Origin of the sequence: Pedobacter panaciterrae, assembly GCF_013204795.1 — a bacterium.
Taxonomy (GTDB): Bacteria; Bacteroidota; Bacteroidia; order Sphingobacteriales; family Sphingobacteriaceae; genus Pedobacter; species Pedobacter panaciterrae.
The window spans coordinates 461,372-519,042 of sequence record NZ_JABMKW010000018.1; the positions used below are offsets into that span (position 1 = coordinate 461,372).

A 57,671-nucleotide genomic window follows, 5' to 3' on the forward strand; every position below is an offset into this window, starting at 1 on the left:
GTAACTCAGGGAATCTTCAATACCGCTCTTTATGGACAAATGCAAACGAAGCTTGCAACGGGCCTGGAGATGACGGCAGGTATTCGTGCCGATTACAGTTTCTACCCTGCTGCGCCTCTGAATCAGTTGGTTCTGGATGAGCTTGGTTTACGCACAGACAACTCGCTGTCGACTTTCCAGATTCAGCCAAGACTGCAGTTCACATGGGATGTGAATGAGGAGCACAGGGATTTCATCAGGCTTGGTGCTGGTATCTTTGGATCGGACATCAATAATTACATGACGATCAACAACAGGGTATTTGACGGAACGCGCATTGCCTCAGTTGATGTGAGAGCACCGAATGTGCCAATACCAAATTTCATAGATTACCGCAATAACCCTCAGAATGCGCCCGGACTGGAATTGTTTGACATCCCGGGTGTTAACAAACTTCTCACGATCAACACTAACGCAAGTGATGCCCGCGTGCCAGTAGTTTATAAAGCAAATGCTTCTTACTCACATTTTATTAATGAGAAATTTAAAGTCACTATAACAGGTTTTGCCACATTAGGACGCAACAATTACGTATACGTAGATCGCAATATGGCAGTAAATCCATTCTTTAGATTGGAAAATGAAGGCGGCCGAGGTGTGTACGTTCCGGCAGCAAGTATTACCAACGCTGCACCAGACTGGCAACAGGGGCGTATTAGTCAGAAGATCGGTAGGGTATTGGAAATGAACAGCAAGGGGCGTGTAAACCAGTTCGCAGCAGTTCTGGATGCTACTTATCAATACTTTAAAGACGGAACAATCACCTTTAGCTATACATTAAACGATACCAAAGACAATACTTCTTATAATGGAAACGTAGCGAATACCGCGACACTAGCCTTACCTGTAAAAGATAATCCAAGAGACCTGAGTAAGATGAGTTATTCAGACAACCACTTCAGACATAAAATTGTATTCTATGGCACACTACCTACCTTCTATGGGGTAAGTGTAGGTATTCGTTATTCAGGTATCGGTGGCACACGCTATTCTCTATTGTCGGGCGGTAATACTAATGGCGACTTTGTTTCGGGAACAAATGATCTTGCTTTTATTTTCGACAGGAACAACACTGCTGTACCAGCCAACATTCAAACTGGTTTAAAGGCCATCATGGATAATCCTAATGCAAGTCAGAGCCTTAAAGACTACATCAACAGGTACAGCGGTCAGATCGCTGAGCGGAACGGCGGTATCAACGGGTTCTATGGCATTTTTGATCTTAGAATCAGCAAGAAATTTAAAGTTTATAAAACCCACAGCATTGAAATTTCAGGAGATCTTTTCAACGTAGCCAATCTCTTGAATAAGAAATGGGGTGTGAACGAATCAATGGGAAACCAGGCACTATATTCAGTTAATTCGTTCAACAACACAACCAACCAGTTTGTTTATAACGTAAACAATTCTGGTATTGCCAATCCATCAGGCAATCCTTATCAGGGGCAGATCGGTATCCGCTACGGTTTCTAAGCTTTCGATCTCAAAAACAAGAAGGGTGTGTTTCACAATCTGAAACACACCCTTCTTGTTTTGCATTAAATAGGTCATAACAAAAAAAAGAGTGGCCCTATCCGGGGTCACTCGTTTTTTAACTAACTTATTATTCATAAAAAAACTGGCTGTTGGGGAAGGAGTCGAACCTTCAAGGGGTAGTTAGCTACAGTTCAAAAATTAATTTGTGGTCAACCCATAAACTGCGTTTATCCATTTATCCCCACCACCGAGACAAGAAGGCGTGTCTGCCAATTTCACCACCCAACATTATATAAAGTACTAATTCTTAAGTAGTAGGTTTAGGTTGATTTAACTACTTAATAGCTGTAGGGGAAGGAGTCGAACCTTCAAGGAGTGGTTAGCCCTTACGGGTTTTCCAAATTCTCCACCACCGAGACAAGGAGGTGCGTCTGCCAATTTCACCACCCTACAGAGTATAAACAAGTTTTAAAGAACTATTTTTTGTTACTTGCTTGATACAAATGTAACAACAACCTATATACGTTGCAAATATTTTAAACATTTTATTTTATTTTTACGATATTTCTAATTAACTTAGAATATTGTTACCAAATATCAAAACGATGCTTAAAAAAGAAACCCAAAATTTAGAAATTGATAACCTGGATATTGATATCTTGAAGCAGCTGATGCATGATGCAACTAAGCCTTACACTGAAATTGCTAAAGATCTGATTGTTTCTGGTGGAACAATACATGTCCGCATGAAAAAACTTCAGGAAATGGGTATCATCAAAGGGTCACATCTCATTATTGATCCGCAAAAGGCTGGTTACGACATCTGTGCCTTCCTTGGTATCTATCTTGAAAAGGGAATTCAATATAAAGATGCTGTAGAGCAACTAAGCAAAATTAAAGAAGTTGTAGAACTCCATTACACTACCGGTGCCTATAGTATGTTTGCCAAGATCATTTGTCGCGATACGAGCCACCTTAGACATGTATTAAACGAAGAAATCCAGGCTGTATCTGGCATACAACGTACAGAAACATTAATCTCTCTTGAAGAAAGTATCAAAAGACAGATTGAGCTGTAGTTAACAAAATGAGATTACCAATGACGTTTTTTTAAATCGTCCGTCATCTCCACGATAGGAGAGATGACGGACTGCAATGCTCTTTTTACTATTTAAACATGTTTTTCAATGCTTCAAGCTTCAATTGTAAATCCCCATCTGGTAGCGGTTTATCTTTCTTCCCTCCAACACCATTAGTTTGAGGTTTTGACGGCTTTCTATGTTGATCCGGTTTACCTGCACTTACCGGTTTTTTAAAGCTATTTGGTTTTTGATCTGCCTTTTTAACCTGAGGCTTTGGAGCAGCGGTGGCTGTTTTCATAGAAAGCGAAATACGCTTTCTTGCCACATCCACTTCAACTACCGTAACTTCTACTTTTTGATGAACTTTAACAACATCATTGGCATTGGTTACAAATTTATTGGAAAGCTGACTCGTATGCACTAATCCATCCTGATGAACTCCTATATCTACAAAGGCTCCGAAATTGGTAATATTGGTAACAATGCCAGGCAATTTCATACCGATCTTTAAATCAGCTATTGCATTTATGCCATCAGTAAAGCTAAATATTTCGAACTGCTCACGAGGATCTCTTCCTGGTTTTGCAAGCTCACTCATAATATCATTTAAGGTTGGCAAACCAATTTCTTCACTTACATATTGCTGAAGTTTGATCTGTTTTCTTAATTCAGCATCCTTCATTAACTGAGCTACGCTGCAGTTCAGGTCTCTTGCCATTTTATTAACCAGGGCATAGCGCTCTGGGTGAACAGCGCTAGTATCAAGCACATGCTCAGCATTTCTAATTCTCAAAAATCCAGCGGCCTGCTCAAAAGCCTTGTCTCCTAAACGAGGTACCTTTTTAAGGCTTTCTCTATTTTTAAAAGCACCATGCTCATTACGATAACTTACTATGTTTTGTGCAAGCTGCGGACCAAGCCCTGATACGTACGCCAGAACCTGTTTGGATGCCGTGTTTAACTCTACGCCTACAGCGTTCACACAACTCATTACAGTGTCATCTAAAGAAGCCTGCAGCTTATTCTGATCTACGTCATGCTGGTACTGCCCTACACCTATAGACTTAGGATCTATTTTAACAAGCTCTGCCAACGGATCCATTAAACGACGTCCAATTGAGACTGCCCCACGAACGGTGATGTCCTGAGTTGGAAATTCTTCTCTGGCAACCTCAGAGGCTGAATAGATAGATGCACCATTTTCATTAACCATCACCACAATTACGTCGGCTATAGCCAACCCACGGATAAACACCTCGGTCTCTCTGCCTGCAGTTCCATTTCCAATAGCGATAGCCTCAACATTGTGCTTAGCACATAATTTTTTGATGGTTTCGGCAGCTTCAAGAACACCTCTTTGACCGTTATGCGGATAGATAGCAGTATTTTCAAGTAATTTACCTTGCATATCCAAACAAACAACCTTGCATCCGGTACGGAATCCAGGATCTATTGCCAAAACATTCTTTTGTCCCATTGGAGCAGCCAGCAGCAATTGCCTTGCATTCTCTGCAAATACACGGATCGCTTCTTCATCGGCCTTTTCTTTTGAAATACCGCGAACCTCTGTTTCCATTGCTGGGCCCAGCAAACGCTTATAGCTATCTTGTATGGCTAATTTAACCTGTGCTGAACTGCCATTGTTGCTTTTCACAAACTGCTTCTCCAGAATTTGAATTGCTCCCTCTTCCTCAGGCATGGTTTCAAGCTTTAGAATATCCTCATTTTCTCCTCTGCGCATTGCAAGGATTCTATGAGAAGGGGCTGTTTTAAGTGGCTCGTTCCAGTCAAAATAGTCTTTGTATTTAATCCCCTCTTCTTCTTTTCCCTTTACCAGGGTCGATTTAAAAATCGCATTGTTTTGAAAATATTTTCTCATTGATGTTCTTGCATCAATGTTCTCATTTATAATTTCTGCAATGATATCTCTAGCCCCGGCAAGCGCTTCATCTGTTGATGATACGCCAAGCTCATCATTAAGAAACTTACCGGCTTCAAGTTCCGGATCTTGTTTGCTTTGCTCAAGTATGGCAATAGCAAGAGGCTCCAAACCTTTTTTACGGGCTTCTGATGCTCTGGTTTTACGCTTTGGTTTATACGGAAGGTAGATATCTTCAATGGTGGCAATATTTGTTGCCGCGTTTATTTTTGCTTCAAGCTCTGGTGTAAGTTTTTCAAGTGCAGCAAGTGCTTTTAAAATTGCTTCTCTACGCTTATCGAGCTCACGAAGCTGCTGAAACCTGTCGCGGATGGCGGCAACCTGTACCTCATCCAAACTCCCTGTCATCTCCTTGCGGTAACGGGAAATAAAGGGAACAGTTGCTCCTTCATCCAATAATTCAATAGTAGCGATAACCTGCTTTTCCGCCACTGCGAGTTCAGCAGCGATTATTGTAGAGTGATTACTCATTTTGATCTCTATTTGATGTTGTAAAGTACAGTGGGGTCAAAAATAAAAAAAATCCCGCAGAGGGTTTAACCAGCGGGATTATATTTCTTTTAAATAATTAGTCTTATTTTGCTACGTACATAACTTCTTTTACAGCTTTAACTACCTTTTCTGCATTAGGTAAGCTAGCCGCAATAAGAGTTGGTGCATAAGGCAACGGTACATCTGCACAAGTGATACGCAATACCGGAGCATCAAGATAATCGAAAGCATTTTTTTGGATATTAAATGCAATTTCAGAAGAGATAGAAGCCAATGGCCAAGCCTCTTCAACAATTACCAAACGATTGGTTTTCTTAACAGATTCAATGATAGTTGCATAATCAATAGGACGTACAGTACGTAAATCAATTACTTCAACACTAACGCCTTCTTTAGTTAATTCTTCTACAGCTGGGTTTACAACACGGGTAAGCATCTTGCCAAAAGTTACGATGGTTACATCAGTACCTTCTTTTACAACGTTAGCCTTACCTAGAGGAATATAAAATTCGCCTTCAGGAACTTCGCCTTTATCGCCGTACATAACCTCAGATTCCATGAAGATAACCGGATCAGGATCAATAATAGATTGTTTAAGCAAGCCTTTAGCTTCGTAAGGAGTAGATGGAACTACAACTTTTAAACCCGGACAGTTTGCATACCAGTTCTCAAAGTTTTGAGAGTGCTGAGCACCTAACTGACCTGCATTTCCAGTTGGTCCGCGAAATACAATAGGCACAGAAAACTGTCCGCCACTCATAGATAGCATTTTTGCTGCACCATTAATGATCTGATCTATAGCAACCAGAGAGAAGTTAAAAGTCATGAATTCTATGATTGGAACCAATCCGTTCATTGCTGCGCCAATACCTATACCGGTAAAGCCCAACTCAGCTATAGGCGTGTCTATAATGCGTTTGTCTCCAAATTCATCCAACATTCCCTGACTAACTTTATATGCACCATTATATTGTGCAACTTCTTCGCCCATCAAAAAAATGTTCTCATTTTTGCGCATTTCTTCGCTTAAGGCCTCACGTAAAGCTTCTCTAAATTGAATCTCTCTCATTGTATATTCAAATGTTAATTGCGGCAAACTTAGATAAAATTGTTTTTATATGCAATTTATTCGCACCACTGCCCGCCTTTGAAAAGAAAGTTTTACACTTGAAATATATCCATAATGGTTTAATTCCTTAACTATCTCTGACAAATGTCTTTATAAGGGCAATACGAGCAGTTTTCTTTATTCTCAGTTTGCAGAAACGGAATGTTTTCATCAAACAGTTCATTCAGCTTTTCATTTAATTTATCAGCAAACATAGATTTAAACGCTTCAAGGCTCTGATCCTGCAATACCAATCCCCCTTTTTGCTTTTCTTTAAATAAAGTACCCTCTTTAAAATCTCTAACGGTATAAAGATGAGGCTCTACATATTGCCTACCTTTAACCTGCTCATACACATACGTGTAGAATAATGTTTGTATAAGAGCTTTGTTATGATCTTTTGCCTGATCCTCGAAAAGAGAAGGAAAATCTTTGTACTTAAGCTGATCTTTGCCTGTTTTATAATCAACGATCCTGATCTTTCCATCTTTTACATCAACGCGGTCAATGATACCGTACAGCCAGATATTACGATTCTTTCCTTCTGTATCAATTGGATAAAGCATCACATAATCGCTTTTATTTTCAAGTTCCTCTATTTTAAAAGGCGTAAGCTTTTCATCATTTCTTAAAATTTTAAGCGCATACTGCTCTAATACCTGTAACACAATTTGTTGCAAAGCCGGAGTTTGCGTTCCCGCTTTGGCCGCATTAAGCTTAAGTTCTTTAGCCAGGGCAAATTCACAAATATCTGACAGCTTCTTTTCCCTTTCCTTAATAAAATCGGCGGTTATCTCAGCTCCTACACTAGGCTCATAAAAAACTTCCATTACCGTATGTAGTGCACTTCCAATTAAATTGGCTTCTATTCTATCCGGTAAATCTTTAGGCTCCTTTAACCCGGCAATATTTTTATAGAAAAACCTTAGAGAGCAGGTATTATAATCTGTAAACGCAGTAGCAGATATTTTCTTGTCGTATTTGGGGGTAGAATTTCTTTTGAAATATTTCTCCAGTCCTTTTAATACATCTCCCTTTTTTTCTACAACAATTTTCAGGTTTCTGGGATTCTCAATTGATTGGTTCTGCTGCACCCTATGCGAAAACGTACAATTGGTTTCGAACTCCAGCTGTTTTACAAATCGGCTTTCCTCTCCTGTACTTTTCTCGTCTGTAACACCATTATAAACCAGTGTAATTTTTTTGGCAACATGCAGTAACCTATAAAACAGGTAAGCCGAAATTGCATTCTGATGTTCAAGTATAGGCAAACCAAAAGCACGTCTAATATTATCAGGAATAAATGAGGGGTTATTATTGATTTTAGGAAGGATACCTTCATTTACACCTAAAACGATAAGTTCATCAAAGTCCAGGTTCCTGCTTTCCAAAAGTCCCATTACCTGCAAACCGGCCAAAGGTTCTCCTTCAAAGGGCACGGTTAATCCTTGAAGTGCTTTTCTGATAAGCTTAAAAACAAACCTCGGATTCAAATCCTTTACTCCCTCTGCTTTTAGCTCTTCAAAACTATCTGTAAGTGCATTAAGTGCTTTTACTGCTTCGGTACACAATAAGCTGTCCATTCTTTGCAGCTTGCTTTCTTCTGAAACGTATAATAATACACTTGCAAGATGCCTTATCGTTGTAAAGGAATCGACAAAAGTGTTGAAGGTGATGGTTGCGATCTTGCCCATCCGCAAGAGTTCTGCTCTATCAAAAGATGCCTTTTTCTCATCAACAACTTTATTATGCAACTCATTGCGTAGATCCGGGTCAATAGGAATCAACGGATTAAAAAGGAAAGATAAAACATGCTTATAGTTAACCTCTGCATCAGACAACAGGGCTTCCTGGATACTGAGCCAAAGATCACATAAGCCATATAAGGCCGATTGCTCAAAAGGATAGCCCATAGTAACATTCACACTATCGTCGTCAATAGTTTGCAAAGCCGGGATTAGCAACTTTTCATCGGCAAGAATAATTGCTTTTCCACCTGCACTTTTAGCCCCATTTTCTGATAAAAGCTCCGAAAGTAACTTGCCCTGAGCAACATTACCCAGTGCCTGCACAACAACAAATTCCTTTGCCGCATCGTTCAGTCTTGCCAGCGCTACTTTAAACTGGTTAACCAGTCCAACAGTATGTATATTTCTTCTGATAAAATGTCCGGCTTCCTGCAATGGATTTGAAAAATAATGCGCGTCTACATCAAAATAGAAAGAACACCATCCTTTTTCCTGCCACTGCTTAAAAAACCGCTCTTCCGCTTTTGACAAAGCGTTGAAACCAACAAATACAGTATGTTTAAATGCTTTTAAAAATTCGGGATCTGAGTTCTTACCTTCTGCAAGGTTACGGTACATCCTGGCATTGGTAACCAGATTTTCCTTAGCTAATCTTGAGTGAAAATTAACATAAAGCAAGGGCATTCTTTGCCATAGCTCTATAAACCTTTCTTGCATTTGGTTCTGCTTTTTTGCAGAAAAAGAGCCCCAGAATGTTCGCATAAACTGTAATTGCTCCTCATCAAAGTTTGGGAATTGCAGTTGCAGTTCGGCTATATCTTCAATTAACCCAAATATCTCTTTAGCATTGGCCAGATAATAATCTACCTGACTAAAATCGCCAAGAATAATTTCTGCCAGCGGATAAAACTCATCCGGCGAAACATCTTCTTTGCCCTCTCCTTTTAATAGTTCATTATAACAGGTATATAAAACAAAGAATTGTTTAAGCTGACCTGCAGGAACAAGTACCGTGCCTCGTGAAAGAAATTCCTGAATAGTATACATCTGTGGGCTCCAAATTGGCTTACCGCTCACTTCTGCAAGGTATTTCTTTAAGTATAGCTGAGGTCTTTTATTGTTAAAAACAATGGCTACATCCTGTAGTTCATTACCAAAACGTTCTAAAAGATCGGCGGCAACTCTGTTCAAAAACTTTCCTTCGTTCACACTTTCCATTACGATACTTTTAATAATTTTCCTGTTTCGGCATACCAGATGTAAGCGTCTATTTGTTTAAACTCATCCATTTTCAACAGGTTTTCCCTGTAATGATTGATATCGTCTATGTATTTATTATGAGGGGCACCAAATTTAAAATCGAGCAACACAGCCTTATCCTCCATTACAAAAAGCTTATCCGGACGTTTCACTTCTCCCCCCTCCAAAATCATATCTCTTTCACTAATTATGCTTTTAGAATTCTTAAACCACTCTGCTATTTCCTGTTGATTGATCACATCTATAACTGCTTGCTTTACTTCATCACGCTCACTGCGCCTGATCAGACCTTCCTGCATTTTCACCGAGATCAATTTATCAAGATCTTTTAAATCTGTAATGGTTTCCAGAATACCATGTAACACTACTCCTTTTCGTTGGCGGGCATTAAACCAACCATCATCATTATTCTTTTGGTAATTAAACTTAGAAGTCAGGCGCTCATTCACATAATAATTAGAAACCTTTATGGCGCTTTCATTAATTTCAGATGCTTTTTTAACTGCAGGCCGTAATTCTCCAAAAGACATCAGGTTTTCTTCAAGTACAAAACCTGATTCCTCTTCATTTTTAAAAAGGTTCAGTAATATATTCTGAAGCTCATTTTTAACCGTACTTTCCTTTTTCTTCTCTACAGTTGTTGTTTTAGGGCATACCAGATATAAATATTCTCTTGCCCTGGTGGTTGCTACATATAATGTATTTAGGGCATCCATATAGTTTAGCAGCATTTCTTCAAAGTACTCACGTGCAAACGCTGTAGACGCAAGTTTACTGCTATAATCCACTGGTAAAGTACTAAAGTTTTCAAACCCTGCCTGTCCGGCATTCACCCATAGTATTTTCTTAATAAATCCACTTGGGATATTTAATTTCCAGTTTAAAAATGGAATAATTACCGCCTTAAACTCTAATCCTTTCGATTTATGAATGGTCATGATTTGCACCGCATCCTGATCATCAGCGTTAGGCAAAGCTTTATTTAAGCCTTCTTCATCCCACCATTCCAGGAACCTACCCAGACCCTGATCACCTCCTCCGGCAAAAACACCTATCTGATCTCTAAGCGCCATAATAAAAGGAATATGATTTTCATTCCGGCCCGTCCCCAATCCAAAAAACTGCACCATTCTTTCCATTAAGCTGGTCATAGGCAACTGCCTGAAATTCTCAAAACCGTTGCAGAAGTCCTCAGGAAAATAAGAGGTAAGATTTTGAATAGGCTGACTAGCAATATCCATCCAATCCTGAGCAGTTAGCGCTACTTTCTCATCCATCCCTTCCGGGTTGTTAATCTGGCTATACAACCTTGCGCATGTAGCCCGATAAATAGCCTGTTCATCCTCTCTTGCCACCAACATTCTAAATATATTGATCAGCAACTGGACGGCAAGGTTAGACGATATCTTTAAAGCATCTCCGGAAATAACCTGAAACGTTTTGCCCGCAGCGGCCGATAAATCGTCTTGTCTATCCAATAAGGCTGAAATCATTATTTCTGCCTCTCTATTAGTCTTTACCAACACACAAATATCTTTCATAAAAAACCCATGAACCGATAGCAGTTCAATGATTTTGTTAACGGAATGAATAGCCGCAACGGGACTTTCATCCTCTGACTCTGAATCATCTTCCTTGTTCAGAAATTGCATCTCGATTTTACCCCCCGTTAGCGTTTGAGGAGTAACGTTTTGAAAGCTTCCTTCATAAGCGCTATCAATAATTTGGTTATACTCCTGATTCCAATAACTTAAAAGATCTTCTCTCTGCGTCTCTGCCAGGATTCCATTGAGTTGTCTTTGCAAAATAGATGGCAAATGGCTGTACAGAAAATTGTTAAATGCAATCACATTAGCTGTACTTCTCCTGTTAAACTCCAGGTTTTCCTCTACAACATTATGCGCCTGCACATCATGTCTTACATTACTATGCAAAATGCGCCAGTCGCCACTACGCCATCTATATATTGACTGCTTTACATCACCTACAATGAGGTGCTCGGTAGTATTCCCTTCAAATTCTGATAGCGCATTTCTAATAAGTGGCAAAAAATTAAGCCACTGCATGGTGCTGGTATCCTGGAATTCATCGAATAAAAAATGCTTATACCTATTTCCCGTTTTTTCCCAGATAAAAGAAGGATTTTCCGCATCCGCTCCAGTTATGCCAACCAATAACTGTTGGGCATCACTGATAAGGAGTGCTTTATTTTCGGCCCTATAATTTTTTAATTGCTGTGCCATTTCCTGCATCAACCGTAAGTAAGAACTGTTTTTATGAATGGCCAGCCATGTTGAGTATTGTTCGGCACCTTCCTGATAAAAGTCGACCATTTTCTTTAACCCTGGATTAAGGTCATCATACAACTGCCTTACTCCTGATGTATCCTTTAATGAGGTATGCGGCCACTGCTCAAAATCATCAACCATATTGGCCAGGGCAGGAAAAATACTATAATCTTCATTCAATATCTTATCCAGCTTTAACAAAGGATTAAGAGATTTACGTGCCAGTTCTTCGGGCAAAACACCAGAAAGATCAAATATGTATTTCAGGTCCGTAGCTTGGTCAAACAGGGTTTTATTAAATGCTTTTATGCCAGAGGTTACAGTTTGTTTTAAAGTATTAAATTCTGCCGATCTATCTTCTCCCATAAGCAACATCGCTTCCTGAAAAGGATAGTATCGTTCTTTAAAAATCTCATTGGCCAGATCCTTTAACGCACGCTGATAATTCCAGTCCTTACCATCGCTTATCCTGTCTATGGCAAGCGCCGTTACCCATTCCAGCAATTCAGGATCAGCTTCCATCTGTAAGTTCAGTGCTTTAACCAGCTCCTCCTTTACTTTGTCATGATTCATTTCCAGCTTATATCCACTATCCAGATTTAGTTCAAAAGCAAAGCTTCGAATTACCTTTTGCACAAAGCCATCAATTGTGCTTACAGAGAACCTACCAAAATCATGAAGTATGTTGCTGTAAATTATCTGTGCTTTTGCTTTAATATCCTCATCAGAAAGCTCAGGATAACTAGCCTTTAAGAGCGGCTTAAAATCTGAGGGATCGCCTTTTGCTATCGCTTGTAAGGCCCCCAATATCCGCTCCTTCATTTCGGCTGTTGCCTTATTTGTAAAGGTAACTGCAAGAATTTCCCTGTATTTACCCGGGCCGCTAAATAAAAGTGTAAGGTAATGCAGGGTTAGGCTAAAAGTCTTACCCGATCCGGCAGATGCTCTAAGCAATTTTAAAGGTTGTTGAGGCATTACGTAAAGCTATAACTTATTTAGAAAAATATGGCTACAAATAAAATCTACTATTTAACTAGAGAATATTAAACTGGTATTACAATTGATGTTAGCTATTCTATTAATTTTGCAATTAAATTACTGAACAATGAAAAGGATAGCCTTAATACTACTTATTGCCATAGCAACTGTAGGCGCAAGCTCTGCACAAGAGAAAAAAGAAGCGGTACATATTTATAATCCACAGGCCAATGCCCGTGCAGATATTGATGGCGCTGTAGCTAAAGCTAAAAAAGAAGGAAAACATGTGTTTTTGCAAATTGGTGGTAACTGGTGCAGCTGGTGTATTGCTTTTCATAAAATGGTTGACAATACGCCTGAATTAAAACAATTCATTAACGACAACTACGAAGTTGTTTTGGTAAACTACAGTCCTGAAAACAAAAACGAGGCTGTGCTTGCCAGCCTTAATTACCCGCAACGTTTCGGATTTCCTGTTTTTGTAATACTTGATGGTAACGGAAAATTATTGCATACCCAAAACTCTGCTTACCTGGAAACGGATGAGAAAGATGCAAATGGCAAAAAGAAAACGGGACATAGCGTAAAAGCTGTTACCGACTTCTTGAAAAACTGGACGCCAAAAGCAGTTGATCCGGAAACTTACAAACAACAAAAAGCAAAGTAATTTAACAATTACTCTTTGTCTCCATACTTAAAAAAAGCATTCACAGTAACGGGCAGTCTCCCTGTAGGAATCAGTTGATTCTTAATTACAGATGCGGCCGCCTTTTGCATGAAATCCTCTTTTTGATAGGCTACTATAAGCCCTTTGCTGTTCTCAAGACCAGGCAATGCCGATAGGTTATACGGATTGGCAAACAAAGCAAAAATTGCATTACTTAACGACATATCCTTAATAAACATCTTCAAGTCGTTACTTAAAATCATCCCGTTTCCAGGCCTGATACGAGTATCATGAATGCCAATAATTACCTGATCAAAAACATTAATGTATCTCAAAACCTTTGCAATAGCTGTAGCATTGGCGTTCCTATCCAGTGTATAGAATACAGAATTTTTATAGTAAGCCCCTAGATCACGTTGAAAATCTGTAACTCCAGGTGTACCTAAACTGATGATTACCGTTCTTCTATCCTTAGACAATTGACTAATATTTGCCTTGCCCCTTAACAGCGTCATAGAAGCATCAGCCAGCTTTTGCAAAAGCACTTTACTTTCCGGTCTGTTTACATCAGCAACCACATTTCTTTCATTAATAGAATCGCGGGCATTTAAGCCCGCCCAGTATTTAGCCGTAAGGATCTTTTTAACACTTTCGTTAATTCTATCCATGCTAATCCGGTCTTGTCTAACCGCTTTACGAACTAGTTTTATTGCTCTATCGCTATTTTCTGAAAGCTCCAGAATATCGTTACCTGCAATTACACCCATTACATCAGCTTCTCCGTCCTTAAAATATTTAACCACCCCTTTCATGCCCATAGCGTCAGAAATAATCAGTCCCTTAAAACCCAATTCCTGTTTTAAAATACCAGTAACAATGGGTTTTGATAATGTTGAAGGCATATTCGGTGTGTTGTCTAGTGCCGGAATATTCATGTGTGCAATCATAACACCTGCAGCACCCTGACGAATTAATTCTCTAAATGGATAAATCTCCAAACTATCCAAACGTGCTTTAGAAAACTTAAGCTGAGGAAGGTCGTAATGAGAATCTACATCGGTATCTCCATGTCCGGGAAAATGTTTAATACTAACCAATAGACCCCCATCCTGCATTCCCCTCATATATTCGCCAGCCTTTGTAGCTACGTTGTATTTATTTTCTCCGAAAGAACGATAGTTTATAACCGGATTTTTAGGGTTATTATTTACATCAACATCAGGTGCAAGATTCATGTGCATACCAATGCGTTTATAATCTTTAGCCACTTCCAGGCCCATTTTATATAACAGCTCTTTATCCTGAATTGCTCCTAAGGCCATTTGGTAAGGATAAGAGATAGTGCTATCTAAACGCATCCCCAGACCCCACTCTCCATCAGAAGTAATCAATAAGGGTACCCTTGATAATGACTGATATTGATTTGTTAAAATAGCTTGTCGGCCAGGTCCTCCCTGAAAAAACACCAAGCCACCAACATCTTCCTTTTTAATTACGTTGGCAATAGAGTCTTCATAAGCCTTCCCCAAATTGGTGTGTGCTCTCACAAAGAACATTTGGGCAATTTTCTCGCGTCTATTCAATTTATTGAATACAGAATCAACCCAGTGATTCTTCTCTGTTAAAGTTTGTAAATAAGATTTTTTTTGAGCCTTTGTTGACGATACTGAGATAGATAAAAGGAGGGTAGCAATAAGCAGATGTTTAACGTTCATTACGGCAATGGATTGTTTAAATTTCAAAGTTATAAAAAAAGCACCCTATTCAGGATGCTTTTTAAGGTTAAATAGGAATATTATCCTCACACACAATTAGGGATTAATTTCGTTCCTGCTCTCGTTGGTTATCTTTTTGAAGTATGAAGAAGAAAGAAATATCTCTTTCATAACTTTTTAAAGTTACATGCAATTTTTGATATTTTTGCAAAGACCTCAATTTCTTTTACTTACACTTTAAAAACCGGCCAACTTAAAAAGTGTAACCTAATGATAATGCAAATCCTTTATTCTTAATCTTATCCTGGTTTACATCATCCTTAAGAGCCTTTTGGAAGTCCATCATATATCGTGCGTTAACATTGATATTTGGTGTGATACTATATCCCAAACCAACAGCACCACCGGCCAGCGACTTACTAAAATTCTCTGTATCGGTCGATTCTCCCTCAATACCATTATTGAGTGCACCTGTCGATTTTTGTGAAAGAAGGAATGATACCTGAGGGCCTGCAAATACAGTTAGTTCCGGAGTAGCCTTATACCCTATTAATACAGGAACATCTATATAAGATACCTTGGTATCAAAATCCACCCCGTTTTCACTTAATTTAGCACCTTTTTGTATAAACATCGCTTCTGGCAAGAAGGCAAACCCTCCGCCCATAGGTAAATCAGCATAAATACCTGCCTGAAATCCGACCCTTGAGTCTGTTGAATAATCTTGGCCACCCCACTGGATTTTGCCCATATTCATCAAGTTGGCACCGGCTCTAATACCGAAGCTCATTTTGTCGTTAGCAGCCGACTGTGAAGTCTGTGCATTTGCCTTAAAAGCTAAACTGCTTACTGTTAATCCTAGTCCTATAATGAATAATTTTTTCATAATTTTCTGTTTAAAATTCACAGAGTGTATTGTAATAACCATGCCAAAGACCCCAAAACCAATCATCTAAAGGGAGGCGAACAAATAAACAAACAGCTCATTTACTGCCGTTTACAAACAAAACCAAACACTCATCAGAACCTAATGAACCCGTGCGTTGTGAGTGTCTCGGATTTGATACACTCTAATGGGATTAGCATAAACAAAAGAGCCCGACCATTAATAGTCGGGCTCTTCCGTAAAAATTGAGTATCTAATTATCCAACCGAAACAATTAGAATTTCAATCCTAATCCTACAGAGAACACCTGGTTCTTGTATTCAGGAGTTTCTTTTGATCCATTCTCGTTGTTCTTTTGGAAATCCAATGCATAACGGCCATGAATGTCTACCTTATCAGTTACATCATATCTGAATCCAATTACACCTCCAACCAGACTTTTCTTAAATCTATCCGATTTATCTTCAATAATTGTTTCTTCAGCAGTTCCAAATCCATTTTCAAATTTGTTTTTAGTTGAAGTAAGGAAAGATACCTGAGGACCAACCACTAAATTCAATCCTGAACCACCAACGTTAATACTTGCTAAAATAGGAATATCAATAAAATGAGTTGTTTGCGTAAATTCACCAAAAGGAGTCTCTGCTTTATACCCTTTTGTAGAATACAGTAACTCCGGAGTAAATGCCAATCCTTTAATCAGATTAATATCCAAAGTAATACCGGCATTGAAACCAGGATTAACTTTTGTTTTAAAATCATTATTACCGTCACCTTTAATAATGTTCGGTAAGTTTAAGCCTCCCTTAATACCCAATCTGATTGGGCTCTGTGCATTTGCTGCACCGGCTACGAATAGGCCAATGGCCAAAACAATTAATTTTTTCATTTTGTGTAGTTTTTCATGTTCATCAGAAAGAAATGTGCCAATTTTAAAAACAACGCCACTATATCCTCTTTAAACACTGTCTACCACCCATTTAAAACTTGTTACAACATCAATTTTTGCCTCTAAATATTATCTTCCAATTCGTTGGCTTCCTATTAAATTGTATCTAATTTGATACAAACAATTAAACATACACCTCTTCAAAACTATAGATCAGAAAAACAAAATAATTTCACACGACTTGCTTTTACTTTCGATAATGATTTCTTATACTTACGTTTTATTACACATTATTCCAAATATAAAGTATGAGCAAGTATATTCTATCCTTAGATCAGGGAACTACAAGTTCGAGGGCAATTGTTTTTGATAAAGAAGGAAGCATTATTTCAATTGCACAGAGAGAGTTTAAGCAAATATATCCTCAACCAGGATGGGTAGAGCATAATGCTACAGAAATTTGGTCTAGCCAGGTTGCTGTAGCAACTGAAGCGATCATAAAAGCCAGTATAACGCCTAACGACATCGCTGCCATAGGCATCACTAATCAGCGAGAAACAACGGTATTATGGGATAGAAAAACCGGAGAACCACTACACAACGCTATTGTATGGCAAGACAGACGCACGTCTGCCTACTGTGATGAGTTAAAAGCGCAAGGCCTGGCCAAAAGCGTACAGGAAAAAACAGGGCTTATTATAGATGCCTATTTCTCGGCCACAAAAATCAGATGGATACTGGAAAATGTTCCCGGAGCAAGAGAAAAAGCTGAAGCCGGAGATATCGCCTTTGGAACCATAGATTCATGGCTGATATGGAAACTAACTGATGGCAGGGTGCATGTTACTGATGTGACCAACGCATCAAGGACAATGATTTATAACATCCACACCCTTGACTGGGATCAGGAATTGCTTGATCTTTTTAATATACCACGCAACATCCTTCCCGAAGTAAAATCATCAAGCGAAGTCTATGGAGAAACCACAGGCAATGTACTTGCAGCCAAAATACCTATTGCAGGGATAGCTGGCGACCAACAAGCTGCTCTTTTTGGTCAAATGTGCACAGAAGTAGGTATGGTTAAAAACACTTATGGAACCGGATGCTTTATGTTGATGAATATTGGAGATAAACCTATAGTATCGCAAAACAACCTCGTAACTACCATTGCCTGGAAAATAAACGGAAAAGTACAATACGCATTAGAAGGAAGCATATTTATAGGGGGAGCAGTTGTACAGTGGCTAAGAGATGGGCTAGGCTTAATTGCCACATCAGCCGATGTAGAAGAACTGGCTTTAAGGGAAGCAGACACAGGTGGTGTATACCTTGTTCCTGCCTTCGCAGGTCTTGGGGCTCCACATTGGAATCAGGATGCCAGAGGTACCATTACCGGAATTACCAGAGGCACGAATGCATCTCACCTTGCCAGAGCAGCCATTGAAAGTATCGCTTTCCAAACAATGGAGGTGTTAAAGGCTATGGAAGCAGATTCAGGACTTAGAATTAAAGAGCTAAGAGTAGATGGGGGTGCAACTGCCAACGACATACTTATGCAATTTCAGGCTGACGTGCTTGAAACAACAGTAATCAGACCCCAGGTAACAGAGGTTACCGCCTTGGGAGCGGCATATCTGGCTGGCTTGGCTGTTGGCTACTGGAACAACATGGACGACATTAGCGGTCAGTGGAAAATAGATAAGAGCTTTAAAGCCGGAGAAGCGAAAAATATAGAAGAGCGTATTAAAGGATGGAATAGGGCTGTAAAGGCAGCAAAAGCGTACGCTGAAAATTAACCAAACTAGTAACATATTTAAATCTTATCAGCATGTCTGCATTTTCAGCCGAAATCCTCGGCACTATGTTTATGATTTTATTGGGCAACGGTGTTGTTGCCAATGTGGTTCTAACCGGAACTAAAGGAAACAATGGTGGCTGGATGGTAATTACCACAGCCTGGGCACTTGCCGTATTTGTAGGCGTAGTTATTGCCGGCCCATACAGCGGAGCTCACCTTAATCCAGCTGTAACAATTGGTTTGGCTATTGCAGGAAAATTTAACTGGGCAGATGCCCCGACCTATATTGCGGCTCAATTTATAGGCGCGATGCTGGGATCCTTTCTGGTCTGGCTTTTATTTAAAGATTTTTACAGAGGAACCGCAGACAAAGGAGCAAAACAGGCTACTTTTTGTACAGCACCAGCTATACCAAATACCATTTCAAATTTGATTAGTGAAATAATAGGCACTTTTGTGCTGATTTTTGTGATATTTCACTTTACAGATGCGTCATTAGGTGCAGATAAATCTCCAATTGGTTTAGGTTCCGTTGGTGCCTTGCCAGTAACCTTCCTGGTTTGGGTTATCGGATTATCTCTTGGTGGTACAACAGGATATGCCATTAATCCGGCGAGAGACCTTGGCCCTCGAATTATGCACGCCGTGCTTCCGGTTGCAGGTAAAGGTGGAAATAACTGGAATTATGCATGGATACCAGTAATCGGGCCTATTATAGGTTGTTCATTAGCCGCTTTGTTATATTTATGTATAAAAGTTTAGTTTTGCGACCGTAGGAGCACTATTTAAATTGAGGTTAAAATATTACATTAGAGTAAATTTTCTCGTGTTGACAAATTACAGATTTTTATACCTTTGTAATTGGGATAAGTCTATTCGTTAGACATACTAAACAAATATAAATTAACGCTCTATGGCCAAACACATACTATTGTCGTATGAACCAGATCCAAGTACAGCACATAATGCCGTTGGTATCATATACATATTAAAGATTCAACGCATAACCTGGTGGGGCTTAAGGAAACGTATTATCGAACATCATGCGCTAATTCCGTTTCATTCAGATGCTCAAAAGTATTTTGATGCGTGGAACGCTGACATTGGCAAGGAAATCAAATAAATCAATTAACAAAAATTCTGACTCAGTCTCCCTTTATTATTAGCGGTAATTTCTGCATAAGGAATCGGCCAGTCAAAGTTATCCAAACTTAGGTATTGTCCCATTCATCAGGCTTGCCACTGCGAGCCAGGTAAAGCGACACCCGAATCAGTTTAACATTCCTCCATTCTTCCCAATACAATTCGCGGGCACGTTCATTCATAATATCCCCAATGGTAACAGCCCCATGATATATATATAAGTTCAGGTGAAACAAACAAGTTAGAGGAACAGATATTCTTATCGAAGCGAAGATGTCGAAAAACAATAATATCAAAAAATGCAAATAATAACAACTTTTGAACAGTAAGGATTTGTCATGGACCTATATTTTTGTGCTCAACCAATTATAAACATTGAATCGATTTACTTATGATATGTAAACAATTTAACCTTGTTTGGAGAAACTATCTGAAATATAATCCTGATAAAGCCATAATAGCATTCGTTTTATTGATAAACTTTTTAGGGAGCAACTGTTCGGCAATTGCACAAGGCAAAGATTACCCGTCGATAACAGCAGAAAAAAATGGTACTCCAAACCTTTTTTCACCGGATCCGATAATCGACTATACCTGGAGTGATCCAAAGGCAAGTGACGGTATGGAAACTTATCAGTTGTCTCCAAAAAGTTGGACAGTCTCTAATACCAGGAACTTTAATATGTCCGATTTCAAACTGAATCATAGCATCATAGTAAACGGCGAGGGCGATATTCGTTTTGATTTCGGACAGAACAATGCCGGTTGGTTAGAATTTGACAGCCCAGACCAAATTGGGAGTGTAGAAATGAGCATTAGTGAATACAATGAAACACCTGATTACCCAGCAAATTACCCAACAAAGACTGCTCGTCCAAAAAAGTATGGAAATACCTATCGGCTTGAATTGAATCCTGAATTATATGAAGGAGTAAGATTTGGCTGGATACATGTCCGGTCATTCTCAAAAACCTGGAGAATTACCTCAGTACGACTTATTTGTCAAACCAAACCGGTTAACTATAAGGGACGTTTCTCATGTAGTGACACAACACTTACACGCATATGGTATACGGGTGCATACACGGTAAAGCTAAACCTACTTAAGGATTATCTGGGCGCGATTTTAATGAATCGCGGCGATAGATTTTCCTGGACAGGGGATGCGCATCCTGCTCAGGCAGCTTCTATGGTTGCCTTCGGGAATTTCGACTTTATCAAGAAGAATATTGAATATACTTCTACTCAGAGTAACGGCATCAGGAGTTATGCGCTTTACTGGGTTCTGAGCCTGATAGATTATTATAGGTATACTGGTGATACCGAAACATTGAACAATTATATTGCCAACGTGTGTGCAAAACTGGATGATGCCTACAAGGTTTACGGAACCGATCCAAATCTGGAGTTTTTCGGCTGGGATGAACGTTTGGGATCAGGATTTGAGCACCCCAATCTTCCCGAGCCACAAAATGCCTACAAAATGCTTTCCATACGCGCATGGAATGAATTTTCCGAAGCCATGGCTACGTGTGGACGCAAAGATCTTCAGGAAAAATATCGTGGATATGCAACTGAAAAAATCCTTGAATTGAAGAAAACTCATGAATGGTATCATTCCTTTGGTCTCCATGCCGGAGCAGATGCCATTACAACCAATCTTTTGAACGATAAAGAAAAAAAAGCGATATATAATAGAAATTTTACTGACAGGGTAAATCGGGTTTCGTATTCTCCGTTCAATCAATATTTTGTTATCCAGGCATTTGCGAGGATGAATAAATATGACGAGGCTTTAAGTTCCATACGTGATCTTTGGGGAGGTCAGTTAAGATACGGGGGCACCACATTTTTTGAAGACTACCGTCCATCATGGAACTCAGTAATCAGTACCAATGGTCCGGTGCCCAACAACCAGTGTGGTTTTACCAGCCTTTGCCACCCATGGGGTGCAGGAGTTACAAAATGGCTTAGCGAAGAAGTGCTCGGCATAAAGCCGACTGCTCCCGGCTTTACTACATTTGACATACTACCCCACCTTGGCCGAACGTTGACAGATGTCTCAGGAAGAACTCCAACCCCACTCGGCGATATCAGCGCAAATTTTGATATTTTAACTGGGCTATCTGTCATATCCACCCCTGCCGGCAGCATCGGAAGAATTGGCATTCCAAAAGCTGAAAAAAAAATTAGTCGCATCACGATCAATGGCAAATTGGCCTGGGATGGGAAATATCATTCAGTATCGGGCGTTTCCGCTGCGAGAGAGGATACGCATTTTTTGTACTTTACCGGTGTACGCCATGGCACATATAAAATTGTCACAACCTATTTAGGTAACACACCAAAATATCCTGAACCTATTGAACAATATCCTGCAAAGTTCATGGGTATGGATACAACCACGAGCGGAAATTGGGGTAAGATCTTTGGAAAAGACGGCTATGTCCTTTGCAATTATAATGGAGCTGGAGTCGATAAAAGAGCGCTTCCCAGCTATGTTTCCGCTGTTTCTTATTACAAAGTCAAGGGTAACGGCGAACCGCTCAATACAGTATGGGAACCTAAGACCAATGACCAGCAGGCGTTAGCTCCAGATGCAGGAAACGGAACACCCAGAACTGCCTCCTGTCTCTACAGTGCAGACGCTGATCAGATCGGGTACACTTTCACCTGTACCATTGACATCAAAGGCGTAAAAAACCATCAGGTATCGCTCTACTTTGTCGACTGGGATAAAAAGCGCAGAAAAATTTCGGTGGAGATGTTCGACGCAGCAACATCAAACCTAATCGCCCCGGTAAAAATAGTTGAAAATTCCATCGGTGGAACCTACCTGAAGTTTGCTTACAATAAATCCGTGAAATTCAGGATCAATATGGTTAGGGGCGATAATGCAGTATTGAACGGAATATTTTTTGATCCTGTATCAAGTAACAAACCTATCAGGCAAGAAAGGAGTGGCTATTGAAATATGGACTATTTATAGCCTGGGTTTGTTTTATAGATATCATTTGCCGAACCAGGTATAAATTAAAGCAAATAGGGCTGCTCGACATCGAACAACCCTATGAGTTTAAAAATTCATTTGCATCTTGCGGAGAGTGAGAGATTCGAACTCTCGATACCCTTTTGAGGTATACACACTTTCCAGGCGTGCTCCTTCAACCACTCGGACAACTCTCCTTTTTTCAGGATTGCAAAAGTAGTATTTTTTTTCCTGTTACTGAATATTAATCAATAACAGTGATTTTTAACATATTTGTTTTGCCTTTCTGTTCCATTGGAATAGCAGCAGTGTTAATAATCACGTCTCCTTTTTTAACCATTTTGTATTCCTTAAGCAGGCTGTTTACATCTTGAATGGTCTCATCAGTACTTTCAAATTTATCGTAATAAAAACCTTGAACACCCCATAAAAGGCTCAAAGTATTTAATAGAGATCTGTTACTGGTAAAGATATAAGTTAATGCCTTAGGTCTGTGGCTTGAAATTTCAAATGCAGTATATCCGCTCACGGTCATAGAAACGATACCAACTGCGTTTGTTTGCTTAGACAGGAAACAAGCAGTATCGCAAACTGCATCGCTTAAAAAGCTCTCAGATTTTGGTTTAAGGAACTTTTCAGGGTGGAATGGATAGTTATTAGTTTCGATATTCTGAATGATCTTCTGCATAGTCTCAATAACGATAAGCGGAAACTCACCTACTGAGGTCTCGCCACTTAGCATTACTGCATCAGCACCATCAAGAACAGAGTTAGCAACATCATTAACCTCAGCACGGGTTGGCCTAGGTGTAGTAATCATACTTTCCAACATTTGGGTAGCAATAATTACCGGTTTCGAAGCAGCTCTGCACTTTTGTACAATCATTTTTTGTAACAAAGGAACTTCTTCCATTGGCATTTCAACTCCCAGGTCACCACGGGCAACCATGATACCATCAGAAACAGCAATGATTTCATCGATATTAGCGATTGCCTCGGGTTTTTCGATTTTAGCGATTACACGGGCAGTTTTACCTCTTTGCTTGATGATGTCTTTTAATTCAATAATGTCTTCAGCATTACGAACAAATGAAAGTCCAATCCATTCTACATCGTTTTCGAGAACAAACTCAAGGTTTTTTCTGTCTTCAACTGTAAGAGAAGGAATAGAAACTTTTGTATTAGGTAAATTCACACCTTTTCTTGAGGTAAGAATACCACCGTGAACTATTTCGCAAAGAACTTCGTCTTTAAGGTTAGTTTCGATAACACGCATTTGCAGCTTACCATCATCTAAAAGGATGATTTCGCCAGCTTTTACATCTTTTGGAAAAGTATCGTAAGTGATGTAAATCCGTTCTTCATTTCCTATGCATTCTTGCGTAGTAATGATGGTACGGTTTCCATTAACTAAGTTGATACCACCATCCTTAACCATACCAATCCTAATTTTAGGCCCTTGTAAATCGGCAAGGATACCTACATTATAATTGTATTTTTCATTGATATTACGAATGGTATCCAATACTTCCTGATGATCTGCCTGAGAACCGTGAGAAAAATTTAAACGGCAAACGTCTAATCCGGCGTTAAACATACTGTATAAAACTTCCGGTTTAGCTGAAGCAGGGCCCAGGGTGGCCACAATTTTTGTTCTGGAATGAAATGGTTTCATTTAGTTACTTAAATTTATTATTGACGCGCAAATCGATGATTTTTCACATAAAAAACCCATGCTCGTCTGATTATTAATGTTATTTGTCTGATAATGTAAGTTCAAATATAGTGTATTTAATACACCTACAATATAAAATTTACATTATCAAATTTTCCCTCGACTTCAATTTGCGCGGATCTATCTGCGCAGCTACCTGAATATCAGGTAGTTTATTCAATCCGTTGATTATAAAATTAAGATCTTCTTTATCAATGTACTGATGAATAATCATAAAAAAATCTACTTTATTCATTTCAGGAATTAAAAACCCTTCGGCATTTCGGTTGTTAAGGATATAATATTCAATTTCACCTTGTTCAACGTAAAAATAATACTTTGAAAACGGTAATGGGTCTTCATCAATATTAAAGTAAACCTCGTGATCCTCAACCTTTTCAAAATTAAAATTAAGACTAGTATTTACTTTATGACAAAGCATATAATCCTTTAGCGATGCAGTAATGGCAATTAGTACAAAATCGAGGTCTAATGATAGTTTTAAATAAGTTTTGTTCAAAACGCAGTATATTTACGGGATTACGAAATTATAAAACTAATTTTACTTTAATGTTCGAAATAAAAACATTAAAATTGATAGAGAAATAAAAACATTTGAAATGTGTAAGAATTTATTTTTCTTTGCACTGAATTATTTAACCATTAAATTATAACATTATGTCTGATATTGCTTCAAGAGTTAAGGCTATTATCGTTGAAAAATTAGGTGTGGATGAAAGCGAAGTTACACCAGAGGCTTCTTTCACTAACGATTTAGGTGCGGATTCTTTAGATACAGTAGAACTTATTATGGAGTTTGAAAAAGAATTCAATGTAGCAATCCCTGATGATCAGGCTGAGACCATTGGTACAGTTGGTCAAGCAATTGCTTACTTAGAAAAAAACGTTAAGTAAAATACGGTCTCCGTATAATCCGTATAAATGGAAGTAAAAAGAGTAGTAGTTACAGGGTTGGGTGCGCTCACTCCTATTGGCAGTACAATCCCGGAATTCTGGGATGGCCTGTTAAATGGGGTGAGTGGCGCTGGCCCCATTACAGGTTTTGACACCTCAAAGTTCAAAACCAAATTTGCATGTGAGCTTAAAAACTTCAATCCAGAAGATTTTTTGGACAAAAAGGAAGCGCGCAAGCTAGATCCATTTGTTCAATATGCTTTAGTAGCCACAGATGAAGCTGTAAAGGATGGTAATTTCGATTTTTCACAAATCGACACCAACCGTGTTGGCGTAATTTGGGGCTCAGGCATTGGCGGCTTTAAAACATTTCAGGATGAAATGAAGAACTTCTTTTTAGGCGATGGTACTCCGCGCATGAATCCGTTCTTTATTCCGAAAGTAATAATTGACATTGTTCCTGGCCATATTTCTATAAAATATGGACTTAGGGGGCCTAATTTTGCTACAGTTTCTGCATGTGCTTCATCTACAAATGCAATGATCGATGCGTACAATTATATTCGTTTGAATATGTGCGATATCGTGATTAGCGGTGGATCTGAGGCAATCATTAACGAAGCAGGTATTGGTGGTTTTAATGCAATGCATGCCTTATCGACCAGAAATGATGATCCTCAAACAGCTTCAAGACCGTTTGATAAAGACCGGGATGGCTTTGTTGCCGGCGAAGGTGCAGGAACCATTATTTTGGAAGAACTGGAACATGCTAAGAAAAGAGGTGCTAAGATCTATGCCGAATTAGTTGGGGGTGGAATGAGTGCAGATGCTAACCATATTACAGCTCCACATCCGCAAGGACTAGGCGCAAAAATGGTAATGACAAACGCGCTTAAAGATGCTGGTTTAACTACTGCGGATATTGATTACATTAATGTTCATGGAACCTCAACTCCTTTGGGAGACATTTCTGAGACTAAAGCTATCGTTGATTTATTTGGAGAAGATGCTTATAAATTAAACATCAGCTCTACAAAATCTATGACAGGACATTTATTAGGTGCTGCAGGTGCCATAGAAGCAATTGCATCTATCCTTGCAGTAAAAAATGACATAGTACCTCCTACTATTAATCACTTTACTGATGACCCTGCGTTTGATCCGAAATTAAATTTCACATTTAATGTGGCACAAAAGAGACCTATCCGCGCCGCTTTAAGTAATACTTTTGGCTTCGGAGGTCACAATGCTTCTGTGATTTTTAAAAAATACGAAGAATAAAAAGCACTTTGCGGAGGCTATTGTTAGCCTCCTTTAATTTTGCAATAATTAATGCCATTATTTGACCTGTATAAGCTTTATCTATCATCCGATAAAGACTTTATAAAAAAGTTGAACAACATTTTAGGCTTTGTGCCTGGAAATACTGTTTTGTATAAAATGGCGTTCAGGCATAGGTCTGTGGCAAAAATCCTAAAAAACGGTAGTAGGAGTAGTAATGAACGTTTAGAATTTCTAGGCGATGCTATTTTAGGCTCTGTAATTGCCGAATTACTGTTTAAAAGCTATCCTTATAAAGAAGAAGGCTTTTTAACGGAAATGCGTTCAAAAATTGTGAATCGTGCCAACCTTAATCAGCTTGCCAGAAAAATGGGCTTTGATCAATTGATCGTTTTTGATCAAAAAGCTGTAAATATCCAAACCAAACATCATTCTATGTTGGGAGATGCATTTGAAGCGCTTGTAGGCGCCGTGTATCTTGATAAAGGCTATAATTTCACCAAAGACTTCCTACTTAAAAGAATAGTGAAACCGTACATCGATATTCACACCCTGGAGCTCACTGAAACTAATTTCAAGAGTAAATTGATTGAATGGTGCCAGCGTCATGGAAAAGATATATCTTTTGATATGGTTCAAAATAGCGAAGGCGAAAGCACAAAGTTATTTACAATACAGGCAGTTATTGAGGGTGAAAGCTTCGGTACGGGCAGGGATTACAATAAAAAGAATGCCGAAAAGCTTGCGGCAGAAAAAGCCTGCGAGGCCCTTTCTATTTAGAATTTTAGCTTATTTTTTTAAGGTGTCTGTATACGATTTATAAGACTCTTTTATGTATTTGACCGCGTCGTATTCTGTCCAGTTTTTGGCTTTCTCGTATTCTGGTCTATAATCAAGCATGTATTTTTCCAATGCTTCTCCTTTTAAATCGGTATTGTTCTGAATGATAACTTCATTAAAGAATCCATCGATTAAAGACTGTTGCATCTCCGTTTCATAATAACGTCCAAATCTTCTTGCATTTTTTGGCGTCCGGCCTAACAATTCATAAACAGCAGTAAGCGGTTTAAAAAGAAATGACAAAAGTGGAGGCTTTCCCTGATAGAATGAGCCTTTATTTTTAAAATCCCTCTTTATATCGTTCAATTCCTGTTTTTTGCTTTGCCCCGTAATGTTAACCTCTCTAAGCGTTCTTCCCCTATCTAAATAAACAATGAGGTCTTTACCCGCAGGCACAACAGCCTCGGCATCCGAATATTCAATTTTAATTACTAAAAGCGTATCGCCCTGTACGGCTCTGATCTGGAACAAACCAAAGTCGCTGCTTAAAACTGATAATCCTGTTCTTTTATTTATAATTTGTGCGGCTGCAACACGTGTAGAGGCTCCTTTTTCCATTACTGCTCCCTTAAGAACAAACTCTTGCTGAGCTGAAACAGAGGATATGGATGTCATAAAGAACAATAGGAATACTAAAATATTTAAATAACCAGGCCTTATCATCTAACGAATATTTTTTGTAAACTTAACCATTGTTTGCCAATGAACTAAGTTAAAAAAAGTTAAATGAGTTTGAAAAGGCAATAAATTATATCTTTGCACATGATAAAATCAATGACAGGGTATGGCCTGGCCTCTACTGACCACGAAAACGTAAAGTTTGCAGTAGAGATAAAATCTTTAAACAGTAAGTTCCTGGAACTGAATTTAAAACTACCCAGGGCTTTCTCGGATAAGGAGTTATTGCTGCGTAATATCTGCAGCAAAGAAATTGAACGTGGAAAAGTAAGCGTTTCTATAAACATAGAACGTAGTGAAGAAAACTTAAAAGGTGCAACTATTAATGCTGCCTTATTGAGCAAGTATTACAAACAGCTTGAAGAAATCAATATCCAGTTAGGGGCCAATTCTAACAACCTTTTACAGGCGGTTCTTAATTTCCCTGAGGTAATCAGTTATTCTGACGAAGATGTTAATGAAAATGACTGGGACATTTTAAACAATACGTTTATTAAGGCCCTTGAAAGTTTTAATCAATTCAGACTTGCCGAGGGTGTTGTTTTAAAGACTGATCTTGAATTGAGGATTAAAAATATTCTTCAGTTCTTTTCCGAAATTGAAGTTTTGGAACCGCTTAGAATTCCTCAGATCAGAAGCAGATTAAATCAGTTTCTTGAAGATAATGTGGGAAAGATAAACGTAGATCAGAACCGTTTAGAGCAAGAGTTAATCTATTATATTGATAAACTTGATATTACCGAAGAAAAGATTCGCCTAAGAAGTCATTGTGATTACTTTATTGAAACCTTAAAAAGCAAAGATGCAAATGGGAAAAAACTTGGTTTTATTTCTCAGGAAATAGGTAGAGAGATCAATACCATGGGTGCAAAGGCTAACGATGCGCAAATACAGCAGTTGGTTGTGGGTATGAAGGAAGAGCTCGAAAAAATAAAGGAACAACTATTAAATGTTTTGTAAGCCATTGGCTGAAAAACGACAACACAAAAATGAAACAAGGTAAACTTATCATATTTTCTGCACCATCGGGAGCCGGAAAAACAACAATTGTAAAACACTTACTTAAAAAATTTCCTTCACTAAGTTTTTCTATCTCTGCAACAACACGCCAGTTACGTGGAGATGAGAGAAATGACAAGGATTATTATTTTATCTCTAAAGAAGATTTTCTGCACAAAGTTGCTCATCAGGAATTTGTAGAATTTGAAGAAGTTTATAACGGTACTTTTTATGGCACTTTAAGGTCTGAAATTGAACGCATCTGGAATGATGGCAAACATGTGATATTTGACATTGATGTAGAGGGTGGATTGCGCCTAAAGCGCAAGTATGAAGATGATGCCTTAGCTATCTTTGTTCAACCGCCTTCTTTACAAGTGCTAAAAGAACGTTTGAGCGGCCGGGGTACTGATAGCGCCGAAAAACTACAGGAACGTTTTATAAAGGCTGAAAAAGAGCTTGGCTATGCAGATAAATTTGATGTTATCTTAAAAAACTACGAATTAGATACCGCATGTGCCGAAGCTGAAAAACTTGTTGGAGATTTTATCAATAGCTAAATCATGAAAACAGGGTTATTCTTTGGTTCATTTAACCCCATACATACCGGACATCTGGTAATTGCTAATTATATGGCAAGCTTTACGGGGCTAAAGGAAGTTTGGTTAGTGGTTTCGCCTCATAACCCACTGAAGAATAAAAACGGTCTGACTAATATGTATGACCGATTGGAGATGGCCAAGCTAGCGACCGAAAACTCAGAAAAAATCAGGGTTAGCGACATCGAATTTGCCCTTCCGCAACCTTCTTATACCATTGATACGTTGACTTATTTACAGGAAAAGTATCCTGGGAAAGAATTTGTATTAATAATGGGAGCAGATAATTTGGTTTCCCTTAAAAAATGGAAAAATTACGAGGTTCTTTTAAAGAACTATCAGATATATGTATATCCCAGACCTGGTATAGATATTGGTGAATGGGAAAATCACCCTTCAATTGTTATTACTGAAACTCCACAGATGGATATTTCATCTACTTTTATTCGCAAGGGGATTAAAGAGGGCAAAAATGTTCAATATTTTACCCCCGACAATGTTCTTGCTTTTATAGAAAGCAAAAATATGTATCGTTAAACCTGACGGTACAGCAAAAAGATTGTAGGCTTTTTATGTAAATCTATTCGTTCTTTCCTCCACAATGCAATTGGCATTGTTTTAATGTATTCTTCATCTGATGTAATATTGCTGGCAACACTAAGTAATGTTTGCGGTTGGCAACTCTTTAATACATCTTCAAATAAATGATTATTCCTGAAAGGCGTCTCTATAAAAATTTGGGTCTGTTTATTTTTATCTGCTAATTGTTCCAGTTCTTTAATTTTCTTCCCTCTTTCTACTTTATCAATTGGTAAATAGCCATGGAAAGTAAAACTTTGTCCGTTAAAGCCAGAGGCCATTAATGCCAGTAAAATAGAACTTGGACCAACAAGAGGAACTACTTTAATACCTCTTTTATGTGCTTCTGCAACTATATCAGCTCCCGGATCTGCAACACCAGGACACCCGGCTTCGCTCATTAAACCAACGTCTTTCCCTGTCATTAGTTCCTTAAAATATGGGACAAAGGAGTCGTTGCGTTTATGTTTACCATAATCATGAATTACAAGATCACTCTGAGGTACTTTTATTCCAGCTTCCTTCAAAAACTTACGCGCTGTTTTCTCATTTTCAACAATGTAGGTATTTATGGAATTGATGGTATCTACAAGAAAGCTTGTAAAAGATTTATGGGCTGCGTTTTCTGCCAGAGGTACTGGAATAAGAAATAAGGTGCCTTTTGTCATAGATTTTGTTTTGCTTACAAAAGAAGAAAATAATTTGCTGGAAAGCGCATTTGGTGAAGTAAATATTATAAGCAAAGGGTAATCTTCCATCTGAATATAGCCGCTTGCAAATTATTTTTCGTAATTTGTTTAAATGGAAAACCGATTATACATTGGCCTAAATAATACTTAAACCAATAAAATTACGCCATACCTCATAATCGTAATGTAATATTTCTTAAACAGATTAAACTTTTTAGATTATTTGGAACTCAAATTGATAGATAAAGATCGTTAGGTAAATTTAAACACACACACTATGAAAAACATCATCAAATTACCGGCTATTGTGCTGGGGCTTATGCTCCTCTTAACCGGGACCGCACAGCGGGTTATGGCACAAGACGAGGATATCTCCTTGCAATCTTTTTACGACGAATTATCGCCTTATGGCACTTGGATTCAGGATTCTCAATATGGCTATGTTTGGCGACCAGATGTAGAACAAGCAGACTTCAGACCGTATTATTCGAATGGCCGATGGGTTATGACAGAATATGGTAACACATGGGTTTCTGATTACGACTGGGGATGGGCTCCTTTCCATTATGGAAGATGGGTTTATAACCGCTACAGCCAATGGGTATGGATTCCCGATACCGTATGGGGTCCGGCATGGGTAAGCTGGAGAAGCGGTGGCGGCTATTATGGATGGGCTCCTATGGGTCCTGGCATGAATATTAATGTTAACATCAATATTCCGGATCTTTGGTGGGTATTTGTTCCTCAAAGAAATATCTATTATAGCAACTTCCCACGTTACTATTCGCGTAGAAACGTAACTATCATTCACAATACAACTATCATCAATAATGTTTATTCAAGAAACAGCCGTAATTATTATACTGGCCCAAGGGCAGATGACATCAGACGCTCGACCAGACAGGCAGTTCCTGTTTATAACATAGATAGAAGCAGCAGACCCGGCAGAAGTAGTATTAGCGGAAACAAAGTTGAAATCTACAGGCCAAATGGCAGAAGTAGCAGAGAAACTAATGCCGGAAATGTAGCTCCAAGAAATCCGGTTCGTGGCGAAGGGTATGCAAGTCCTAGAACTGACCGCAGCAGCAATGATAGAAGTAATGTTGATGGAAGAGTAACTAATGGTAGGGTATCAAGAGATGGTAGCCAACCAACTGCCAACAGAACAAATGAGGGCACAAGAGTAAACAGCCGTCCTGAAAGAGTACAGCAAGAAAACACTTCTCCTTCTCAAAGACCTGCTCGTTCCACAAGAGAGAATCAGGCTCAACCGAGACAGGAAGCTCAACCTCAGCAACAAAGACAGGAGCCGGTTCAACAGCCAAGACAAGAAAGGATTCAGTCGCAACCTAGACAAGAAGCGCAGCCTAGGCAAGAGCCGGTTCAACAACCTAGGCAAGAAAGACCTCAGCCTAGACAAGAACAACCTAGGCAAGAACAGACCAGACCTCAGCCTCAACCTCAAAGATCTGAAAGGGTTGAGCAAAGCAGGCCTTCCAGAGGATCTGAAAGCCGAGGAAATGGGGGCGGCGGAAGAGAAAATAACTCCTCTTCAAGATCATCCAGAAGCGGAAGAGGCTAGATAAATGTTATAAAGAAAAGCCGGCATAAATGTGCCGGCTTTTCCTTTTACACATTCCACACTTTTTTTTCCTTATCTTTGCAGCCTTTTATCAAGCACAACACGCTTAAACTCTTTATGATTAACCCGGAAATAGAAAAACGAAAAACATTTGCCATTATCAGTCACCCCGATGCAGGTAAAACTACATTAACAGAGAAATTTTTACTTTTTGGAGGGGCTATTAATACTGCCGGGGCAGTTAAACGGAATAAAGCAAATCAAAGCAATACCTCCGATTTTATGGAAATAGAAAAGCAACGTGGAATATCCGTAGCTACTTCTGTAATGGGATTTGAGTATAGCAACAAGCGCATCAATATATTAGATACCCCTGGTCACAAAGACTTTGCTGAGGATACTTATCGTACCCTATCGGCAGTTGACAGTGTTATTCTGGTAGTAGACTGTGTAAAGGGTGTTGAAGAGCAAACTGAAAAGTTAATGGCTGTGTGCCGGATGCGTAATACCCCTGTGATCATCTTTATTAATAAGATGGATCGTGAGGGTAAGGATGCATTTGATCTGCTTGATGAAATTGAGAATAAACTTAACATCAGCTTATGCCCTCTTTCCTGGCCTATTGGGCAAGGACATACTTTTAAAGGGGTTTATAGCATTTACAATAATCACCTGAACCTATTTGAACCAGATAAGACTAAGATTAGCGAGCCTGTTATTGAAGTAAGCGATCTGAACGATGAAAACCTGGGTAAGTTTTTAAAGCCGAAGGAGCTTGATGGCTTAAAAGGTGACTTAGAACTGGTAGAAGGCGTTTATGGTAAGCTTGACAAAAGCATGTACACCGAAGGTTTGCTTGCTCCTGTATTTTTTGGAAGTGCTATTAACAACTTTGGTATAAAAGAGCTTTTAGACACTTTTGTTCAGATTGCCCCAAGCCCTAGAAGCCGGGAAGCTGAACAGCGTGAGGTTCTGGTTAATGAAAAGAACTTTTCAGGCTTTGTTTTTAAGATCCATGCTAACTTAGACCCTAAACACCGTGACCGTATTGCCTTTTTAAGAATATGTTCAGGAAAATTTGAGCGTAATAAATTTTACTTCCATACCAGACAAGGTAAAAAACTAAAATTCTCTAACCCAATGGACTTTATGGCCAATGAGAAGAGCATTGTAGAAGAGGCTTGGCCAGGTGATGTTGTAGGATTATATGATAGTGGCAATTTCAAAATTGGCGATACCCTTACAGAAGGAGAACAATTGCAGTTTAAGGGCATTCCCAGCTTCTCTCCTGAAATATTTAAGGAAGTTGAGAATAGAGACCCTCTGCGCACTAAACAGCTGGAAAAAGGCATACAACAGCTTACCGAAGAAGGCGTTGCTCAGCTATTTATACAACAGCCTGGAAACAGAAAAATAATAGGTGCTGTTGGAGAGCTTCAATTTGAAGTTATTGCCTTCAGACTTGAGCATGAATATGGTGCTAAAGCATATTTCAGAACCTTAAGCTATGGCAGATCAAACTGGGTAACATCTAAAGACAAGAAGAAATTAGAGGAGTTCCTAAAACGTAAGCAACAGCATATTGGTCAAGATAAAGATGGCAACCCCGTTTTCCTTGCAGATAATGAATTCATGATCAATATGACCATGAGGGATTATCCGGATATCGAATTTCACAAAACTTCGGAATTCAAATAGCTTTTATTTTAACTTTCCTAGCGCGGCTTTAATTCTCGGTAACATATCTTTAATATCCTGCAAAGAGCATCCACCAACAGAAGCTCTGAACCAGGCCATTGATTCGTCGTTTCCAAAAGCCGAAAAAGGGACCAGCGCTGCCTGAGCTTCTTTAATTAAGTAGAAATTTACGTCTGCACTGTTTTTAATCAAGTCTCCGGATGGTGTTGTTTTACCTATGTAATCGATTTTAAGCGTCAAATAAATAGCTCCCATCGGAATTACAGAATCCACATTAAAGCCTTCTGATTTTAATTGCTGAAAGCCATTATGAAGCTCATCCAGACTTATTTGAACTTGCTCTTTAAACGAGCCCAGGAAAAGATCAACAAGATTGTTGTTTTTAAAGTACTTAGCTACCGCTACTTGCTCTGCCTTAGGTGCCCATGCACCAATATGACCTAACAATGCCTTCATTTTACTGATAATAACTTCCGGACCAAAAGCCCATCCTACCCTAACACCTGTGGCAGAAAGGCATTTAGAAATTCCATCTATATAGATTACATACCCTTTTAGTTCTGGACGTAAACTTACCGGATTAACATGTGTGCGGCCAAAGGTTAGTAAAGAGTAGATCTGGTCGTATAGGATATATAGGGGCTTTTCGTTTGCTCCTCTTGATTTGTTTTCTTCAATCACCACTTCACAGATCTCTTCAAGCTGCTCCTGAGTAAACATTGTACCGGTAGGATTTAATGGAGAACAGAGCGCAAGTAACGTTGCTCCTTTTAAATGTGGCCTTAACTGATCTGCAGTGGGCATAAAGTTATTCTCTACCGTAGTTACTACAGCTATACCTTTTGCTGATGAAAGGTGACAATAATGATTATTATTCCATGATGGTGCAGGATAAATCACCTTATCGCCAGGATCAATTAAAGCGAGGTAAGTGGCATAGATCAAGGGTCTTGAACCTCCTGCAATTAAAATATCAGATACAGCATAGTTCAATGAATACCTGTCCTTTAAAATGTCTACTACCGTTTCGCGAAGGGGTAAGATACCATCAGCAGGCGGATAATTGGTATGGTTATGATGGTAAGCATCAATAATCTCGTCTTTAAGTTCAGCAGGGATTGGAAAAATCGAAGGATCAAAATCTCCAATGGTCAGGTTTGCAATCTGCGCTCCTTTTCGCTTCATATCATTAACCTCGTTACCAATTTTAATGATTTCAGAGCCTATAAGGGTGTTTGCTAATACTGATACATTCATTTCTTATGCTTTATTTATAGTTAAGATAGCAATTGCTGAATAGCTTCTTTGGTTTTTTCAAATTTAAACTGAGACAGGATCTCGTCCATCATGTCTTCAATATCACTATTGCATAGGTTGCCAATGCTTCCCTCATGAGTATGGTGTATTTCTGTGCCAGGTATAAATGTTCCGTTCTCTATTGACTCACCTACGATTTTATAGGCCTCTCTGAAAGGAGTCCCTTTTAATGCCAATTCATTTACCACTTCTACACTAAACAAGTATGCATACTTTTTATCAGCCAATATATTGTCTTTAACAGTGATGTTTTGCAACATGAAAGTGGTCATCTCCAAACACTCGTTTAATGAGGTAATTGCAGGAAATAGATTTTCCTTTAATAATTGAAGATCTCTATGGTATCCCGAAGGAAGATTGGTGATCATCATAGCAATTTCGTTTGGCAAAGCCTGTATCTTATTGCAGCGAGAACGAATCAGTTCAAACACATCAGGGTTTTTCTTATGAGGCATGATGCTAGATCCGGTGGTTAGTTCATCAGGGAAGCTAATGAAACCAAAGTTCTGGTTAATGAATAAGCAAACATCCATAGCCATTTTAGCTAATGATGCTGCTACAGATGACATGGCCTGTGCCAGAATGCGTTCAGTTTTCCCTCTACCCATTTGAGCGTACACTACATTATAATTTAGCCTTTCGAAGCCTAATAATTCAGTAGTCATTGTTCTGTTTAATGGGAAAGAAGAACCATATCCTGCTGCAGATCCTAAAGGGTTTTTATTACAGATCTTCCATGCCGCCAGCATTAATTCCATATCATCAACCAAGCTTTCAGCATATGCGCCAAACCACAATCCAAAAGAAGATGGCATTGCTATCTGCAAGTGGGTATAACCTGGTAAAAGTTTATCTTTATGCGTGTTGCTTAATTCCAGTAGCTGGCCAAATAAAACAGAAGTGTTGCCAACCATTTCTTCGATGCAGCTTCTAAAGAAAAGTTTAAGATCAACTAAGACCTGGTCATTACGAGATCTACCGCTATGGATCTTTTTACCCGCATCTCCAATTCGTTGGGTAAGCAGCCATTCTACCTGAGAATGTACATCTTCTACCGTATCATCAATAGTAAATTTACCGGCTTCAATATCGGCATAGATATTTTTAAGTTCTTTTTGAATTGCCTTAAGCTCATCCGCGGTAAGTAATCCTATACTTTCAAGCATTTCAACATGTGCAAGGGAACCAAGCACATCAAAAGCAGCCATTTGCAAATCCAATTCCCTGTCTTTACCGACGGTAAAGGTTTCAATATCTTTATTTACGTTTACGTTTTTTTGCCAGATCTTCATTATAATCTATTATAGATACCAAAAATACAATTATTTGCCCTTTATTACCGGCTTAAGCATTTCAATATAAAGCTCAATCCCCTCGGCAATCTCGTTTACATAAACGTATTCATCAGCCATATGAGAACGTGCTGAATCGCCAGGACCAACCTTTACTGAAGGGATACTCAACAAAGCCTGATCTGAAGTTGTTGGAGATCCGTAAGTTGTTCTTCCAAGTGCAATGCCCGACTGAACCAACGGATGTTCTTTATCTATTGATGATGGTTTTAATCTTATAGATCTTGGAGTTACTTCACAATCTACATTGGTACGGATAATTTTTAATACCTCTTCATTGGTATAGGCATCTGTTACGCGGACATCTACAGTAAAAGTACATGTAGCCGGAACAACATTATGCTGAGAGCCGGCATTGATGATTGTAACCGACATTTTTAACGGACCAAATACCTCAGAGATTTTAGAAAAGCGGTAGTTTCTGAACCACTCAATATCTTTAAGGGCTTTATAAATTGCATTGTCTCCTTCCTCACGTGCAGCATGTCCCGCTTTTCCCGTTGAAGTACAGTCTAATACTAACAACCCACGTTCAGCAATTGCAAGATTCATTTGCGTAGGCTCCCCTACTATCGCAAATTCCAGTTCACCTAAATCAGGGAGTACACATTCCAAACCGTTGTTACCTGAAATTTCTTCTTCGGCCGTTGTAGCCAAACAAATGTTATAGCTCAATTCTTCCTGATTATAAAAGTAGAGAAATGTTGCAATAAGCGATACCAGGCATCCTCCTGCATCATTACTTCCCAACCCGTATAATTTGCCGTCTTCAATAGCTGCATCATAAGGATCACGCGTATAGCCTGAATTTGGCTTTACGGTATCATGATGAGAATTTAAAAGCAAGGTAGGTTTACGCTTATCAAAGTGCTTATTATATGCCCAGATGTTATTAAGCTTCCGGTAAGTTTTTATATCACGTTGCTGCAAAAACTGTTCAATCGCATCAGCCGTCTTATCTTCCTCTTTACTAAAAGACTGAATGCCTATTAGCTCTTTTAACAATTCTAAACTATCTTTTTGCAGTTGTTCTATCATAAGTAATTATTCTTTAGTGTATAAAGCCCCGGCTTTGATTGCCGATAACTTAATACCTTTAATTAAAGATGAGCTGAAGCCATTATGCTCCATCTCGTTTAATCCTGCTATTGTACACCCTTTAGGGGAAGTAACTTTATCGATTTCCTGTTCAGGGTGTGACTGCATTTGCAATAGCAGATCCGCAGCACCTTTTGCCGTTTGCACAGCCATTTTTAATGCTTCATCGGCATGGAAGCCAATTTCCACTCCACCCTGTGAAGCTGCTCTTATTGCACGTAAGAAAAAGGCAATTCCACAGGCACATAGTGCAGTTGCAGAAGTCATCAGGTCCTCGTTAATTTTAACAACAGCCCCAACAGTTTCAAACATTCTAACGACCTCATCTACGTTCTCTTTAGACGCATTATCGGTGGCCACACAAGTCATGGATTGGCCTATAGCTATAGCTGTATTTGGCATTGCCCTTACAACCTGTACAGCATCTCCCAGTTTATTTCTGATATCAATACAGCTTACACCTGATGCAACAGAAATGAAAACCTGTTTCTTTGGATCAACAGCTGGGCGTATTTGATCTAATAATTGATTCAATTGCTGAGGCAAAACCGCCAGAACAATAATATCAGCCGCAGCAACTACGGCAGCATTTTCGCCGCTAACCATAAATCCCTGATCAGAAAATGCAGTTAAATTAGAAACATTGCGCCTAGTCAAAGTAATCTGACCGGGTTCTGCATAACTCGCCTTAACTAGCCCTTTGGCTAAAGAGACACCAATATTTCCGCTTCCTAAAATGGCAATACTGCCTTTAAACTGGTTCATAATTATCTGATTAATCGGGTTCCGAAATTCTGTTGATCTATTTGTGGCAATTCATCTGCTTTGCCAATATATACTGCACTAACTCCACTTTTTATAGCTTCAAAAGCATTATGTAATTTAGGTATCATTCCGCCCGAAACTACGCCTTCATTTTTCAGGGTTTCAAATTCACCCATTCTAATCACCGGTACTAAAGACTGGTCATCATCAATATCCCTCATTACTCCGCGCTTTTCGAAACAGTAAATTAAAGACGTATCATAAAGGGAAGACATAGCAACAGCAACTGCAGATGCAATCGTATCTGCATTGGTATTTAGCAATTGTGAAGCACCATCATGGGTTATCGCACACAATACAGGAACCAGGCCAGCCTTTAGCAGGCTATCTAAAGTATCTGAGGAAACGGAAGTCTCATCAAGATCTCCAACAAAACCATAATCAATATCCTTTACAGGTCTTTTAACAGCTTTTATTATGTTTCCGTCTGCGCCGGTTAAGCCAATAGCATTGCTGCCCTTAGCCTGTAACTGGGCAACCATATTCTTATTAATCAATCCGGCATAAACCATGGTAACTATCCGAAGCGTTTCTATATCAGTTATACGCCTTCCTTCTACCATTTTGGCCTCTACGCCCAATGAAACCCCCAGTTCAGTTGCAATTTTACCGCCGCCATGAATTAAAATCTTATCTCCGGGAAGCGCTGTAAAATCAAGCAAAAACTGATGTAGTTTTTCTGAATTATCTATAACATTCCCGCCGATTTTAATTACACTGAGTTTCTTCATATGGTTACCAGATTATTATAATTTTTCTAACATTTGTTTTAATACGGCCTGTGCTGCCCATAAACGATTTCCCGCTTCATGGATAACCAACGAGTTAGGGCCATCCAATATTTCAGAAGAGAGTTCAAGGTCTCTGCGAACAGGCAGGCAATGCATTACTTTTGCATTATTTGTGCCTACTAATTTCTCATTATTAAGCATCCATCCTTCCGGATAGGTAAGTACTTTTCCGTACTCCTTAAAGCTAGACCAATTTTTAACATAAATATAATCCGCCCCTTTTAATGCTTCATCTAAACTATGTGTAATGGTTGCACCAGGAGTAAAATCTTCACTTAATTCATATCCTTTTGGCTGAGCAATGGTAAAATCAAGCATTCCATCCACTTGAGCCTTACACATCCATTCTGCAAATGAGTTAGGAACTGCCTGAGGCAAGGCCTTAATGTGGGGTGCCCATGCTAGTACCACTTTTGGTCTAGCTGCACCACCCCAGGTCTCTTTAATTGTAACAAGATCAGCTAAACTTTGTAAAGGGTGACGGGTAGCACTTTCTAAACTGACTACAGGAACATTACAATATTTAATGAATTTATTAAAAAAGTCCTCATTATAATCTTCATCTCTGTTTATCAGCTTAGGAAAAGAACGCAAGCCTAAAATGTCGCAATATTGCCCCATTACAGCTGCTGCCTCACGAATATGTTCAACAGTAGTTCCGTTCATTACCACACCATCTTGTGTTTCTAATGCCCAGCCCTCTTTATCCATATTCATCACCATCACATTCATACCAAGGTTTAGTGCAGCCTTTTGAGTACTCAAACGCGTGCGCAAACTTGGATTTAGAAAAACCAGACCAAGAGTCTTATTCTTTCCTAAATGCTGATGCGAATAAGGGTTTTCCTTTAGTGCCAATGCGTCTTTAACCAATTGGCCGATGTCTTGTACATCATTTACTGAGGTGAATTGGTTCATCCTTTTAAAGCAATTTTAAATTCTTTCAAAAATTGATCTGCTTGATCCTTAGTTAAATTTAATGCAGGCAAAAGTCTAATTACGTTAGGCTTAGCTTCACCTGTAAATATTTTATGTTTAAATAAAAGCTCTTTTTTAACGTGTGAAAGGCTTTCAGGAAGGTCTATGCCTATCATTAAACCACGTCCACGTACTTCCTTTACTTCTTCAATTTTCTTTAATTCCTCGATCAGGTAGCTTCCTACTGTTTCGGCGTTTTTCAATAAATCATTTTGTTCAATGATCTCAAGAACAGCCAAAGCAGCTGCGCAAGCAAGGTGGTTACCGCCAAAAGTAGTACCCAGCATACCATGCCAAGGCTTAAATTTTGGTGCAATAGAAATTCCGGCTACAGGGAAACCGTTGCCCATTCCTTTTGCCATAGTGTAAACATCAGCGTTAACACCGGCATAATCATGAGAATAGAACATTCCTGTTCTGCCATAGCCACACTGAACACTGTCTGCTATGTAAACCGAATTATACTGATCACAAAGGAAACGGATCTTTTGTAAAAAGCTTATCGAAGCTTCTTTTATACCGCCAACACCTTGAATCCCTTCAATAATTACAGCTGCAATATCATTTCCAAATTCAGCAAATGCCTGCTCCAGGGCAGCTGTATCATTATGAGGAAGAAAAACAATATTATCGGTTTCATTTACTGGAGCAATAATTTTAGGGTTATCAGTAGCCGAAACTGCTAAAGATGTTCTACCATGAAATGCGCCTTTAAAGGCAATTATTTTCTTTCTGCCATTGTAAAAAGAAGCTAATTTTAAAGCATTTTCATTAGCCTCTGCACCAGAGTTACACAAAAACAATTGATAGTCTGTTTTTCCGGAAACCTTTCCTAATTGTTCAGCTAACTGCACTTGTAAAGGAATCTTAACAGAATTAGAATAAAAACCAACCTTATTAAGCTGGTCGGTTAAACGCTGCACATAGTGCGGATGGGTATGGCCTATTGAAATAACAGCATGTCCGCCATAAAGGTCCAGATATTCTTGTCCTTCAGCATCCCAAACGGTACTGCCTTGTGCTTTTACTATTTCTATATTATTTAATGGATATACGTCGAATAAGTTCATTTTTTTAGATTTTTGCTCCGCGTCATCCTGAATTTATTTCAGGATCTCGAAGTAGCATGGGTTAAATGGTTAAATGGAAATCCGGGATCCTGAAATAAATTCAGGATGACGAAACAACAAATTAAAATGCAGCTGCTTTTAGCCGGAGTCCAGTACCTTCTTCTAATCCAAATATCAAATTCATATTTTGTACTGCCTGCCCACTTGCTCCTTTTAACAAATTATCTATTATACTTACAATAAAGAGTTTATTGCCATGTTTTTCTACATGCACTAATCCTTTATTTGTATTTACCACCTGTTTTAAATCAATATTTCTTTTACTTACATGAGTAAAAGGATGTGATGCATAAAAATCTTCATAGATACGCTGTGCCTCCTCTGCAGTCAAATCACTCTCAAGATACATTGCTGCCAAAATACCTCTTGTAAAATCACCACGTTGCGGAATAAAGTTTAAAACTTCATTAAAACCGGGCTCAAGTTGTTTCAAACTCTCTCCTATCTCATTAAGATGCTGATGTTCAAAAGCTTTGTATACTGATAAGTTGTTATTGCGCCAGCTAAAATGAGAGGTTGAAGCCAAGCTTTGTCCAGCTCCGGTTGATCCTGTTGTTGCGTTGATATGCACTTCGCTTTTCAACAAACCCTTTGATGCCAAAGGCAGTAGTCCCAACTGAATACAAGTTGCAAAACAACCCGGATTAGCAATATAACTTGCCTTCTGTATTGCTTCACGATTTAATTCCGGTAAGCCATACACCCATTTATTTCCGGCATTCACTTTTAGTCTGAAATCCTGACTCAAGTCAATTATCTTAATGCTGCTATCAATAACGTTTGCAGCTAAAAATTTCTTAGCATCACCGTGTCCTACACAAAGAAACAAAACATCAATATCCGACGATAATTCATCTGTAAAGCGCAAGTCAGTATCGCCAAATAAATCTGTATGCACATCCGAAATATGGTTTCCGGCATTACTGTTACTATTTACGAATACAATATCAACAATTGGATGGTTCACAAGAATACGAAGCATCTCGCCACCTGTATATCCTGCACCGCCAACTATACCTGCTCTAATCTTCATGACTGTTTACTTTATGCCAGATCATTACCTGGTTACCAAAAATCTTTGAGAAGCCTTTAACATCTTCGCCACTCCATGCGTTGTTCATTTCGCCATAGCTACCGAATTTATTGCTCATCAAATCGTGTTCTGATTCAATTCCGATAATATTGAAACGATAAGGCAACAACTCAACAAACACATTTCCGCTAACTGTTTTCTGTGTATCGGTTAAAAAAGCCTCAATGTTTCGCATAATAGGGTCGTGGAATTGACCTTCATGTAACCAGTTACCATAGAAAGACGACAGTTGTTCTTTCCATGAAAGCTGCCATTTTGTTAGAGTATGTTTTTCTAGCGTATGGTGAGCTTTAATGATCACCATTGGCGCCGCAGCTTCAAAACCCACACGTCCTTTAATTCCTATAATTGTATCACCTACATGGATATCTCTGCCAATACCATAAGGCTGAGCTATTGCCTGTAATTTCTGAATTGCTCTAACCGGCTCAAAAGTTTCGCCATCAATAGCTACCAGTTCACCCTTAGTAAAAGTTAAAGTTAATTTGCGAGGTGTTGTTACGGAAACCTGAGTTGGCCATGCTTCTTCTGGCAACGTCTCATTAGAGGTTAAAGTTTCTTTTCCTCCTACAGATGTTCCCCATAAACCTTTATTAATAGAATATCTTGCTTTTTCAGCGCTATAATGAACACCATGGTTGCTCAAATACTCTATTTCCGCTTCGCGTGACAGCTTTAAATCCCTGATAGGAGTAATAATCTCTACATTCGGAATGATGATATTAAAGATCATATCAAAACGAACCTGATCATTACCTGCACCTGTACTTCCGTGAGCTACGTAATCAGCACCTATTTTCTTAACATAATTTGCAATTGCAGTAGCCTGACTTACACGTTCTGCACTTACCGATAATGGATAAGTTGCATTTTTTAACACATTCCCGAAAACCAAATATTTAATACAGCTGTCATAATAGTTTGTCGTTTCGTCAACCACAGCATGAGAAGCTACACCTAAAGCATAAGCACGTTTTTCTATTTCCTCTAATTCTTCATCAGAAAAACCACCAGTATTTACAATAACAGAATGCACTTCTAATCCGCGATCCTGGGCTAAATAAATACAGCAAAATGAGGTATCCAAACCTCCGCTAAACGCTAAAACAACTTTCTTCTTCATCTTTATAACAGCTATTTAAATAAAACGGTAAACATTAAAAACAGAGATTTTAAACCTCCTTTATTTTCGGGTTTTGAACTAAGTACCAAGCGTTGCTTAATGCGCATAAAACGCTCGTAAAGCTTAGGCTTCTTGTGCAATTCCTCTGCAAATTTCTTGGCAACATCATGTTTTTGTTCTACAGGATCATACAGCATTGCAGTACACATGCAATTTTTGCGTTCCTTCATCTTTAGAATTTCGAAGTTCACACAACTTTGACAGCCTTTCCAAAATTCCTCATCCTGAGTAAGCTCTGAATAAGTTACAGGTTCATAACCAAGATCAGAATTGATTTTCATTACAGCCAATCCTGTAGTTAAACCAAAAATCTTTGCTTTAGGATATTTTTGTCTCGAAAGCGCAAAAATCTTCTCTTTAATAGCATGAGCAAGTCCCGCTTTTCTGTATTTAGGACTAACTATTAAACCTGAATTGGCTACAAATTGTCCATGTGTCCAGGTTTCTATATAGCAAAACCCAGCCCATGAGCCATCCTTATGGAAAGCAATTACAGACTTCCCGTCTAAAATTTTATTTGCTACGTACTCCGGAGAGCGTTTAGCGATACCTGTACCTCGAGCTTTTGCCGATTCTGCCATTTCTTCGCAAATTTCTTCTGCAAAGACACGATGTTCAGGAAGTGCAACTTGCACTATAAAATCGTTTATATTCATTAATATGATAACGAAAAAAAATAAATGTTCTGATTAATTGTTTTTTGAGAGGCAATCCTCTGTGGAAATGCGTAGAGACATTACGCAGAGATTTACTCAAATCCGCGGCGTATAATTTTGCCGGTTAGTGGTTACAAAAAAAACGGGTCGCAAACGTTCAATAAACAAACTTCTGGAAGCAATATTTTTTGCTTCTACAATAGAAAGTTTATGGGTCGCGTGCTTAATCATTTTCTGTGTATAATAATTCTTTGAATGAGTTGAGGCGCAAAGGTTTAAATAAATATCGAGTTGTGCAATACGTTTTTAATTTTTTTACATTTTTATAATGAAAATCTGCACTTAATTTAACGTCCAAATCTGAAGAAATGAGACAGAATATTTGGCCTTCCCTCCATTATCTCAATAATCATATCCATTCCCATTACCGAAAAAGTAATTCCATTACCCCCAAAACCGAGCAAAAAGTGGCTTTTAGGGTATTTAGGGTGCATTCCTATGTATGGTAACCCATCTTTTGTTTCACCAAAAGTACCAGCCCAGCAAAAGTCCTCAACGAATGAACTATTGGGTAAATATTTTTTTAACGTTTTTTCCAATCTTTCTTTTTTTCTGCTCAAAAGCAGATCTCTTCGAATTGCATTTTTAAAATTTTCATCTTCACCGCCAACAAGAAATCTTCCATCAGCCGTTGTCCGCATATATAAATATGGAGAATCTGTATTCCAAAACAAGGTTCTTTCGTAAATCTCAGGATGTAAATCCTGTCTTTCACTAACCATTGCATAGGTACTTTTCAATTGCACCACCTTATCAGAAAGCATATTTTGAGTTTCATATCCTGTGCAATAAATAATATGTTTTGCAGCTATTTCAGCTCCAGTATTTAATTGAACCTTTACGGCATCCTTTTCGTATTTTACTTTTTTCAATTCAGTTTTATCAAACACCTTTAACCCTCTTTCTGAATTATAGCGCAGCAAATCGTGGGTCAAACAAAAAGCATCCACACTACCCCCATCTGCAGAAAGAATTGCTCCTTCGGCCACAATGCCATATGTAGCCTTTATTTCTTTTTTGTCTAGCCAGTTCACCTCAATACCAGCCATTTTGCGGGCTTCATACTCCTGCTTTAGCCATTTAACATCCTTACTTTTCCCTGCAAAATAAAGGGATTCCTTTTTTTCAAATCCACATGATGAATCAATCTCTTTTACCAGATTCTCCAGTTTATAAATAGAATCTCTGCAAGCAAGGTAGCTCGCAATGGCACCGTGCTCTCCTATCAATTCTTTTAATTTATATAGTGGTACATCAATTTCATATTGAAGCATGGAGGTAGTTGCCGAAGTACTGCCATTAGCAATTTCTCTTTTATCAATCAATATCGTCTTATAACCTTTAGCTATGCAGGCATGCGCCATTAAAGCCCCGGTAATCCCTCCGCCAACAATCAGCACTTCACAGTTCGCATCTGCCCTTAAAGAGGGGTAGGAGTGCATTATTCCATTTTTTACCAGCCAAAACGGCTCATTTGAGCGAACATCCATAAATTTCAATTAATCAAACTATAACAATCTTGTTTGATATGTGTTTTAGATTCGCAAAATTTAAACTTTATGTAAGTTTAACCATATATTGAATTTTCCTTTGGGGTTATTATGAAAACGCATTTCTTAATATTATTTCTTTTTATCGCAGGACCTGCGCTTTCGCAGGACATTCACTATGCCCACGAAATGGTAAAGGAGCTCAGCTCAAAAGAACTTTGGGGCAGAGGGTATACCAATAATGGAATGGCAAAGGCTGCAGATTTGATTTGCTCAGCATTTAAAGCTTACGGGCTTAGCCCGATGAACGGAACGGATTTTAAACAAGCATTCTCTTTTCCTGTAAACACCTTTCCTGGAAAAATGCAGGTTACCATTAATGGCAAGAAACTTAGTCCTGGTAAAGATTTTATTGTAATGCCCCAAAGTATCGGAAAAATAGCCAAAGGAAAGTTTGAACAAAAAGACAGCATTACGTTTGCCGATTCAAGCGAGCGCGTAATTGCCATACTTAAGGATAAACTCACCTGGTCTGTTGCTCCTGAGCAAGGCGACTTCACCGGCATAGAAATAAAAAAAAACGCCATCAAAGGCCTTCCTCTTAACTTTCAAATCAACGTTGAAAACTCGTTTATCCCCGAATTTAATACGGCCAATATCTGTGGAGTAGTAAAAGGAACTACAAAACCCGATTCCGTATTGGTTATAACGGCTCATTACGATCATTTAGGTGGTATGGGTAACAAAACCTATTTCCCCGGGGCCAACGACAATGCCAGTGGCATTTCTTTTTTACTATCTCTGGCAAAATACTACGCCGCCAATCCACAACCTTACACAATGGCGTTTATTTGTTTTGCCGGAGAAGAGGCGGGATTACTTGGATCCAAATACTTTACAGAGTACCCATTGCTTGCGCTCCAAAAAATCAGGTTTCTAATTAATGTTGATATGGTAGGAACAGGAGAAACAGGCATTACCGTTGTAAATGCAACAATCCACCAAAAGGAATTTTCATTATTAAATCAACTCAACGATAAAAACAAATACCTGAAAAAGATCAATTCAAGGGGCAAGGCGGCAAATAGCGATCACTACTTTTTCACTGAGAAAGATGTTCCTGCCTTTTTTATTTACACTACCGGAGGCATCAGTGCGTATCATGATATTTACGACCGGTCTAAAACCCTTCCATTAACAGAATATCAGGATTTATTTAAGCTCTTTGTCGACTTCAATGCGGCATTAATGAATAAATAACCCATGTTTTTCATTTTATTGGCTTTACTTTAAACCAAATTCCTTTAATTTCGTTTTATAATAAAAACAACAACTTATGTTTGATAAATTAATGGCAGCCCAGCAGAAGGCTGACGAAATAAAAAAAAGACTAGATACGATCTCTGTTTTTGGAGAAGTTGAAGGTGGTGCAATACGCGTTACTGCAACGGCAAACAAAGCGATCACAGCAGTTGAGATCAGCGAAGAATTCCATAAGCAGGCCGACAGAGAAGAACTTGAAGAATTACTATTGACAGCTATTAATAAAGCCTTAACACAAGCAGATCAGGTTAGTGCGACAGAAATGCAGGCAGCGACTAAAGATATGTTTGGCGGATTAGGCGGAATGTTTGGACAATAATGAAATATACATATTATGGCCAATCCTGCTTCCTGCTAGAAGCCGATGGCAAAAAGTTTCTTTTCGACCCTTTTATCACACATAATCCGCTCGCTAAGCATATAGATATTAAAAGTATAGAGGCTGATTATATCCTGGTAAGTCATGGCCATGGCGATCACGTTGCCGATCTCGTGGAAATTGCAAACCAAACCAATGCACTTGTTATTGCGATAGCAGAAGTTGCTGATTGGGCCGGCAAGCAGGGGATAAAAAATGTACATGGAATGAACTTTGGAAGCCAAAACTTTGATTTTGGAAAGCTAAGAATGGTGTGGGCTACACATTCAGCAGCTCTACCCGACGGTACCTGCGGCGGAAATCCGGCAGGTTATGTACTGGAACTTGAAAATAAAACCATTTATTTTGCAGGAGATACCGCACTAACGATGGAAATGAAACTTCTTGCTGAGCTTTATAACCTAAGTTATGCAATCCTGCCAATTGGAGGTAACTATACAATGGATGTTGATGATGCCATTATCGCTACAAAATATATTGATTGCAACACCGTGATTGGTGTGCACTACAACACCTTCCCTGTAATAGAAATTGATACAGAAGAAGCCTTAGCTAAATTTAAAAGAGAAAATAAAGTTCTATTATTGCCGGCAATTGGCGAAACCATTGAGCTTTAAAATAAAAAGCCTCGTTATGAAAATTCAAAACGAGGCTTTTTTTATACGCATTAATTAATGCGCCGCTAACCAGTTATCTCCTTCGCCAATTTCAACTTCAATTGGAACGGATGTTTTAATCGCTGTTTTCATTCTATATGAAATGATCTGTTTCATTGCTTCAACTTCAGATCTAAGCACATCAAAAACCAACTCATCATGCACCTGCATGGTCATTTTTGATTGAAGGTTCTGATCCTGAATATCCTTATGAATATTGATCATGGCCACCTTAATCATATCTGCTGCAGAACCTTGTATAGGTGCATTTATGGCATTTCGCTCTGCAAAACCACGTACTGTCTGGTTGGCAGAGTTGATGTCTCTTAAATATCTTCTTCTGCCTAAAATGGTTTCCACAAATCCATTTTCGCGGGCAAAATTCATCGTGTCCGACATGTATTTTTTAATCCCCGGATATTGCTCAAAATACTGCTCAATAATGGCCGCGGCCTCTTTACGTGGAATGCCCAGGTTTTGCGACAAGCCAAAAGCAGATTGGCCATAGATAATCCCAAAGTTTACCGCTTTTGCATTCCTTCTTTGGGTAGAATCAACCTCTTCAATTGAAATGCCATATACCTTTGCTGCTGTTGCGGTATGAATATCGATACCCTTACTAAAGGCATCCAGCATGTTTTCTTCTTTACTGATCTCAGCGATAATGCGAAGCTCAATCTGAGAATAATCCGCAGAAAGCAGCACGTGATCTGCATCTCTAGCAATAAATGCTTTGCGCACCTCTCTACCCCTTTCCGTACGGATTGGAATGTTCTGCAGATTCGGGTTATTAGAACTTAACCTTCCTGTTGCGGCAACAGCCTGATTATATGAAGTGTGAACGCGACCAGTCCTTGGGTTAACTAGTAAAGGCAATGCATCAACATAAGTAGACTTTAATTTTTGCAGCTGTCTGAAATCTAAAATATCCTGAACGATGTCACTTTTATGAGCGAGGGCCAATAACACATCCTCACCGGTTTGGTACTGACCTGTCTTTGTTTTTTTTGCTTTAGGATCTAACTGTAGTTTATCGAAAAGAACCTCTCCCAGTTGTTTTGGTGAGGCCAGATTAAACTTAATACCACACTTATCATAAACATTCTGCTCAAACCTTCTGATGTCTAGCTCAAGCTCTTTAGAATAGTTAATCAAGGTGTCCATATCTATTCTAACCCCCTCTTTTTCAATATCCGCAAGCACATAGATCAAAGGATTTTCAACATCAGTGGCAAGCTGTTCTGCATTAAGCTGTTTAAGCATTGGCTTAAACACGTTGGCAAGCTGCAAGGTTATATCGGCATCTTCAGCCGCATAATCTACCACCTGCTCAACTGGAACATCCCGCATATTCCCTTGCCCCTTTCCTTTGGCACCAATAAGCTTAGTTATTGAAATGGGCGAATAGCTCAAATAATTCTCGGCCAGCACATCCATGTTATGTCGTGTGTCCGGATCAATCAAATAATGTGCAAGCATGGTATCAAATAGCTTTCCTTTTACAGATACACCATACCATTTAAATACAAGCATATCATATTTAATATTCTGTCCTATTTTGGCTATATTTTCATTTTCAAGAACAGGCCTAAACTCATCAACAATTACCTGGGCTTCTGCTCTTTCTGCCGGTACAGGGATATAACATCCTTCCCCTGGCGTTATACTAAACGAGATTCCCACCAGATCTGCAAGGTTGGCATCCGTTCCTGTTGTTTCTGTGTCAAATGAGATGCTTTCCTGCTTTAAAAGGAAGTCCACAAGCTCCTTACGCAATTCCGGAGTATCTATTAATTTATAATTATGTTCCGTATTTTCAATTGTTTTAGCGGCAACGGCTTGTTCAAATACTTCCGAAATAACTATAGTAGTTTTAGTTTTTACCTCAACTTGATCTGCCACATTACCAAAAAGATCAATTTGTTGTGATCCCCCTGTTTTACCTTCGGCTACATTAAACCCATCACCAAAAACGCGCTTACCAATTGTTCTGAACTCCAACTCCGCAAACAACGGCTCCAATAATTCTCTGCTAGGTTCTTCAAGCTCTAAGGCCTTTTCATCAAATGGAACGGGAACATTAAGTATAATGGTGGCTAATTTCTTAGAGATCATCCCCTGTTCGGCGTAGGTCTCCACATTTTCACGCTGTTTTCCTTTAAGTTCGTGTGAATTTGCAATAATGTTCTCTATAGAACCATATTGTTTAATCAATAATTTCGCAGTTTTTTCTCCAATTCCCGGAATTCCGGGAATATTATCAACCGCATCGCCCCATAAACCAAGAATATCAATTACCTGTTCAACATTTTCGATCTCCCACTTAGCCAGTACTTCTTTTACACCTAAAATCTCCATCTCATTACCCATTCTCGCAGGCTTATAGATAAAGATGTTTTCAGATACCAATTGTGCAAAGTCTTTATCCGGCGTCATACAATACACCTGAAATCCGGCTTTCTCAGCCTCTTTTGCCAAAGTTCCAATAATGTCATCCGCCTCAAATCCATCCTTTGTAATTACTGGAATATTAAACCCTTCTATCAGCTTAAAAATATATGGAAGTGCGGCCGATAAATCCTCTGGCATTGCTTCTCTGTGAGCCTTATAGGCTTCAAAATCGGTATGCCTTTCAGTAGGTGCTTCAGTATCAAATACAACCGCTATATGTGTTGGTTTTTCCTTTTTAAGTACTTCCAGTAAAGTATTTGTAAAGCCCATAACTGCCGAAGTGTTAACTCCTGTAGAAGTAAACCTTGGGTTTTTACTCAGTGCAAAATGGGCCCGGTAAATAAGCGCCATGCCATCAAGAAGGAAAAGTTTTTTCATTGGTATCTGATTCGTTTAATGATCGTGAAAGTTACTACTTTCAACATATCTCAAAGTTAATAATAGAGATCGGATTAGATAACAAACACAAAAGAAATTCCGTTATTTGAGTAATTATGAAAAGAGCAATTAAAACCTTCGCCTTATTAACGACGCTTTTGGTAATCGCATTACGCTCATCAGCACAAGATGCAGTAGTCATTGCCTCTGGAGATTTTGTAAGAGGAACCATACAGGGCACCAATTTTTCGACAGTTATTCTTAAAAACGACGACGAGACCCTCGTTCAGTATAAAGCCAGCGACATTAAAGAGTTTTTATGGAATGGGGAAACCTATGTTAGCAAGCCCATTGTAATTAAAAAGAAAATGGAGCATCGGTTTTTTAAAATTATAGAACAGGGCGCAGTAAATTTATATGCAATTGGTGGCGCCACAAGTATTGAACAACCGCAGCCAAAAAGAGCACGAATCAGGCCATCTGTTGGTATTGGCACAGGAACCGGTGGTTTTGGAGGAGTAGGTGGCGGTGTTGGTATTTCATTTGGAGGAGGCAGAAGAAACGATGCTGAGCAAACTAATCGTAACCTCCCGACAGCCTATTTTATTGAAAAATTTGGAACAGGACCAATGCAGGAAATCCCTGCTGATGGCAATTCATCGGGAAAAACAGACCTGATTAAAAGTATTCTGCTTCAAAAACTTACCAACGATGAAGATCTTGCTGAACGTATAAAGGCAACAGAAGCTTTTGATGCCAAACTCATAAAAGCTTTTGTTGCAGCATATAACGATATGCAGAAAAAATAATCTCTAAATTATCGGCTTATACAGCCTTCAACATGGTCATTTACCATACCCGTAGCCTGCATATGGGCATAACAGATTGTGGTTCCAAAAAATTTAAACCCTCTCTTCTTCATGTCCTTGCTAATTAAATCTGATATCTCTGTTCTTGGAGGCACATCTCCTAAAGACTTAACCCTATTCAGAATGGGTTTCTTATTTGGCAAAAAGCCCCACATATAGTCGGCGAATGAACCAAATTCCTTTTGTATGCCTATGAAAAGCTTTGCGTTGTTTATTGCTGCATTAATTTTCAATCTGTTTCTAATAATACCGGCATCATTCATTAACCTTTCCACATCCGCCTCGACAAATGCGGCAACTTTTTCTACATCAAAGTCCGCAAAGGCTTGTCGATACCCATCTCTTCTTCTTAGAATAGTGATCCAGCTTAATCCGGCCTGGGCACCTTCAAGAATTAGAAATTCGAATAATGTTTTATCGTCGTAAACAGGCTTTCCCCATTCTTCATCATGATATTTCACATACAAAGGATCAGTTCCACACCAACCACATCTAACTATTTCTGCCATTATTTAAAGACTAAGTTCATCCCAATATTCAACTGCCCTTCTGTAATGAGGAATTACAATAGAGCCCCCAACTAAATTAGCGATCATAAATACTTCGTTGATCTCCTCATTGGTTACTCCTTCATCGTAACATTTTTCCAGGTGATATTTTATGCAATCATCACAACGCAAAACCATTGACGCCACAAGACCAAGCATCTCTTTAGTTTTTACATTTAATGCTCCTTCCGCATATGTGGTTGTATCTAAAGCAAAAAACCGCTTTATGTTTGTATTTGCGGTTTCCATAATCCTGTCATTCATTTTAGAACGATAGTCATTAAACTCTTCTACTAATTGTCCCATTATATTAAAATTAATTCCACGTGCCCGTTCATCAAAGTTTTTATTTTAAGGCTACAATTCAACCAGAGGATCCCAGAAATGCTGTCTAAAATTCTGGATTTTATCATTTTTAACTACTACTCCTTCTTTCTCCAGCATTTCCTGCATCAGATCGGGCTCAGAGAAATGGAATTTACCAGTGAGCAACCCACTGCTGTTAACCACCCTGTGAGCAGGTATTTCCGGATGGGCCAAATGTGCATTACTCATTGCGTATCCCACCATTCGGGCCGAACCGCCTGCGCCTAGACTTTTAGCTATGGCTCCATAAGAGGTTACCCTTCCTTTAGGTATTAACCTCACTAACTCAAAAACCTGGTCATAAAATGATTGTTCCATCTAATCAATTTATATTCAGTTCTAAACTAATCAAAAGAGAACTGGATGTAATTTATATTCTTATCATGTTTCAGATAAATCCTTTCGTAATGCGTTTTAATAGCTAAAACTGCATCTGCATACTCTGATTTATACAATTGATCCGTATTTTTATGGCAAACTAACCCTAGCTCCTGAACTTTCTCCACAGTATAAAGATACAAACCGTCGTTGTCAGTTTTCAAGTTTATTTTACCTCCCGGTTTTAAAAAAGTTCTGTACTTATCTAAAAACCCTGGAAACGTTAAGCGTTTTTTCTCACGACTATCCTGTGGTTGCGGATCAGGGAAAGTTATCCATATTTCGTCTACTTCATGTTCGCCAAAGAACTCCACAATATCTTCAATCTGAATCCTCAAAAAAGCTAGATTTGATATTCCCTCGTCCATGCCAGTACGTGCGCCACGCCAAATCCTGTTTCCCTTAAGGTCAACACCAATAAAATTTTTCTCAGGAAACATCTTTGCCAATCCAACAGAGTATTCGCCCTTACCGCACGCGAGTTCTAAAACAACAGGATTGCTATTTTTAAAATGCTGAGACGCCCATTTACCTTTTAATTCTTTACCTGCATCAAGCTGATAAACATTAGGAAAGGTATCTATTTCCGCAAATTTTCTTAACTTATCTTTACCCACTACTAAAATTATTTTTATGCAAACTTAAACAAATAGTTATTTCATATATTCCGTCATCCTGAATTTATTTCAGGACCTCGCATTAGCAAGGCTTTCTGCATTTCCAATTCTAACCTCTATCGATGCCAACAGGATTTTGTACTTTTGTAATAATCATTAAAAGCAAATTGGAAAAGAACGCAAAAATATATATAGCTGGTCACCGTGGTATGGTTGGCTCCGCAATTTATCGTAAGCTGATCAAAGAAGGTTTCACAAATTTAATCATCAGAACTTCAGCAGAATTAGACTTGCGCAATCAGCAGGCTGTAACCGATTTTTTTGAATCAGAAAAACCTGAGTACGTATTCCTGGCAGCTGCCAAAGTAGGCGGTATTATTGCCAACAATACTTACCGCGCAGATTTCCTTTACGAAAACCTTTGTATCCAAAATAACGTTATCCACCAATCATATAAAACAGCTGTAAAGAAGCTGATGTTTTTAGGTTCAAGTTGCATTTACCCTAAGCTTGCACCACAGCCATTAAAAGAAGACTACCTGCTTACAGGGTTACTAGAAGAAACCAACGAACCTTATGCTATTGCTAAAATTGCAGGTATAAAAATGGCCGACGCTTACCGGTCACAATATGGCTGTGATTTTATTTCGGTAATGCCCACCAATTTGTACGGGTATAACGATAACTATCACCCACAAAACTCACATGTCCTCCCTGCTTTAATTCGGAAATTTCACGAAGCCAAAGTTAATGGCACACCAGAAGTTATCATCTGGGGATCCGGAGCTCCAATGCGAGAATTTTTATTTGCTGATGATCTGGCCAATGCCTGTTATTTCTTAATGCAAGAATACAATGAGCCTGGTTTTGTAAATGTTGGAACAGGAAAAGACCTGACGATAAAAGACCTTGCATTATTAATTAAACGCATTGTTGGATTTAAAGGAGAACTAACCTTTGATAGTAGCAAACCAGACGGAACCCCACGCAAATTAATGGATGTTTCTAAATTACATTCACTCGGATGGAAGCATGAGATAGAACTTGAAGAAGGAATTAAACTGGCTTATCAGGATTTTTTAGCTAAGCATAGTTAAAATTGATATCTTTGCTAAAGAGAATAAACTTTAGCTATATGACCTTAGTTCAACTAGAATACATTGTAGCGGTAGATACTTACAGAAGTTTTGTAGGCGCTGCCGAAAAGTGTTTTGTTACCCAGCCCACCCTCAGTATGCAGGTACAAAAGCTTGAAGAAATGCTAAATGTAAAAATCTTTGATCGAAGTAAACAACCCATAATTCCGACAGAAATAGGTGCGCAGATTATTGAACAGGCTCGCCTCGTTCTTCAGGAAAGCCACAAAATTAAAGAGATTATTAGTAGCCAGCAGCAAGATGTTGTTGGTGAACTTAAAGTAGGTATTATACCCACAGTAGCCCCTTATCTGTTACCAAGAGTAATCGCTGCAATGATGGAAAAATATCCCGATCTAAAACTTCTGATTTGGGAATATACTACAGAAGATATCATTCATCATTTAAAAACAGGAATACTGGATTGCGGAATATTGGCCACTCCACTTGGAGACGGCGCAGTAGAAGAAGCTCCATTGTATTACGAAAACTTTGTTACTTACATCAGCAAAAACAGTAAACTTTATAAAAAGAAAACCATAGATGCCGATGACCTGGAGGATGAAAATATCTGGTTGTTAAACGAGGGACATTGTATGCGGTCGCAGGTATTAAACATCTGCAGATCAACCAAGCAAAATCGTCTGCAAGGGCTTACCTATAATACAGGAAGTGTCGAAACGCTTATCCGCATGGTAGATATGAATAATGGCGCCACTCTGCTGCCAGAGCTTGCACTAGAAGAGTTAAGCAACAAGCAGCTAAGCAAGGTAAGGTATTTTAAATCTCCTGAACCTGTCCGTGAGATCAGCCTTGTTACCCATAAAAATTTCATAAAAAAAAGAATGCTTAATGCGTTGAGAGAAGAGATTTTGGCAGTTATACCAAAAACAATGCGCCAGAAAAAGAAAAAGGATATTGTAGGGATATAACTTACATCCCTACTTCACTAACTTACACCCTTTACTTTTCTGCATGAAGTCCGACTTTGTTTCCTTCTGAGTCAATAATAATTGCTATATATCCCGCGGGAATTAGTGTTTTGGGAGCAATAATTTTTCCTCCTGCCTGTTCCACTTTGTCAAGAACAGTTTGAATGCTTGGACTCGCATTAATGTAAACTATCGTCCCGTTACCAGATGGGCTGTTTCTCTCTGTTTTTGACAATACTCCTGTAACTCTCCCTGATGTTGCCTGAACAACATTAGGATCAAACGGAAAGAAAACGGCTTCGTCGTGCCCATCTGCTCTTTTAACCATTTCAATGTCTAAAATGGTTTCATAAAAAGTCTTTGCTCTTTCAGTATCTACTACTGGGATTTCAAACCAAGTCAAAACATTGGTGTTTTTATCAATTTTCTTAAGTAATTCCATGATGTTTCTTTTATAAAAGCCTATTACTACAAAGTTGATAAATGAAAAGGCTAATGACCTGTGACAATCGTCACAAAATCACGAAAGAGTTCTTCTTTTGCGTATTCTGCTTAAGGTTTCCCTTGAAACACCAAGAAATGAAGCCAATTGAGATAGTGAGACCCTTTGCAGGATTTCAGGATGTTTGGTTTCTATATATTCCAGGCGTTCCTGAGCCGAATAGATCTTAAATAGGTTTGCAAATTCTTCCTGTTTAGAGGCAAACAAGCGGATGCAATTACGCCCTAAAGTCTCTATTTCAATCGCCTGTTTTGCAGCCTGAAACAATTTATTCTTATCAAAAACGACTACTGTTAATGGCTCACAGGCGATGATATTAAATTCAGATTTCAGCCCATTGCCAAAACTGTTGACGTTTGTTGCAATATCATTTTCAAAGAAAAACCCTGTGTTTTTTACAACTCCATCAATTTCATAATAGCTTTTACAATAACCATCATCTATATAAAATAGTGAATTACAGACCTGTCCCTCTTTTAATAGGAACTCATTTTTCTTCAACTCTTTTTTGTTTAACGCAGGTTGAAGCAATTCCCAGCTTTTATCAGAAAACGCCGTTAGCGAATGAATATATTTTAATAGATTGTTCATTTGTTCAGATAACGCAAATCAAAAAAGGCCCCTATGATTCGCATCGGGGCCTTTTATATAGTTTCCGTCTGACGGAAGTTTATGTAAATTATGCTTTTTTGAAACGTTCTGCAACAGCATCCCAATTAACTACATTCCAGAAAGCTGCAATATAATCAGGACGTCTGTTTTGATATTTTAAGTAGTAAGCGTGTTCCCAAACATCCATACCTAAAATTGGTGAACCTTTTACTTCAGCGATATCCATTAATGGATTATCTTGATTAGGAGTAGAAGAAACTACTAATTTTTTATCAGCACCAACGCTTAACCAAGCCCATCCTGAACCAAAACGGGTTGCACCTGCTTCAGCAAATTTAGTTTTGAAATCAGCGAAAGATCCAAAAGCTGCATTGATTGCTTCAGCTAATTCACCTTTAGGCTCGCCGCCTTTATTTGGACCAATAACTTCCCAGAATAAAGAGTGGTTATAATGACCGCCGCCATTGTTTCTAACAG

51 protein-coding genes and 3 tRNA genes (2 of these 54 running past the window's edge) are annotated in these 57,671 nt (G+C 38.7%); 21 read left to right on the plus strand and 33 right to left on the minus strand.

The window, feature by feature from the left end:
• A protein-coding gene (locus HQN86_RS17665; RefSeq protein WP_246269682.1) for a TonB-dependent receptor crosses the window boundary here: on the plus strand, positions 1 to 1,512 show its end. The gene continues 1,686 nt to the left of window position 1, outside the view; only the last 1,512 of its 3,198 coding nucleotides appear in the window; its start codon lies beyond the left edge, outside the window; the stop codon is at positions 1,510 to 1,512.
• Between the two features lie 146 nt (positions 1,513 to 1,658).
• Here the strand turns inward: HQN86_RS17665 and HQN86_RS17670 are convergent.
• Positions 1,659 to 1,803 (minus strand) — tRNA-Asp (locus HQN86_RS17670).
• 57 nt (positions 1,804 to 1,860) lie between these two features.
• Positions 1,861 to 1,968: transfer RNA gene (locus tag HQN86_RS17675), tRNA-Asp, on the minus strand.
• A gap of 152 nt (positions 1,969 to 2,120) precedes the next feature.
• Here HQN86_RS17675 and HQN86_RS17680 point away from each other — a divergent pair.
• Positions 2,121 to 2,594, plus strand: a complete 474-nt coding sequence (locus HQN86_RS17680; RefSeq protein WP_048908245.1) for an Lrp/AsnC ligand binding domain-containing protein — start codon at positions 2,121 to 2,123, stop codon at positions 2,592 to 2,594.
• A gap of 88 nt (positions 2,595 to 2,682) precedes the next feature.
• On the opposite strand, the gene HQN86_RS17685 is transcribed toward HQN86_RS17680, so the two are convergent.
• The 4 genes from HQN86_RS17685 to HQN86_RS17700 form a co-directional block, all read right to left on the minus strand.
• The gene (locus HQN86_RS17685; protein WP_172662232.1) at positions 2,683 to 5,007 is read right to left on the minus strand and encodes a Tex family protein; all 2,325 of its coding nucleotides are present in this window, start codon (positions 5,005 to 5,007) and stop codon (positions 2,683 to 2,685) included.
• 103 nt (positions 5,008 to 5,110) lie between these two features.
• Positions 5,111 to 6,097, minus strand: a complete 987-nt coding sequence (locus tag HQN86_RS17690; RefSeq protein ID WP_048908243.1) for a pyruvate dehydrogenase complex E1 component subunit beta — start codon at positions 6,095 to 6,097, stop codon at positions 5,111 to 5,113.
• A gap of 131 nt (positions 6,098 to 6,228) precedes the next feature.
• Positions 6,229 to 9,102, minus strand: coding sequence for a PD-(D/E)XK nuclease family protein (locus HQN86_RS17695; RefSeq protein ID WP_172662233.1), 2,874 nt, complete (start codon positions 9,100 to 9,102; stop codon positions 6,229 to 6,231).
• On the minus strand, positions 9,102 to 12,407 hold the full coding sequence (locus tag HQN86_RS17700; protein ID WP_172662234.1) for a UvrD-helicase domain-containing protein: 3,306 nt from the start codon (positions 12,405 to 12,407) through the stop codon (positions 9,102 to 9,104). The genes HQN86_RS17695 and HQN86_RS17700 overlap by 1 nt, the downstream gene beginning before the upstream one ends.
• 130 nt (positions 12,408 to 12,537) lie before the next feature.
• On the opposite strand from HQN86_RS17700, the gene HQN86_RS17705 reads away from it, so the two are divergent.
• Positions 12,538 to 13,077, plus strand: coding sequence for a thioredoxin family protein (locus HQN86_RS17705; RefSeq protein WP_172662235.1), 540 nt, complete (start codon positions 12,538 to 12,540; stop codon positions 13,075 to 13,077).
• A gap of 8 nt (positions 13,078 to 13,085) precedes the next feature.
• On the opposite strand, the gene HQN86_RS17710 is transcribed toward HQN86_RS17705, so the two are convergent.
• The 3 genes from HQN86_RS17710 to HQN86_RS17720 all read right to left on the minus strand — a co-directional run bounded on the left by HQN86_RS17710 (position 13,086) and on the right by HQN86_RS17720 (position 16,567).
• A complete protein-coding gene (locus HQN86_RS17710) occupies positions 13,086 to 14,792 on the minus strand; it encodes a glycoside hydrolase family 3 protein (protein WP_172662236.1) in 1,707 nt (568 codons plus the stop codon).
• Positions 14,793 to 15,045: 253 nt separating this feature from the next.
• Positions 15,046 to 15,678 carry a porin family protein gene (locus HQN86_RS17715; RefSeq protein WP_172662237.1) on the minus strand — a complete coding sequence of 211 codons (633 nt, stop codon included), beginning with the start codon at positions 15,676 to 15,678 and terminating at the stop codon, positions 15,046 to 15,048.
• Positions 15,679 to 15,952: 274 nt separating this feature from the next.
• Positions 15,953 to 16,567, minus strand: coding sequence for a porin family protein (locus HQN86_RS17720; protein WP_172662238.1), 615 nt, complete (start codon positions 16,565 to 16,567; stop codon positions 15,953 to 15,955).
• Positions 16,568 to 16,875: 308 nt separating this feature from the next.
• Here HQN86_RS17720 and glpK point away from each other — a divergent pair, with 308 nt between their 5' ends.
• From glpK to HQN86_RS17745, 4 genes are all read left to right on the plus strand, one after another.
• Positions 16,876 to 18,366, plus strand: a complete 1,491-nt coding sequence (gene glpK, locus HQN86_RS17725) for a glycerol kinase GlpK (protein ID WP_172662239.1) — start codon at positions 16,876 to 16,878, stop codon at positions 18,364 to 18,366.
• A 32-nt stretch (positions 18,367 to 18,398) separates the two neighbouring features.
• Complete coding sequence (locus HQN86_RS17730) at positions 18,399 to 19,130, plus strand: MIP/aquaporin family protein (protein WP_172662240.1); 732 nt, start codon at positions 18,399 to 18,401, stop codon at positions 19,128 to 19,130.
• A 151-nt stretch (positions 19,131 to 19,281) separates the two neighbouring features.
• Positions 19,282 to 19,491 (plus strand): hypothetical protein, encoded by a 210-nt coding sequence (locus tag HQN86_RS17735; protein WP_172662241.1) that lies wholly within the window; start codon positions 19,282 to 19,284, stop codon positions 19,489 to 19,491.
• Between the two features lie 411 nt (positions 19,492 to 19,902).
• A complete protein-coding gene (locus tag HQN86_RS17745) occupies positions 19,903 to 22,482 on the plus strand; it encodes a hypothetical protein (protein ID WP_172662242.1) in 2,580 nt (859 codons plus the stop codon).
• Between the two features lie 127 nt (positions 22,483 to 22,609).
• Here HQN86_RS17745 and HQN86_RS17750 read toward each other — a convergent pair.
• The 3 genes from HQN86_RS17750 to HQN86_RS17760 all read right to left on the minus strand — a co-directional run bounded on the left by HQN86_RS17750 (position 22,610) and on the right by HQN86_RS17760 (position 24,734).
• Positions 22,610 to 22,697, minus strand: a tRNA-Ser gene (locus HQN86_RS17750).
• 47 nt (positions 22,698 to 22,744) lie between these two features.
• On the minus strand, positions 22,745 to 24,175 hold the full coding sequence (gene pyk, locus HQN86_RS17755; protein WP_172662243.1) for a pyruvate kinase: 1,431 nt from the start codon (positions 24,173 to 24,175) through the stop codon (positions 22,745 to 22,747).
• A 139-nt stretch (positions 24,176 to 24,314) separates the two neighbouring features.
• Positions 24,315 to 24,734, minus strand: a complete 420-nt coding sequence (locus HQN86_RS17760) for an IPExxxVDY family protein (RefSeq protein WP_048908234.1) — start codon at positions 24,732 to 24,734, stop codon at positions 24,315 to 24,317.
• Between the two features lie 158 nt (positions 24,735 to 24,892).
• Between HQN86_RS17760 and HQN86_RS17765 the strand changes: the two genes are divergently transcribed.
• Genes HQN86_RS17765 through rnc form a run of 3 tightly spaced genes read left to right on the plus strand, consistent with a single transcriptional unit; the run spans position 24,893 to position 27,190 of the window.
• Positions 24,893 to 25,129, plus strand: a complete 237-nt coding sequence (locus tag HQN86_RS17765; RefSeq protein ID WP_008508386.1) for an acyl carrier protein — start codon at positions 24,893 to 24,895, stop codon at positions 25,127 to 25,129.
• Between the two features lie 27 nt (positions 25,130 to 25,156).
• On the plus strand, positions 25,157 to 26,410 hold the full coding sequence (gene fabF / locus HQN86_RS17770; protein WP_048908233.1) for a beta-ketoacyl-ACP synthase II: 1,254 nt from the start codon (positions 25,157 to 25,159) through the stop codon (positions 26,408 to 26,410).
• A gap of 51 nt (positions 26,411 to 26,461) precedes the next feature.
• Complete coding sequence (rnc, locus tag HQN86_RS17775; RefSeq protein ID WP_172662244.1) at positions 26,462 to 27,190, plus strand: ribonuclease III; 729 nt, start codon at positions 26,462 to 26,464, stop codon at positions 27,188 to 27,190.
• A 9-nt stretch (positions 27,191 to 27,199) separates the two neighbouring features.
• On the opposite strand, the gene HQN86_RS17780 is transcribed toward rnc, so the two are convergent.
• Entirely contained in the window at positions 27,200 to 27,865 is a 666-nt protein-coding gene (locus HQN86_RS17780; protein WP_246269683.1) for a hypothetical protein, read from the minus strand.
• 159 nt (positions 27,866 to 28,024) lie between these two features.
• Here HQN86_RS17780 and HQN86_RS17785 point away from each other — a divergent pair, with 159 nt between their 5' ends.
• Genes HQN86_RS17785 through nadD form a run of 3 tightly spaced genes read left to right on the plus strand, consistent with a single transcriptional unit; the run spans position 28,025 to position 30,063 of the window.
• Entirely contained in the window at positions 28,025 to 28,888 is an 864-nt protein-coding gene (locus HQN86_RS17785) for a YicC/YloC family endoribonuclease (protein ID WP_172662430.1), read from the plus strand.
• Positions 28,889 to 28,917: 29 nt separating this feature from the next.
• Positions 28,918 to 29,487 (plus strand): guanylate kinase, encoded by a 570-nt coding sequence (gene gmk, locus HQN86_RS17790; RefSeq protein ID WP_172662246.1) that lies wholly within the window; start codon positions 28,918 to 28,920, stop codon positions 29,485 to 29,487.
• Between the two features lie 3 nt (positions 29,488 to 29,490).
• A complete protein-coding gene (nadD, locus tag HQN86_RS17795; RefSeq protein WP_172662247.1) occupies positions 29,491 to 30,063 on the plus strand; it encodes a nicotinate (nicotinamide) nucleotide adenylyltransferase in 573 nt (190 codons plus the stop codon).
• On the opposite strand, the gene HQN86_RS17800 is transcribed toward nadD, so the two are convergent.
• Positions 30,060 to 30,773, minus strand: coding sequence for an SAM-dependent methyltransferase (locus tag HQN86_RS17800; protein WP_172662248.1), 714 nt, complete (start codon positions 30,771 to 30,773; stop codon positions 30,060 to 30,062). The two genes, nadD and HQN86_RS17800, sit on opposite strands and share 4 nt — an antisense overlap.
• Before the next feature lie 298 nt (positions 30,774 to 31,071).
• Here HQN86_RS17800 and HQN86_RS17805 point away from each other — a divergent pair, with 298 nt between their 5' ends.
• Positions 31,072 to 32,376 carry a DUF6600 domain-containing protein gene (locus tag HQN86_RS17805; protein ID WP_172662249.1) on the plus strand — a complete coding sequence of 435 codons (1,305 nt, stop codon included), beginning with the start codon at positions 31,072 to 31,074 and terminating at the stop codon, positions 32,374 to 32,376.
• A gap of 117 nt (positions 32,377 to 32,493) precedes the next feature.
• Positions 32,494 to 34,074, plus strand: coding sequence for a peptide chain release factor 3 (locus HQN86_RS17810; RefSeq protein ID WP_172662250.1), 1,581 nt, complete (start codon positions 32,494 to 32,496; stop codon positions 34,072 to 34,074).
• 3 nt (positions 34,075 to 34,077) lie between these two features.
• Here HQN86_RS17810 and HQN86_RS17815 read toward each other — a convergent pair whose 3' ends face one another.
• The 11 genes from HQN86_RS17815 to HQN86_RS17865 form a co-directional block, all read right to left on the minus strand.
• Positions 34,078 to 35,331 (minus strand): pyridoxal phosphate-dependent aminotransferase, encoded by a 1,254-nt coding sequence (locus HQN86_RS17815; protein ID WP_172662251.1) that lies wholly within the window; start codon positions 35,329 to 35,331, stop codon positions 34,078 to 34,080.
• Between the two features lie 20 nt (positions 35,332 to 35,351).
• The gene (gene argH, locus HQN86_RS17820; RefSeq protein ID WP_172662252.1) at positions 35,352 to 36,683 is read right to left on the minus strand and encodes an argininosuccinate lyase; all 1,332 of its coding nucleotides are present in this window, start codon (positions 36,681 to 36,683) and stop codon (positions 35,352 to 35,354) included.
• A gap of 30 nt (positions 36,684 to 36,713) precedes the next feature.
• A complete protein-coding gene (locus tag HQN86_RS17825) occupies positions 36,714 to 37,781 on the minus strand; it encodes a M20 family metallo-hydrolase (protein ID WP_172662253.1) in 1,068 nt (355 codons plus the stop codon).
• Between the two features lie 6 nt (positions 37,782 to 37,787).
• Positions 37,788 to 38,606 (minus strand): pyrroline-5-carboxylate reductase, encoded by an 819-nt coding sequence (gene proC, locus HQN86_RS17830; RefSeq protein WP_172662254.1) that lies wholly within the window; start codon positions 38,604 to 38,606, stop codon positions 37,788 to 37,790.
• Between the two features lie 2 nt (positions 38,607 to 38,608).
• Positions 38,609 to 39,397 carry an acetylglutamate kinase gene (gene argB / locus HQN86_RS17835; protein ID WP_172662255.1) on the minus strand — a complete coding sequence of 263 codons (789 nt, stop codon included), beginning with the start codon at positions 39,395 to 39,397 and terminating at the stop codon, positions 38,609 to 38,611.
• Positions 39,398 to 39,412: 15 nt separating this feature from the next.
• Positions 39,413 to 40,375, minus strand: coding sequence for a Rossmann-fold NAD(P)-binding domain-containing protein (locus HQN86_RS17840; protein ID WP_172662256.1), 963 nt, complete (start codon positions 40,373 to 40,375; stop codon positions 39,413 to 39,415).
• Positions 40,372 to 41,505 carry an aspartate aminotransferase family protein gene (locus HQN86_RS17845; RefSeq protein ID WP_172662257.1) on the minus strand — a complete coding sequence of 378 codons (1,134 nt, stop codon included), beginning with the start codon at positions 41,503 to 41,505 and terminating at the stop codon, positions 40,372 to 40,374. The genes HQN86_RS17840 and HQN86_RS17845 overlap by 4 nt, the downstream gene beginning before the upstream one ends.
• A 121-nt stretch (positions 41,506 to 41,626) precedes the next feature.
• Complete coding sequence (gene argC, locus HQN86_RS17850) at positions 41,627 to 42,598, minus strand: N-acetyl-gamma-glutamyl-phosphate reductase (RefSeq protein ID WP_172662258.1); 972 nt, start codon at positions 42,596 to 42,598, stop codon at positions 41,627 to 41,629.
• A complete protein-coding gene (gene argG, locus HQN86_RS17855; RefSeq protein ID WP_048908220.1) occupies positions 42,588 to 43,781 on the minus strand; it encodes an argininosuccinate synthase in 1,194 nt (397 codons plus the stop codon). The genes argC and argG overlap by 11 nt, the downstream gene beginning before the upstream one ends.
• Before the next feature lie 11 nt (positions 43,782 to 43,792).
• Positions 43,793 to 44,497 carry an N-acetyltransferase gene (locus tag HQN86_RS17860; protein ID WP_048908219.1) on the minus strand — a complete coding sequence of 235 codons (705 nt, stop codon included), beginning with the start codon at positions 44,495 to 44,497 and terminating at the stop codon, positions 43,793 to 43,795.
• Between the two features lie 347 nt (positions 44,498 to 44,844).
• On the minus strand, positions 44,845 to 46,047 hold the full coding sequence (locus tag HQN86_RS17865) for an NAD(P)/FAD-dependent oxidoreductase (protein WP_172662259.1): 1,203 nt from the start codon (positions 46,045 to 46,047) through the stop codon (positions 44,845 to 44,847).
• A gap of 111 nt (positions 46,048 to 46,158) precedes the next feature.
• On the opposite strand from HQN86_RS17865, the gene HQN86_RS17870 reads away from it, so the two are divergent.
• From HQN86_RS17870 to HQN86_RS17880, 3 genes are all read left to right on the plus strand, one after another.
• Entirely contained in the window at positions 46,159 to 47,307 is a 1,149-nt protein-coding gene (locus HQN86_RS17870) for a M28 family metallopeptidase (protein WP_172662260.1), read from the plus strand.
• A gap of 76 nt (positions 47,308 to 47,383) precedes the next feature.
• On the plus strand, positions 47,384 to 47,689 hold the full coding sequence (locus HQN86_RS17875; protein WP_048908217.1) for a YbaB/EbfC family nucleoid-associated protein: 306 nt from the start codon (positions 47,384 to 47,386) through the stop codon (positions 47,687 to 47,689).
• On the plus strand, positions 47,689 to 48,366 hold the full coding sequence (locus HQN86_RS17880; protein WP_172662261.1) for a metal-dependent hydrolase: 678 nt from the start codon (positions 47,689 to 47,691) through the stop codon (positions 48,364 to 48,366). The genes HQN86_RS17875 and HQN86_RS17880 overlap by 1 nt, the downstream gene beginning before the upstream one ends.
• A 54-nt stretch (positions 48,367 to 48,420) precedes the next feature.
• Here HQN86_RS17880 and polA read toward each other — a convergent pair whose 3' ends face one another.
• Positions 48,421 to 51,234 carry a DNA polymerase I gene (gene polA, locus HQN86_RS17885; protein WP_172662262.1) on the minus strand — a complete coding sequence of 938 codons (2,814 nt, stop codon included), beginning with the start codon at positions 51,232 to 51,234 and terminating at the stop codon, positions 48,421 to 48,423.
• A gap of 116 nt (positions 51,235 to 51,350) precedes the next feature.
• On the opposite strand from polA, the gene HQN86_RS17890 reads away from it, so the two are divergent.
• Positions 51,351 to 52,043 carry a hypothetical protein gene (locus HQN86_RS17890; protein WP_172662263.1) on the plus strand — a complete coding sequence of 231 codons (693 nt, stop codon included), beginning with the start codon at positions 51,351 to 51,353 and terminating at the stop codon, positions 52,041 to 52,043.
• Positions 52,044 to 52,051: 8 nt separating this feature from the next.
• Here HQN86_RS17890 and HQN86_RS17895 read toward each other — a convergent pair whose 3' ends face one another.
• Genes HQN86_RS17895 through trmB form a run of 4 tightly spaced genes read right to left on the minus strand, consistent with a single transcriptional unit; the run spans position 52,052 to position 54,012 of the window.
• Entirely contained in the window at positions 52,052 to 52,612 is a 561-nt protein-coding gene (locus HQN86_RS17895) for a DNA-3-methyladenine glycosylase I (protein WP_172662264.1), read from the minus strand.
• 3 nt (positions 52,613 to 52,615) lie between these two features.
• Positions 52,616 to 52,957, minus strand: coding sequence for a carboxymuconolactone decarboxylase family protein (locus HQN86_RS17900; protein WP_172662265.1), 342 nt, complete (start codon positions 52,955 to 52,957; stop codon positions 52,616 to 52,618).
• Positions 52,958 to 53,008: 51 nt separating this feature from the next.
• Positions 53,009 to 53,335, minus strand: a complete 327-nt coding sequence (locus HQN86_RS17905) for an MGMT family protein (RefSeq protein WP_172662266.1) — start codon at positions 53,333 to 53,335, stop codon at positions 53,009 to 53,011.
• Between the two features lie 26 nt (positions 53,336 to 53,361).
• Complete coding sequence (gene trmB / locus HQN86_RS17910) at positions 53,362 to 54,012, minus strand: tRNA (guanosine(46)-N7)-methyltransferase TrmB (protein ID WP_172662267.1); 651 nt, start codon at positions 54,010 to 54,012, stop codon at positions 53,362 to 53,364.
• Between the two features lie 167 nt (positions 54,013 to 54,179).
• Between trmB and fcl the strand changes: the two genes are divergently transcribed.
• Together fcl and HQN86_RS17920 are read left to right on the plus strand one after the other, a co-directional pair.
• Positions 54,180 to 55,109: a GDP-L-fucose synthase gene (gene fcl, locus HQN86_RS17915; protein WP_317171722.1), complete on the plus strand. Its 930-nt coding sequence runs from the start codon at positions 54,180 to 54,182 to the stop codon at positions 55,107 to 55,109.
• A 38-nt stretch (positions 55,110 to 55,147) separates the two neighbouring features.
• Entirely contained in the window at positions 55,148 to 56,080 is a 933-nt protein-coding gene (locus HQN86_RS17920; RefSeq protein WP_172662269.1) for a hydrogen peroxide-inducible genes activator, read from the plus strand.
• Positions 56,081 to 56,111: 31 nt separating this feature from the next.
• Here HQN86_RS17920 and HQN86_RS17925 read toward each other — a convergent pair whose 3' ends face one another.
• The 3 genes from HQN86_RS17925 to HQN86_RS17935 all read right to left on the minus strand — a co-directional run.
• The gene (locus HQN86_RS17925; protein ID WP_172662270.1) at positions 56,112 to 56,522 is read right to left on the minus strand and encodes a VOC family protein; all 411 of its coding nucleotides are present in this window, start codon (positions 56,520 to 56,522) and stop codon (positions 56,112 to 56,114) included.
• Between the two features lie 78 nt (positions 56,523 to 56,600).
• Positions 56,601 to 57,173: a Crp/Fnr family transcriptional regulator gene (locus HQN86_RS17930; protein WP_172662271.1), complete on the minus strand. Its 573-nt coding sequence runs from the start codon at positions 57,171 to 57,173 to the stop codon at positions 56,601 to 56,603.
• 88 nt (positions 57,174 to 57,261) lie between these two features.
• Positions 57,262 to 57,671 carry the 3' portion of a superoxide dismutase gene (locus HQN86_RS17935; protein ID WP_172662272.1) on the minus strand. Its footprint extends 196 nt past the window's final position, so 410 of the gene's 606 nt are visible here — the last part of the coding sequence; the start codon falls outside the window, past its right edge; it ends in the stop codon at positions 57,262 to 57,264.

Excerpts from the sequence above, each read along its gene's own strand:
- HQN86_RS17680 (WP_048908245.1), top strand. The coding sequence starts at position 2,121 with ATGCTTAAAAAAGAAACCCAAAATTTAGAAATTGATAACCTGGATATT.
- HQN86_RS17685 (WP_172662232.1), bottom strand. The coding sequence starts at position 5,007 with ATGAGTAATCACTCTACAATAATCGCTGCTGAACTCGCAGTGGCGGAA.
- HQN86_RS17690 (WP_048908243.1), bottom strand. The coding sequence starts at position 6,097 with ATGAGAGAGATTCAATTTAGAGAAGCTTTACGTGAGGCCTTAAGCGAA.
- HQN86_RS17695 (WP_172662233.1), bottom strand. The coding sequence starts at position 9,102 with ATGGAAAGTGTGAACGAAGGAAAGTTTTTGAACAGAGTTGCCGCCGAT.
- HQN86_RS17700 (WP_172662234.1), bottom strand. The coding sequence starts at position 12,407 with ATGCCTCAACAACCTTTAAAATTGCTTAGAGCATCTGCCGGATCGGGT.
- HQN86_RS17705 (WP_172662235.1), top strand. The coding sequence starts at position 12,538 with ATGAAAAGGATAGCCTTAATACTACTTATTGCCATAGCAACTGTAGGC.
- HQN86_RS17710 (WP_172662236.1), bottom strand. The coding sequence starts at position 14,792 with ATGAACGTTAAACATCTGCTTATTGCTACCCTCCTTTTATCTATCTCA.
- HQN86_RS17715 (WP_172662237.1), bottom strand. The coding sequence starts at position 15,678 with ATGAAAAAATTATTCATTATAGGACTAGGATTAACAGTAAGCAGTTTA.
- HQN86_RS17720 (WP_172662238.1), bottom strand. The coding sequence starts at position 16,567 with ATGAAAAAATTAATTGTTTTGGCCATTGGCCTATTCGTAGCCGGTGCA.
- glpK (WP_172662239.1), top strand. The coding sequence starts at position 16,876 with ATGAGCAAGTATATTCTATCCTTAGATCAGGGAACTACAAGTTCGAGG.
- HQN86_RS17730 (WP_172662240.1), top strand. The coding sequence starts at position 18,399 with ATGTCTGCATTTTCAGCCGAAATCCTCGGCACTATGTTTATGATTTTA.
- HQN86_RS17735 (WP_172662241.1), top strand. The coding sequence starts at position 19,282 with ATGGCCAAACACATACTATTGTCGTATGAACCAGATCCAAGTACAGCA.
- HQN86_RS17745 (WP_172662242.1), top strand. The coding sequence starts at position 19,903 with ATGATATGTAAACAATTTAACCTTGTTTGGAGAAACTATCTGAAATAT.
- pyk (WP_172662243.1), bottom strand. The coding sequence starts at position 24,175 with ATGAAACCATTTCATTCCAGAACAAAAATTGTGGCCACCCTGGGCCCT.
- HQN86_RS17765 (WP_008508386.1), top strand. The coding sequence starts at position 24,893 with ATGTCTGATATTGCTTCAAGAGTTAAGGCTATTATCGTTGAAAAATTA.
- fabF (WP_048908233.1), top strand. The coding sequence starts at position 25,157 with ATGGAAGTAAAAAGAGTAGTAGTTACAGGGTTGGGTGCGCTCACTCCT.
- rnc (WP_172662244.1), top strand. The coding sequence starts at position 26,462 with ATGCCATTATTTGACCTGTATAAGCTTTATCTATCATCCGATAAAGAC.
- HQN86_RS17780 (WP_246269683.1), bottom strand. The coding sequence starts at position 27,865 with ATGACATCCATATCCTCTGTTTCAGCTCAGCAAGAGTTTGTTCTTAAG.
- HQN86_RS17785 (WP_172662430.1), top strand. The coding sequence starts at position 28,025 with ATGACAGGGTATGGCCTGGCCTCTACTGACCACGAAAACGTAAAGTTT.
- gmk (WP_172662246.1), top strand. The coding sequence starts at position 28,918 with ATGAAACAAGGTAAACTTATCATATTTTCTGCACCATCGGGAGCCGGA.
- nadD (WP_172662247.1), top strand. The coding sequence starts at position 29,491 with ATGAAAACAGGGTTATTCTTTGGTTCATTTAACCCCATACATACCGGA.
- HQN86_RS17800 (WP_172662248.1), bottom strand. The coding sequence starts at position 30,773 with ATGACAAAAGGCACCTTATTTCTTATTCCAGTACCTCTGGCAGAAAAC.
- HQN86_RS17805 (WP_172662249.1), top strand. The coding sequence starts at position 31,072 with ATGAAAAACATCATCAAATTACCGGCTATTGTGCTGGGGCTTATGCTC.
- HQN86_RS17810 (WP_172662250.1), top strand. The coding sequence starts at position 32,494 with ATGATTAACCCGGAAATAGAAAAACGAAAAACATTTGCCATTATCAGT.
- HQN86_RS17815 (WP_172662251.1), bottom strand. The coding sequence starts at position 35,331 with ATGAATGTATCAGTATTAGCAAACACCCTTATAGGCTCTGAAATCATT.
- argH (WP_172662252.1), bottom strand. The coding sequence starts at position 36,683 with ATGAAGATCTGGCAAAAAAACGTAAACGTAAATAAAGATATTGAAACC.
- HQN86_RS17825 (WP_172662253.1), bottom strand. The coding sequence starts at position 37,781 with ATGATAGAACAACTGCAAAAAGATAGTTTAGAATTGTTAAAAGAGCTA.
- proC (WP_172662254.1), bottom strand. The coding sequence starts at position 38,606 with ATGAACCAGTTTAAAGGCAGTATTGCCATTTTAGGAAGCGGAAATATT.
- argB (WP_172662255.1), bottom strand. The coding sequence starts at position 39,397 with ATGAAGAAACTCAGTGTAATTAAAATCGGCGGGAATGTTATAGATAAT.
- HQN86_RS17840 (WP_172662256.1), bottom strand. The coding sequence starts at position 40,375 with ATGAACCAATTCACCTCAGTAAATGATGTACAAGACATCGGCCAATTG.
- HQN86_RS17845 (WP_172662257.1), bottom strand. The coding sequence starts at position 41,505 with ATGAACTTATTCGACGTATATCCATTAAATAATATAGAAATAGTAAAA.
- argC (WP_172662258.1), bottom strand. The coding sequence starts at position 42,598 with ATGAAGATTAGAGCAGGTATAGTTGGCGGTGCAGGATATACAGGTGGC.
- argG (WP_048908220.1), bottom strand. The coding sequence starts at position 43,781 with ATGAAGAAGAAAGTTGTTTTAGCGTTTAGCGGAGGTTTGGATACCTCA.
- HQN86_RS17860 (WP_048908219.1), bottom strand. The coding sequence starts at position 44,497 with ATGAATATAAACGATTTTATAGTGCAAGTTGCACTTCCTGAACATCGT.
- HQN86_RS17865 (WP_172662259.1), bottom strand. The coding sequence starts at position 46,047 with ATGGATGTTCGCTCAAATGAGCCGTTTTGGCTGGTAAAAAATGGAATA.
- HQN86_RS17870 (WP_172662260.1), top strand. The coding sequence starts at position 46,159 with ATGAAAACGCATTTCTTAATATTATTTCTTTTTATCGCAGGACCTGCG.
- HQN86_RS17875 (WP_048908217.1), top strand. The coding sequence starts at position 47,384 with ATGTTTGATAAATTAATGGCAGCCCAGCAGAAGGCTGACGAAATAAAA.
- HQN86_RS17880 (WP_172662261.1), top strand. The coding sequence starts at position 47,689 with ATGAAATATACATATTATGGCCAATCCTGCTTCCTGCTAGAAGCCGAT.
- polA (WP_172662262.1), bottom strand. The coding sequence starts at position 51,234 with ATGAAAAAACTTTTCCTTCTTGATGGCATGGCGCTTATTTACCGGGCC.
- HQN86_RS17890 (WP_172662263.1), top strand. The coding sequence starts at position 51,351 with ATGAAAAGAGCAATTAAAACCTTCGCCTTATTAACGACGCTTTTGGTA.
- HQN86_RS17895 (WP_172662264.1), bottom strand. The coding sequence starts at position 52,612 with ATGGCAGAAATAGTTAGATGTGGTTGGTGTGGAACTGATCCTTTGTAT.
- HQN86_RS17900 (WP_172662265.1), bottom strand. The coding sequence starts at position 52,957 with ATGGGACAATTAGTAGAAGAGTTTAATGACTATCGTTCTAAAATGAAT.
- HQN86_RS17905 (WP_172662266.1), bottom strand. The coding sequence starts at position 53,335 with ATGGAACAATCATTTTATGACCAGGTTTTTGAGTTAGTGAGGTTAATA.
- HQN86_RS17920 (WP_172662269.1), top strand. The coding sequence starts at position 55,148 with ATGACCTTAGTTCAACTAGAATACATTGTAGCGGTAGATACTTACAGA.
- HQN86_RS17925 (WP_172662270.1), bottom strand. The coding sequence starts at position 56,522 with ATGGAATTACTTAAGAAAATTGATAAAAACACCAATGTTTTGACTTGG.
- HQN86_RS17930 (WP_172662271.1), bottom strand. The coding sequence starts at position 57,173 with ATGAACAATCTATTAAAATATATTCATTCGCTAACGGCGTTTTCTGAT.